The organism is Flavobacterium sp. (genome assembly GCF_036741995.1).
Lineage (GTDB): Bacteria > Bacteroidota > Bacteroidia > Flavobacteriales > Flavobacteriaceae > Flavobacterium.
Map to the genome: position 1 here is coordinate 1 of NZ_DAINRG010000021.1, position 41,847 is coordinate 41,847.

General features: G+C 39.3%; 45 protein-coding genes. 22 read left to right on the forward strand and 23 right to left on the reverse strand.

The window, feature by feature from the left end; genetic code table 11:
- Window positions 1-400 precede the first annotated feature (400 nt).
- The 4 genes from V7D82_RS07915 (at window position 401) to V7D82_RS07930 (ending at window position 3,533) form a co-directional block, all read left to right on the forward strand.
- Window positions 401-1,039: a DUF4145 domain-containing protein gene (locus tag V7D82_RS07915; RefSeq protein WP_333600439.1), complete on the forward strand. Its 639-nt coding sequence runs from the start codon at window positions 401-403 to the stop codon at window positions 1,037-1,039.
- 178 nt (window positions 1,040-1,217) lie between these two features.
- The gene (locus V7D82_RS07920; protein ID WP_333600440.1) at window positions 1,218-1,622 is read left to right on the forward strand and encodes a hypothetical protein; all 405 of its coding nucleotides are present in this window, start codon (window positions 1,218-1,220) and stop codon (window positions 1,620-1,622) included.
- A gap of 45 nt (window positions 1,623-1,667) precedes the next feature.
- On the forward strand, window positions 1,668-2,051 hold the full coding sequence (locus tag V7D82_RS07925) for a hypothetical protein (protein WP_333600441.1): 384 nt from the start codon (window positions 1,668-1,670) through the stop codon (window positions 2,049-2,051).
- A gap of 408 nt (window positions 2,052-2,459) precedes the next feature.
- A complete protein-coding gene (locus V7D82_RS07930; protein ID WP_333600442.1) occupies window positions 2,460-3,533 on the forward strand; it encodes a T9SS type A sorting domain-containing protein in 1,074 nt (357 codons plus the stop codon).
- 209 nt (window positions 3,534-3,742) lie between these two features.
- Here the strand turns inward: V7D82_RS07930 and V7D82_RS07935 are convergent, their stop codons facing one another.
- Together V7D82_RS07935 and V7D82_RS07940 are read right to left on the reverse strand one after the other, a co-directional pair.
- Window positions 3,743-4,573, reverse strand: a complete 831-nt coding sequence (locus V7D82_RS07935) for a lysophospholipid acyltransferase family protein (protein WP_333600443.1) — start codon at window positions 4,571-4,573, stop codon at window positions 3,743-3,745.
- A gap of 49 nt (window positions 4,574-4,622) precedes the next feature.
- A complete protein-coding gene (locus tag V7D82_RS07940) occupies window positions 4,623-5,261 on the reverse strand; it encodes an NUDIX hydrolase (protein ID WP_333600444.1) in 639 nt (212 codons plus the stop codon).
- A 67-nt stretch (window positions 5,262-5,328) separates the two neighbouring features.
- On the opposite strand from V7D82_RS07940, the gene V7D82_RS07945 reads away from it, so the two are divergent.
- The gene (locus tag V7D82_RS07945) at window positions 5,329-5,772 is read left to right on the forward strand and encodes a DUF4268 domain-containing protein (RefSeq protein ID WP_333600445.1); all 444 of its coding nucleotides are present in this window, start codon (window positions 5,329-5,331) and stop codon (window positions 5,770-5,772) included.
- Here the strand turns inward: V7D82_RS07945 and V7D82_RS07950 are convergent.
- Together V7D82_RS07950 and V7D82_RS07955 are read right to left on the reverse strand one after the other, a co-directional pair.
- Complete coding sequence (locus V7D82_RS07950; RefSeq protein WP_333600446.1) at window positions 5,769-6,065, reverse strand: DUF721 domain-containing protein; 297 nt, start codon at window positions 6,063-6,065, stop codon at window positions 5,769-5,771. The genes V7D82_RS07945 and V7D82_RS07950 overlap by 4 nt on opposite strands.
- The gene (locus V7D82_RS07955; RefSeq protein WP_333600447.1) at window positions 6,065-6,517 is read right to left on the reverse strand and encodes a lipocalin family protein; all 453 of its coding nucleotides are present in this window, start codon (window positions 6,515-6,517) and stop codon (window positions 6,065-6,067) included. The genes V7D82_RS07950 and V7D82_RS07955 overlap by 1 nt, the downstream gene beginning before the upstream one ends.
- A 103-nt stretch (window positions 6,518-6,620) precedes the next feature.
- Between V7D82_RS07955 and V7D82_RS07960 the strand changes: the two genes are divergently transcribed.
- Complete coding sequence (locus tag V7D82_RS07960) at window positions 6,621-7,703, forward strand: serine hydrolase domain-containing protein (protein ID WP_333600448.1); 1,083 nt, start codon at window positions 6,621-6,623, stop codon at window positions 7,701-7,703.
- A 1-nt stretch (window position 7,704) separates the two neighbouring features.
- Here V7D82_RS07960 and V7D82_RS07965 read toward each other — a convergent pair whose 3' ends face one another.
- From V7D82_RS07965 to V7D82_RS08010, 10 genes are all read right to left on the reverse strand, one after another.
- Window positions 7,705-7,887, reverse strand: coding sequence for a hypothetical protein (locus tag V7D82_RS07965; protein WP_333600449.1), 183 nt, complete (start codon window positions 7,885-7,887; stop codon window positions 7,705-7,707).
- A 6-nt stretch (window positions 7,888-7,893) separates the two neighbouring features.
- Complete coding sequence (gene ftsY, locus V7D82_RS07970) at window positions 7,894-8,847, reverse strand: signal recognition particle-docking protein FtsY (protein WP_333600450.1); 954 nt, start codon at window positions 8,845-8,847, stop codon at window positions 7,894-7,896.
- 185 nt (window positions 8,848-9,032) lie between these two features.
- Window positions 9,033-9,185 (reverse strand): DUF4295 domain-containing protein, encoded by a 153-nt coding sequence (locus V7D82_RS07975; protein WP_284652384.1) that lies wholly within the window; start codon window positions 9,183-9,185, stop codon window positions 9,033-9,035.
- A gap of 32 nt (window positions 9,186-9,217) precedes the next feature.
- A complete protein-coding gene (gene rpmG, locus V7D82_RS07980) occupies window positions 9,218-9,400 on the reverse strand; it encodes a 50S ribosomal protein L33 (protein WP_035126304.1) in 183 nt (60 codons plus the stop codon).
- A gap of 26 nt (window positions 9,401-9,426) precedes the next feature.
- On the reverse strand, window positions 9,427-9,663 hold the full coding sequence (gene rpmB, locus V7D82_RS07985; RefSeq protein WP_121313180.1) for a 50S ribosomal protein L28: 237 nt from the start codon (window positions 9,661-9,663) through the stop codon (window positions 9,427-9,429).
- Window positions 9,664-9,735: 72 nt separating this feature from the next.
- Window positions 9,736-10,989: a CinA family nicotinamide mononucleotide deamidase-related protein gene (locus tag V7D82_RS07990; protein WP_333600451.1), complete on the reverse strand. Its 1,254-nt coding sequence runs from the start codon at window positions 10,987-10,989 to the stop codon at window positions 9,736-9,738.
- Between the two features lie 164 nt (window positions 10,990-11,153).
- Window positions 11,154-11,498, reverse strand: coding sequence for an Hpt domain-containing protein (locus tag V7D82_RS07995; protein ID WP_333600452.1), 345 nt, complete (start codon window positions 11,496-11,498; stop codon window positions 11,154-11,156).
- On the reverse strand, window positions 11,498-12,109 hold the full coding sequence (locus V7D82_RS08000) for a fumarylacetoacetate hydrolase family protein (RefSeq protein ID WP_333600453.1): 612 nt from the start codon (window positions 12,107-12,109) through the stop codon (window positions 11,498-11,500). The genes V7D82_RS07995 and V7D82_RS08000 overlap by 1 nt, the downstream gene beginning before the upstream one ends.
- Before the next feature lie 18 nt (window positions 12,110-12,127).
- Window positions 12,128-12,904: a 3'-5' exonuclease gene (locus V7D82_RS08005; protein WP_333600454.1), complete on the reverse strand. Its 777-nt coding sequence runs from the start codon at window positions 12,902-12,904 to the stop codon at window positions 12,128-12,130.
- A 135-nt stretch (window positions 12,905-13,039) separates the two neighbouring features.
- A complete protein-coding gene (locus V7D82_RS08010; RefSeq protein ID WP_333600455.1) occupies window positions 13,040-13,378 on the reverse strand; it encodes a helix-turn-helix domain-containing protein in 339 nt (112 codons plus the stop codon).
- A 274-nt stretch (window positions 13,379-13,652) separates the two neighbouring features.
- On the opposite strand from V7D82_RS08010, the gene V7D82_RS08015 reads away from it, so the two are divergent.
- Complete coding sequence (locus V7D82_RS08015; protein WP_333600456.1) at window positions 13,653-14,105, forward strand: hypothetical protein; 453 nt, start codon at window positions 13,653-13,655, stop codon at window positions 14,103-14,105.
- A 16-nt stretch (window positions 14,106-14,121) separates the two neighbouring features.
- On the opposite strand, the gene V7D82_RS08020 is transcribed toward V7D82_RS08015, so the two are convergent.
- Both V7D82_RS08020 and V7D82_RS08025 read right to left on the reverse strand, forming a co-directional pair.
- The gene (locus V7D82_RS08020; RefSeq protein ID WP_333600457.1) at window positions 14,122-15,417 is read right to left on the reverse strand and encodes a dihydrolipoamide acetyltransferase family protein; all 1,296 of its coding nucleotides are present in this window, start codon (window positions 15,415-15,417) and stop codon (window positions 14,122-14,124) included.
- Between the two features lie 74 nt (window positions 15,418-15,491).
- Window positions 15,492-16,652, reverse strand: coding sequence for a glycosyltransferase family 2 protein (locus V7D82_RS08025; RefSeq protein ID WP_333600458.1), 1,161 nt, complete (start codon window positions 16,650-16,652; stop codon window positions 15,492-15,494).
- A 39-nt stretch (window positions 16,653-16,691) separates the two neighbouring features.
- Between V7D82_RS08025 and V7D82_RS08030 the strand changes: the two genes are divergently transcribed.
- Both V7D82_RS08030 and V7D82_RS08035 read left to right on the forward strand, forming a co-directional pair.
- Entirely contained in the window at window positions 16,692-18,554 is a 1,863-nt protein-coding gene (locus tag V7D82_RS08030; protein WP_333600459.1) for an ABC-F family ATP-binding cassette domain-containing protein, read from the forward strand.
- Between the two features lie 64 nt (window positions 18,555-18,618).
- Window positions 18,619-19,392: an O-methyltransferase gene (locus tag V7D82_RS08035; protein ID WP_333600460.1), complete on the forward strand. Its 774-nt coding sequence runs from the start codon at window positions 18,619-18,621 to the stop codon at window positions 19,390-19,392.
- 57 nt (window positions 19,393-19,449) lie between these two features.
- Here the strand turns inward: V7D82_RS08035 and V7D82_RS08040 are convergent, their stop codons facing one another.
- A complete protein-coding gene (locus V7D82_RS08040) occupies window positions 19,450-20,124 on the reverse strand; it encodes a hypothetical protein (RefSeq protein ID WP_333600461.1) in 675 nt (224 codons plus the stop codon).
- 167 nt (window positions 20,125-20,291) lie between these two features.
- Here V7D82_RS08040 and V7D82_RS08045 point away from each other — a divergent pair, with 167 nt between their 5' ends.
- From V7D82_RS08045 to V7D82_RS08080, 8 genes are all read left to right on the forward strand, one after another.
- Window positions 20,292-20,990 carry an ABC transporter ATP-binding protein gene (locus V7D82_RS08045; protein WP_333600462.1) on the forward strand — a complete coding sequence of 233 codons (699 nt, stop codon included), beginning with the start codon at window positions 20,292-20,294 and terminating at the stop codon, window positions 20,988-20,990.
- A gap of 163 nt (window positions 20,991-21,153) precedes the next feature.
- A complete protein-coding gene (locus tag V7D82_RS08050; RefSeq protein ID WP_333600463.1) occupies window positions 21,154-21,723 on the forward strand; it encodes a cob(I)yrinic acid a,c-diamide adenosyltransferase in 570 nt (189 codons plus the stop codon).
- 151 nt (window positions 21,724-21,874) lie between these two features.
- The gene (locus V7D82_RS08055) at window positions 21,875-22,096 is read left to right on the forward strand and encodes a DUF2795 domain-containing protein (protein ID WP_002986941.1); all 222 of its coding nucleotides are present in this window, start codon (window positions 21,875-21,877) and stop codon (window positions 22,094-22,096) included.
- Between the two features lie 93 nt (window positions 22,097-22,189).
- Window positions 22,190-25,543, forward strand: coding sequence for a preprotein translocase subunit SecA (secA, locus tag V7D82_RS08060; RefSeq protein WP_333600464.1), 3,354 nt, complete (start codon window positions 22,190-22,192; stop codon window positions 25,541-25,543).
- A 251-nt stretch (window positions 25,544-25,794) separates the two neighbouring features.
- Window positions 25,795-26,358, forward strand: a complete 564-nt coding sequence (locus V7D82_RS08065; protein WP_333600465.1) for a helix-turn-helix domain-containing protein — start codon at window positions 25,795-25,797, stop codon at window positions 26,356-26,358.
- 164 nt (window positions 26,359-26,522) lie between these two features.
- Window positions 26,523-28,280, forward strand: coding sequence for an Ig-like domain-containing protein (locus V7D82_RS08070; protein WP_333600466.1), 1,758 nt, complete (start codon window positions 26,523-26,525; stop codon window positions 28,278-28,280).
- Window positions 28,281-28,347: 67 nt separating this feature from the next.
- Window positions 28,348-30,342 (forward strand): OmpA family protein, encoded by a 1,995-nt coding sequence (locus V7D82_RS08075; RefSeq protein WP_333600467.1) that lies wholly within the window; start codon window positions 28,348-28,350, stop codon window positions 30,340-30,342.
- An 81-nt stretch (window positions 30,343-30,423) separates the two neighbouring features.
- A complete protein-coding gene (locus V7D82_RS08080) occupies window positions 30,424-31,005 on the forward strand; it encodes a hypothetical protein (RefSeq protein WP_333600468.1) in 582 nt (193 codons plus the stop codon).
- A 196-nt stretch (window positions 31,006-31,201) separates the two neighbouring features.
- On the opposite strand, the gene V7D82_RS08085 is transcribed toward V7D82_RS08080, so the two are convergent.
- The 3 genes from V7D82_RS08085 to V7D82_RS08095 form a co-directional block, all read right to left on the reverse strand.
- On the reverse strand, window positions 31,202-32,605 hold the full coding sequence (locus V7D82_RS08085; RefSeq protein WP_333600469.1) for an FAD-binding oxidoreductase: 1,404 nt from the start codon (window positions 32,603-32,605) through the stop codon (window positions 31,202-31,204).
- Window positions 32,606-32,748: 143 nt separating this feature from the next.
- The gene (locus V7D82_RS08090; RefSeq protein ID WP_333600470.1) at window positions 32,749-33,957 is read right to left on the reverse strand and encodes an MFS transporter; all 1,209 of its coding nucleotides are present in this window, start codon (window positions 33,955-33,957) and stop codon (window positions 32,749-32,751) included.
- On the reverse strand, window positions 33,958-34,869 hold the full coding sequence (locus V7D82_RS08095) for an AEC family transporter (protein WP_333600471.1): 912 nt from the start codon (window positions 34,867-34,869) through the stop codon (window positions 33,958-33,960).
- A 206-nt stretch (window positions 34,870-35,075) separates the two neighbouring features.
- Between V7D82_RS08095 and V7D82_RS08100 the strand changes: the two genes are divergently transcribed.
- The 5 genes from V7D82_RS08100 to V7D82_RS08120 all read left to right on the forward strand — a co-directional run bounded on the left by V7D82_RS08100 (window position 35,076) and on the right by V7D82_RS08120 (window position 39,762).
- On the forward strand, window positions 35,076-35,483 hold the full coding sequence (locus tag V7D82_RS08100; RefSeq protein WP_333600472.1) for an Rrf2 family transcriptional regulator: 408 nt from the start codon (window positions 35,076-35,078) through the stop codon (window positions 35,481-35,483).
- A 52-nt stretch (window positions 35,484-35,535) separates the two neighbouring features.
- Window positions 35,536-36,177, forward strand: coding sequence for an NAD(P)-dependent oxidoreductase (locus V7D82_RS08105; protein WP_333600473.1), 642 nt, complete (start codon window positions 35,536-35,538; stop codon window positions 36,175-36,177).
- 84 nt (window positions 36,178-36,261) lie between these two features.
- A complete protein-coding gene (gene meaB / locus V7D82_RS08110; protein WP_333600474.1) occupies window positions 36,262-37,347 on the forward strand; it encodes a methylmalonyl Co-A mutase-associated GTPase MeaB in 1,086 nt (361 codons plus the stop codon).
- 447 nt (window positions 37,348-37,794) lie between these two features.
- On the forward strand, window positions 37,795-39,126 hold the full coding sequence (locus tag V7D82_RS08115) for a sensor histidine kinase (RefSeq protein ID WP_333600475.1): 1,332 nt from the start codon (window positions 37,795-37,797) through the stop codon (window positions 39,124-39,126).
- Window positions 39,127-39,762, forward strand: a complete 636-nt coding sequence (locus V7D82_RS08120; protein WP_333600476.1) for a response regulator transcription factor — start codon at window positions 39,127-39,129, stop codon at window positions 39,760-39,762.
- A gap of 67 nt (window positions 39,763-39,829) precedes the next feature.
- Here the strand turns inward: V7D82_RS08120 and V7D82_RS08125 are convergent, their stop codons facing one another.
- From V7D82_RS08125 to V7D82_RS08135, 3 genes are all read right to left on the reverse strand, one after another.
- Complete coding sequence (locus V7D82_RS08125; RefSeq protein ID WP_333600477.1) at window positions 39,830-40,057, reverse strand: hypothetical protein; 228 nt, start codon at window positions 40,055-40,057, stop codon at window positions 39,830-39,832.
- A 36-nt stretch (window positions 40,058-40,093) separates the two neighbouring features.
- Complete coding sequence (locus tag V7D82_RS08130; RefSeq protein WP_333600478.1) at window positions 40,094-40,999, reverse strand: prohibitin family protein; 906 nt, start codon at window positions 40,997-40,999, stop codon at window positions 40,094-40,096.
- A gap of 58 nt (window positions 41,000-41,057) precedes the next feature.
- On the reverse strand, window positions 41,058-41,847 hold a 790-nt coding region (locus V7D82_RS08135), incomplete at its 5' end, for an MATE family efflux transporter (RefSeq protein ID WP_333600479.1).

Here is a 41,847-nt window from a genome sequence, read left to right on the forward strand (position 1 = left end):
CACCTTCTTGATGTCTTCCGCCACCTTCTTGATGTCTTCCGCCACCTTCTTGATGCGTTCCGCCACCTTCTTGGTGTATTCCGTCACCTTCTTAATGTCTTCCGCTACCTTCTTAAAGTCTTCCGTCACCTTCTTAGTGTCTTCCGCCATCTTCTTACTCCTTTCCGCCGGCGGAAAGGACTGGGAAACCGGCGGAAAGGAGTAAGAAGGTGGCGGAAACCGATAAAAACACCCAAAACCCCGACAAAAAGATGATTTTAGATAGCAAAAGTGGTTAATTGAAAGAGGTTGGGTATATTTGGGAGACTAACTCAATGGGAAATTGAGTTTATTTACTAGTTATGAGCAAGCTTTCCCAAGATTACTTTAAAAGATAATTAAAAACTTAAACTTAATAGAAATGCAAGCAAGTTACACACCAGCAATAAACAAAGGAAGCGCATTTAATTGTCCAATTTGTGGTGCATATGCGAATCAATCTTGGTACAATGTTTATTTTGGAAGAGGAAGTTATACGCAAGAACCATCTCTTGAATATTGTATTTGCGCACATTGTAGGAATTACACGTTATGGAGAAAAGGAAATATGATATTTCCATCAAGCGGTTCTGCTCCGTTGCCAAATCCAGATTTGCCAGAAGATATAACAAGAGATTATGAAGAAGCTCGTTCTATTCTTATTGCTTCTCCAAGAGGTGCCGCAGCTCTTTTAAGATTGAGTATTCAGAAACTTTGTAAACATTTAGGCGAAAAAGGAGATAACATTAATGAAGATATTGGGAATTTGGTAGCAAAAGGATTGAATCCTAAAATTCAAAAATCTCTTGATATAGTAAGAGTTATTGGAAATGATGCTGTACATCCTGGAAAAATAGATCTCCGTGATGATATTGAAACTGCAACTAAATTATTCATTTTAGTAAATATTATTACCGAAGTGATGATTACTCAACCCAAAGAAGTTGATGACTTATTCGATTCTCTACCTGAAGAAAAGAAAAAGGGAATTGAACAACGAGATAAAAAAGCCAGCTCATAACAGCGGTTTCGCGCCATAGCTGGTTTGCTTAGTTACCTGACTTTTTTTCTTCACGAAAAAACGCTATCTTTATTAGACATTATCACCTCGCTGGATTCGCTACTACACCAAGCTGAGGAATGTTGTGTGCACTTTTTGACCACATCAATTGACAAACTAATTATAAAACCTAAACATTATGAAAAATCTATTAAAAAGCACCTTGTATTTATTCGTTTTCGGTTTAGCAGGAATTTTATTCCAAATCAGTTGCTCTTCAGACAGTATTGCGTCAAGTACTGCATTACAAAACAAAGTAATTTATACTTCTACATCTTCAGCAGGGCAATCTATTTGGACTTGTAATTATGATGGGACTAATCAAACTCAAATTCCAATATCGTTACCATCTAATCTTCACTTTAACATGGCTCAAGATAATGCTGATGCAAAACTTTCGCCTGACGGACAAAAAATATTCTTCAAAGCATATAATGACACTAATAGTGAAACTGAGATATATTCTTGTGGTATTACAGGAGCCAACATTCATCTTGTAGCTACTCCAATTAATTCTTCTGTGTTGACCTATAATTTGAATTAAAATGGCTCCCAACAGCGGTTTATAGCAACCCAAAAAATAAGTAACATGATAAAGTATGTACTCTGCTGGTTCCCCATGGTACTATTGGCGGTTTTGAACGGGGCTGCCCGAGACCTTGGGTATAAAAAATATGTGAGTGCCCTGGCGGCGCATCAACTCTCAACGGTGTCGTTAATGGTTCTTCTGGGGGCTTACAGTTACTGGGTAGTCAAAACCTGGCCACCCACTTCAGAAACGCAGGCTTTACGGATTGGCATCGTTTGGTCGGTTTTAACGTTGGCTTTTGAGTTTGGCTTTGGCCTGCTAAGAGGCAACTCCTGGAAACAATTACTACAGGCCTACAACATGACCGAAGGACAAATTTGGATTCTGATTCCTATTGGGGTTGCCCTGGCGCCTTATCTTATTTATAAGTTTGTGCTAAAATAACGCTTAGGCTTCTCGATACCTCCCGACAAGTCGGGACACTCGAAGTGACGAAGTACAGCCAACCCACGTCAGTTCGAGTGGTTTTTGTGCAACGCAGTGGAGCAAAAATTGTATCGAGAACCTCATCCTGACAAAAGCTTCTCGATACATTTTGAGCAAAGCTCAAAACACTCGAAGTGACGATATACAAACTACTCCCGTCAGTTCGAGTGGTTTTTGTGCAACGCAGTGGAGCAAAAATTGTATCGAGAACCCCGTACTGACAAAAGCTTCTCGATACATCCCGACAAGTCGGGACACTCGAAGTGACGATATGTAGCCTAGTCAAGCAGTACAAACTGAAGCTCTTATCTTAAAAAAAGAAATCAAGATGTAGGAATAATTTATATCTTAGTAAAAAAATCACCTATGAAACAGCAGTTTATACAAAATTTACAACGGGTAGTCTTTCTTTTTTTATTAAGCAGCTCAGTGGCATCAGCCCAAACGGAAGATTACTATGCCTCACCACAGCTGTATGGCAAATTTACCTTTATAGGCGATTTGTTTTACTTCACATATGATCATAGCTTATTAGTGACCGATGCCAATAATCCGAATAGTCCGGCTACTACGCTATTCAGCACTTTAGAATTTCCGCAGGGTCTTGCCGTCTATAATAATGAAATGTATATTCCCGGGTATTTATCGGGGAGCATCCAAAAATTTTCGCTCAACGATGCTGTGCCTACCCTAACCAATGTGGCTAACCTAACCAGTGTTGGGAACTATCCGGCACACATGCTGGTAGTAGGTCATGATTTGTACGTTTCCCAATTTTTTGGTGACAAAATCTGCCGCCTGAATCTTGACAGTGCCCTGCCTATTACTCCGGAATCTATCATCACCACTAATATAGACGGGCCTAATGGTTTGCTGGAAGTGGGCGATTACATTTATGTTTGCATATCGCAGAGCAATAAAATAATTCGTTTTAAGCCAACAAACCCTGCAGGAACCGTTGAAAATGTGATTACAACCGGCCTAAACTGGCCTCATAGTTTGGTAAAGGTTGGCAATGATATATTGGTATCCTGTATGGACGGAAACAAAATAGTAAGGTTCAACTACACCGATACCAATCCGCAAGTAACTACTGTTTTAACCTTAGACAAGCCTACCTTTATAGAACTCAGAAATGGTTGGTTGTATACCTTTTTAAGAGATGCCAAGAAAATTGTAGGCATTGCCACCGCCAATTTAAGTACCGATAGCCTAACTCTGACACCACAGGTACTTTTATATCCAAATCCGGCTCAGGAAGCGATAAGTATCACCAATTGTGCCGAAGGATTGTCGGCCGCTATCTTCACCGCCGAAGGCAAACTGGTTACTTCGTTCACCACCGCTGAAAACCTTAGCATTCCTGTAACAAACCTAGCCAATGGCGCTTATTTTATAAAAATTGATGGAAAACCAACGCTGCGTTTCTTAAAGAATTGATTGACTTCTGACACTTCTTCAAATAAAAAAATCCCGTCTTAAGCGGGATTTCATTTTTATAGTCAAACGTCAGTTCGAGTGGTTTTTGTGCAACGCAGTGGAGCAAAAATTGTATCGAGAACCTCATCCTGGCAAAAGCTTCTCGATACATTTTGAGCAAAGCTCAAAACACTCGAAGTGACGGTAGGATGTATTAACAAAAAATCCCTCTATAGAGGGACTTCTTTTTTATCGATATGCCATTCGCGCAGTTTGTTTAAGCGTTCCTGTTCTTCAATCTCCTCGGCCGGAATTACATTTAAGAATGATGGATGCTGCTCTATGGCGTAAGCTACTTTTTCTACGATTTGGTCTATGGTTTCGTTTTCGTAATCAATTTCCAAAGGCGGTTTAATGATAAACGACTGCAGGATATTTTTCTTTTTCATGCGGAGTCCCTTTTTGTCAAACGAACGACGGAAGCCGTCAATCACGATAGGCACTACTATAGGTTTGTGTTGTTTGATGATGTGTGCCGTTCCTTTACGCACCGGTTTAAACGACTTGGTAGTTCCCTGCGGGAAAGTAATCACCCAGCCATCTTCGAGTGCAATGCGGATGTTCTCGGTGTCATTAGGATTGACTTCCTTTTTCTCGGTTACGTCTTTCCCGCCGGCACGCCAGGTTCTTTCTACACTGATGGCACCCACATAGGCCAGGATGCGCGGCAGCAAACCGGCTTTCATTGTTTCGCTGGCAGCTACATAGTAAATATTCATTTTTGGCTGCCACAGATAGCCCACGTTTTTAATGTTGTCTTCCCTCCCCGATAGGCTGGCGTTGAACACATGAAACATCGCCACCACATCGGCAAAATAGGTTTGGTGATTGGAGATAAACAGTACGTTTTTATCAGGAAGCGTTCGGATGATTTCAGAACCGTCAATATGCAATTCGTTAAAACCACGATACCGGCGGTGCGTAATGGCTCCAAAGATGCGGATTAACCATTTTTTGATAATAAGAATATGACCAAAAGGATTTCGTTTGAACAAACCCATAATTCAATTTCATTGTTATAAGGACGGCAAATTTACGAAAACTAAGGCTTTATATAACCATTTTCAGCGTTTCTTTCAATTCGCTCAACATCATTGCAGTGGCGCCCCAAATGAAATGCTGATTGACTTTAAATCCGGGCACTTCAAAGGCATCGGCATAGGACGTTTTCATGATTTTGTTTTCTATCAATCGGTCATCCAGGAAGTCAGCCAGTGGCAACTCTACCAAGCCCGCCACTTCTTCAACCTGCAATTGAAACTGTAATTCGCTGGTGCTGTACCCAAAAAAAGGATACACCATAAAGTTGCTCGGTGGAATATAGACTTCGGTAAAAGCTCGGATTACGTTAATGTGAGACCGTGGCACACCTATTTCTTCATGGGTTTCCCTTAGTGCGGTGTCACTTAAATCAATATCGTCCTCTTCTACTTTTCCGCCCGGGAAAGCTATTTGGGACGAATGCACTCCATTATAGGAATTTCTGAGGATTAAAGCCAGGTGTGTTTGTGAATTCTTAGGATAAAAAAGCATCATCACGGCCGCTTTGCGCGGATTGATTTTTTCGAAATTAATGGATTTCAATAATTCCAATCGGTTGGACGGTGCCATTTTTGCATGCGCATTCGTTGCCGGTAGCTCGACATTTAGTATTTTTGGCGTGTATTTTAAAAACTCGTCAAAGTGCATGATAGTTAGTTTTGGAATATAAAGTTACCTTAAAAAATCAAGGCACACCAATTTTTAGCCCAATAAAATGTACAGCAAAGAAGAAGCATTACTGATAAAAAAAGAATTTTGGACCGCATTTGCCGAGGCTTATCCCCGCAAATGGTTGTTGTATGACACTAAAATCAAGGACGTTACTTTCAAGTTTTACATCGATAATAAAAAGGCGCAAGTGCTGTTAGACATAGAGCCAAAAGACGAAGAAAAGCGCAAAATTTATTTCGAAAAAATAGAATCACTCAAAACTATACTGCACGAAGACTATCTGCCGGAAGCCATTTTGGAACGCAATTTTTATCTGGAAAACGGAAAAATCATCAGTAGAATTTGGGTGGAAAAACTTGGCGTTAGCTTAAATAACAAAAGTTATTGGCCGGAGATTTTTGATTTCTTTAGCGAAACCATGACTCAGTTTGAGTACTTTTTCTTTGAACACGAAGACTACATCAAAGACTTAGAAATCAACACTTAACGCAAAATTATATCTTTGACTACTTCTTTGCGCAATTCCTCATTAATCATGGTGATGATTTTGGTTTTGCCATAACTCAACTCCTCGCGCAACACGGCCGATGTCAAAGAAACATAAAGCGTAGAACCTTTCAGCACGACTTCTTTTGTATAGCTATTGACCCCGTTGCCCATCAATGATTTCCAGGCTTCCTGCACGTCAATTTTGTCCATGCCGCCTTGAAGTTTATTGGTTTCAATAAATGCTTTGAGCACCTCTCCTATCGGACTTTCGTTGCTGAGTCTTTTGGCCATTATTTTAGTGAAAAAGGAGTGAAACGTTTGTATTGGTATTGCAATTTGTCTTTGTTCTTAAGCACCAAAGTCGAATCGGCCAGCTCGATGATTTCTTCCTGCCATTTCCCGAATTTGGTTTTGTATTCAATGAAATAACTATTGTCTTTGGCTATGATTTTGATGGTTTCTTTGATGTCGTTGGTTTTGTATTTACCATCAAACTGCGGCATTACTTTTTGGCGAAAGCCAGCATTGTCTTTCACTTCAAAATAGTCAATGGTTTCATTGATTTTATAGTCTTTGGTTTCCCCATTGGCCAATTGTACTTGCTTAATTTCCCAATAGCCATTGAGTTTGGCCAAGTCTTCTTTTTTGACATTGGAATGGCAGGAAATCAAAACTAAGGCCAACAGTAACAAGCTTATTTTCTTCATCTTTTCTAATTCGGATAGGAGTTTTAGTGAACTCACAAATTTAATTTTAAAATTAATACCGTAAGGACAAAAGGAAATTAATATTATCAACATTAAACTATTTTATATCTTTAAAGTCCAAAGAGAAACTTATCCAGCCATGAAAAAAATATTCCTACTGCCTATTCTTTTGCTTACCGTTTTCAGTTGCAGTTCAGATTCGTCTTCTACTCCAAATCCGGTCGAAGAAGCGATGTACTTTCCGCCAAATGATGGCAGCACTACTTGGGAAACCAAAACCATCGCCACTTTGGGCTGGAACCAATCGGCTGTGCAACCCCTATTGGATTACTTAGAACTGAAACATTCCAAATCCTTTATCATTTTGGTCAACGGAAGAATGGTGATGGAAAATTATTTTAACGGACATTCCGCTACCACTCCATGGTATTGGGCCAGTGCCGGAAAAACATTGACTTCCACCATGACCGGAATTGCACAACAGGACGGTTTGCTGAACATCAACGATAAAGTTTCGGACTATATCGGAACCGATTGGACGAATGAAACCCTGGCACAGGAAAATTTGATTACGTGTAAAAACTTATTGAGCATGACCTCAGGCATTGATGATTATGTGAATGGGGTTTATAGCGATGATGTTACGCCCTCCAGTTTAAATTACAAAGCCGATGCCGGAACGCGTTGGGCTTACAGCAATGTGTATGTGAAATTGCAAGATGTGATTGCTAATGCTGCCGGGCAAACGTGGAGTACTTATTTCAATACTAAATTAAGAGATAAATTAGGGATGACCGGTTCGTGGATACAATCCGGAAATAATACTATTTATTGGAGTACCACCCGAAGCATGGCACGCTTTGGGTTAATGGCCTTGAACAAAGGAAAGTGGAATGGCACTCAGGTTGTGAATGAAGCCTACTTTACACAAGCCACAACAACTTCGCAGAATATTAACTTAAGTTATGGGTATTTGTGGTGGTTAAACGGAAAAGCGAGTTATCATTTGCCGCAAACTCAAGTACAGTTTAACGGGAGTTTAATTGCTACAGCCCCTAGTGATATGTTTATGGCTTTGGGGAAAAACGATCAGAAAATCTATGTGATTCCGAGTAAAAAGATGGTAGTCATCCGAATGGGAGATGCTGCGGATAGTGAAAATTTAGCACTTTCGGATTTTGATGAGACGCTTTGGACGAAAATAGCGGCCTTGTATCAGTAAATTATTTTTTATTCAGCAAACGGATAGTACCGTAAATAAACAATAGGAAAGCAATAAGTCGCAATCCCATAAAGATATTAGGCAATGGTTTTTGGATGAAATAGCTCAATACGGCTATTGCAATACTTACTAAAATTAGCTTTACTGCTGAAGCTTCTTTAAAAAATTGTACCACTTTATTCATATGCTTTTATTTAAAAAACGAATCTACGAATTCAAATTTATTAAAAACCTGTAAATCCTCAATACCTTCTCCTACTCCAATATATTTCACGGGAATCTGAAACTGATCCGAAATTCCGATTACCACTCCGCCTTTGGCAGTTCCGTCTAACTTGGTAACCGCAAGACACGATACTTCAGTAGCAGCTGTAAACTGTTTGGCTTGCTCAAAAGCATTTTGACCGGTAGAACCATCCAATACTAATAATACGTCGTGCGGGGCGTCTTCTACGACTTTTTGCATAACGCGTTTTACTTTGGTCAGCTCGTTCATCAAATTTACTTTGTTGTGCAAACGACCGGCGGTATCAATAATGACGATATCGGCATTTTGAGTCACGGCACTTTGCAGGGTGTCAAACGCTACGGATGCAGGATCGCTACCCATTTGTTGTTTTACCAATGGAACGCCCACTCTATCCGCCCAAATTTGCAATTGGTCTATCGCCGCGGCACGAAACGTATCGGCAGCACCTAAAACTACTTTATACCCGGCTTTATGGAATTGATGCGCTAACTTACCAATGGTTGTAGTTTTTCCAACGCCATTAACTCCGACAACCATTAACACATACGGTTTTTTGTTGGCGGGAATTGTAAACTCGGTTTCTTCTCCCGATTTGGTTTCCGATAAGAGTCCGGCAATTTCTTCGCGAAGGATTTTGTTGAGCTCTTCAGTGCCCATGTATTTGTCTTCGGCAACGCGTGCTTCGATTCTTTCAATGATTTTCAGCGTAGTGTTCACTCCTACATCAGAAGATACTAAGACTTCTTCCAAATTATCTAAAACCTCATCGTCAACCTTTGATTTTCCGGCTACGGCTTTGGTCAGCTTGGAAAGAAAAGAGGTTTTGGTTTGTTCCAAACCTTTGTCTAAGGTTTCCTTTTTTTCGGAGGAAAATATTCTTTTGAAAAAGCTCATGAGTATTGGATTGAAAATTCAAAAAATTGTTGGGCAAACCTCATAAAATTTGAATTGCCGGTCAAAAATATGAAATTTTTATGAGGTTCTTTCTTCCGTTGGCAAAATAATAAATTCGGAAAAAATATAAAAATAAAAAAGCTACTTCCGAATGAAAGTAGCTTTGATATATAGAGTTTGTTGAATTATTTCTTGTTAAGGAAACTATCTACTTCTTCCGGAGTCATAATGCTTTCTTGGAAAGTATATGCACCTGTTTTCGGAGATCTAACCATTTTAATTGCTTTGGTTAATCTTTTTGAAGCTGTTTGTAACGTTGCTACGGTTTTCTTTGCCATGATTTATACTTTTAAAATCCTTACTAAGGATATTATTTAATTTCTTTGTGAACAGTCATTCTCTTCAAGATTGGATTAAATTTTTTAATCTCTAATCTGTCCGGAGTATTTTTTTTGTTTTTGTTTGTGATGTAACGAGAAGTTCCAGGAAGACCTGTTCCTTTGTGCTCAGTACACTCTAAAATAACTTGTATTCTATTACCTTTCTTTGCCATCTTACTTTATTTTTATTGGATTAGAATTATTTGATAAATCCTTCAACTTTTGCTTTTTTCAAAACAGCAGCCAATCCATTTTTATTGATTGTTTTAATTGTAGACGCAGCTACTCTTAGCGTAATCCATCTGTCTTCTTCAGCAAGATAGAAACGTTTTTTAACTAAGTTAACAGAAAATTTTCTCTTAGTTTTGTTCATAGCGTGAGAAACGTTATTTCCTACCATCGCTCTTTTACCTGTAAGGTCACAAACTCTTGACATTATGCTTTTCTTTTATCGTTATTCAATTCGAGGGTGCAAACTTAAGGAAAATATATTGTAGTAACAAAAAAATTATCGCAGATTTTTTAAAATTTCTTTCTGCAATAGTTCGAAGGCTTTATTTGCCGTTCTATCTATCACTTTTTCACGGGGTTGCCCAAAATTAAATTCTTCAATTATTATTTCATTTGGTGTAGCCAAAGCTATAAAAACCGTCCCAACTTCGGCATCCGCATCCCCTTTGCTGGGCCCGGCATTACCTGTTGTAGCAATGGCGTAATCGGTTTGCATCAGTTTTTTTATCCCGATTACCATCTCTTTGGCCACTGCTGCACTTACGACAGAATGCTCATCGATTGTGCTTTGGGAAACGCCTAATATGGAAACTTTGGTATCCGTCGCATAACTCACGACACTTCCCCTGAAATAGTGAGATGAACCAGCTACTGAAGTAAACATTTGGGCAATCTTGCCACCGGTACAACTTTCGGCTGTAGCAATAGTTTTTCCTTGTTGCTTTAACAATCTTCCCAACACCACTTCAATGGTTTCTTCTTCATCAAATCCGACGATGATATCGCCGATGATTTTGGTTAAGGAATCTACATTTTCCTGAATGGCTTTTTCAAGAATTTCTTTGTTGTCGCCACGAGCCGTTAAGCGCAAACGCACTCTGCCCGGATTGGGTAAATACGCCAGTTTGATGAACTCTGGGAGATTGTTTTCCCAGTTCTCAATACGCTCGGCAATCAGACTTTCCCCTTGCCCGTAGGTGAGTATGGTTTTGTGAACGAAGTAGGGTCGTTTGTATTCCTTTACAACTTTCGGAATGATTTCGTTATCGACGATGTATTTCATTTCGTACGGTACGCCTGGCAACGAGATGTAGACTGTGTTTTCCTTTTTCATCCACATGCCGGGTGCTGTACCCATTTTATTGAAAAGCACTTCGCATTTGGAAGGAACCAGTGCCTGATCCCGATTTAACTGTGTGATTGGTCTTTTATAAAAGCCTTCAATCATTTCGATGACGTGGGCTTCTACTGCCGGATTGACTACTAAAGTATCCTCGAAGTATTCGCAGAAAGTATGTTTGGTGATGTCGTCTTTGGTTGGACCTAAACCACCCGTTATAACTACCAAATCGACTTTGTTTTGCAGTGACGCAAACGTATCTAAAATGTGTTGTTTGTCATCAGAAATGGAAAGCATTTCGTGGGTTTGTACGCCAATTTTATCTAAGGCTTTGGCAATATACCCGGAGTTGGTATCCACAATTTGCCCGATTAGGATTTCATCGCCAATGGTTACTATGGTTGCTTTCATTATTATTAAGGTTCTAAGGAGCTGAGTAGCTGAGGCACTAAGTTTTTGCTTTGTTTACAAAGACTCAAATTGATAACTGACTAGCCCCGGTTGGAGCGGCACCTTGTAGAGCGGAAAACGGGAATTACCATTACTGATAATGCCCGAGCCTTTCGCTTCTTCTGTTACATTTCGAAATCCTTTTTGATTTCTTTTACGGCTTTCTCTACCTGGCTTTGAATGCTTTCGAAAGTATCATTGATTTCTTTGCGTTTGCCTTCTCTTTTGGTCCAGGCTTCTACCTGAAGGATTTCCTCAAATGCCACGGTCATGCCCAATAAATCCAAGCTTGGTTTTATTTTGTGTGCGTATGCGTAAGCTAATTTGTGGTCTTTGGTTTTGATACCTAAATCAATTTGCTTCATATCCTGAGGCACCTCAGTAACGAACAAAGTGATGATTTGCATAACAAATTCAGGATCGTTGTCTGAAAGTGCGTAAACTTTTGCGAGGTTGTAGTTTATTGCCATTATTTAATGTGTATTCTTAATAGTTTTTTATCGTCTATGAATCCTTCCAGAACATCGTTGGGTGCTACTTTGGCGACGCCTTCGGGTGTTCCTGTGAATATAATATCGCCTTTTTTGAGTGTAAAATATTGCGAAACATACGAGATGATTTCATCAATCTTCCACAACATGTGGCTGGTATTTCCTGTTTGAACGGTTTTTCCGTTATTGGTCAACTCAAAATTAATATTTTCAACGGAACTAAAATCATTTTTCGGAAGAAAGTCACCAATTACCGCTGAACCGTCAAAAGCTTTGGCTTTTTCCCAGGGCAACCCCTTCTCTTTCAAAGTATTTTGAACATCTCTTGCCGTAAAATCAATTCCTAATCCTATTTCGTCGTAATATTTGTGCGCAAACTTAGTGTCAATGTATTTGCCTACTTTATTGATTTTGACCAGAATCTCCACTTCATGGTGAATTTCATTGCTGAAAGCCGGAATGAAAAAGGGGAATTTCTTGGGTACGATAGCAGTATCGGGCTTTAAGAAAATAACGGGTTCGTCAGGGCGTTCATTTTTTAACTCCTCGATGTGATTTACGTAATTTCTTCCGATGCAAATAATCTTCATGACTGGTACTAACGAAAATTAACTGAATTTATTGTTTAGTTTTCTCAACTTTATGCCTGTCAATACTTTCTTGGTATACAACGGAAATTCGGCGTTTTGAATCCAACCGAAATAGCCCGGCTCTTTATCTAGAACATCATCCACCAAGGCGCCTTTGTGTTTACCAAAAGTAAATATCTCCTGTCCTTCCGCATTCAAAGCAATGAATCCGGCAAAGTCAACCGATTTTTTACGGGTGGTGTATTCCGATAATGTTTTCATATCATTATCCAAATCCTCATAGCGGTCTAATTGGGCTTTCAGAATTTCATAAGTGGCCATCGTGTCAGCTTCAGCGCTGTGGGCGTTTTCCAGACTTCCGTTGCAGTAAAATTTGAAGGCAGCACTAAGCGTTCGTTCTTCTTTTTTGTGAAAAATGGTTTGCACATCAACGGAAACGCGATTTTTCATATCAAAATCGACTTCCGCCCGAAGCAATTCTTCGGCCAAAAGCGGAATGTCAAACCGGTCCGAATTAAATCCGGCCAAATCAGCATCCTTAATCATATTGTGTACTTGTCCGGCCAGTTCTTTGAACGTTGGTTCATTGGCTACTTTTTCATTAGAAATTCCATGAATCGCAGTAGATTGTGGCGGAATGGGAATAGTTGGATTCACCAGCCAGGTTTTACTTTCTTTATTGCCATTAGGATAAACCTTAAAAATCGATATTTCTACAATTCTGTCTTTGGCAACGTCAATCCCAGTAGTTTCAAGGTCAAAAAAGCAAATAGGTCTGTTGAGTTTTAATTCCATTATAAAATGTTAAGCCAACAAATATAAAATATTGAAGTTACCGTTTATCGATTATTTTAAAAGTTTTGTCTTTTTTTACACAAAAACCCTTTCAATATAGGAAAGGGCTGATTTAAAACTATTTGAATTTTATAATTATTTTGGTTTATCAAATTTATTGATGATAAAGTCCATTTTCCGGTTCAAATCTTCAAAAAAATTATTCGGCGCTTTGATGATGATTTCAAAACTTTTATCGGAATGTGCGGTTTCCGGATTGTAGTGTACTACAGAATTGCTTTTCCCTTCTTCCAGTAAATAATCCATTTGTATCTCAAGTGCATCGGCCAGTTTTTTGATGTACTCGTGTTTGATGCTTTTTCCTTGTTCCCAATTGCCAATAGTTACCTGACTGACTCCAACGAGATGTGCCAATTCTTCTTGGGACAATCTTTTTTTCTCTCTGAGATGGCGAATTTTGATTCCGGTGGTCATGGTTAGGTGTTTTAAAATTGGTTAGAGATTGAAGTGCCACAGCAGGAAACACTTAACAGTAATAACGTGATTATTAAAACTTTATTGTGTGATAAGTACTGTTATTTTGTTTTGTTGCGATAATAAAACTTTTAAAATTTAAAAGATATGTTCTGAAATATAAAAGTGTTGTTTTAGGAATTTCCCATAAGGTGTTCCAACTTTACACTATCAATTTCTTAAAAAAGATTCATTATGCAAAACGGCTACGCTAACTTTTTAAAACTGTTTTATTATGAATCCAATCGCAAACAACAAAGCCCCAAAGAAATTGAAATCGGTATTGGTAGTACTTTTAGTATTGCCCACAATGGCGGTCGCCCAATCGGACACTATAAACCTAATTCGCGGTGGCGAACTCTTATTTGGTGGTTTAATCACAATTTTTACTTCGGATAAGCCCGAAAAAGCAAACAGCACTATAGTAGAAAGTGTCTGCGTTAAAAACAAACTGACCGACAAAATCACCTTCATCATTACCCGTCAAACGGAAGACGGCGATGAAATTCGGAAAGAACTCGTTATTCAGAAAGACAGTAAAGAATACTTTTTTGAATTGCCCAAAGGAGTTTACACTTATGAAGTAATTTTGGCCAACAATACCGTTTTCAAGAAAGGAGAATGCCGGTTTGTTGACAAAGCAACCCTTACCATCAACGGTGATATAATAGAAAACCCCGAGGAATAATCGGGGTTTTTATTTTTTAATATTCTCTGTTTACATCAAAAGCCTCCAGATAATCGGCTACTCGTTTTACGAAGCTTCCGCCGAGTGCCCCGTCAACCACTCTGTGGTCATAACTGTGCGACAGGAACATTTTTTGACGGATTCCGATAAAATCGCCTTCCGGAGTTTCAATCACCGCAGGTACTTTTCTGATGGCTCCTAAGGCTAAGATTCCCACTTGTGGCTGGTTGATGATTGGCGTTCCGAAAACAGAACCAAAAGTTCCCACATTCGTAACCGTATAGGTTCCGCCTTGCGTATCGTCTGGTTTTAGTTTGCCGGCTTTGGCGCGGTTTCCTAAATCGTTTACGGCTTTCGCCATGCCAACAAGGTTTAATTGGTCTGCATTTTTAATAACCGGAACTATAAGGTTTCCGTTTGGTAAGGCAGCAGCCATTCCCAAGTTGATATTTTTTCTTTTGATAATAAAATCGCCATCCACAGAAATGTTCATGCCTGGGAAATCCTTTAAGGCTTTCGCTACTGCTTCCATGAAGATTGGAGTGAAAGTCAACTTCTCTCCTTCTCTCTTTTCAAAAGCATTTTTCACGCGGTCTCTCCATTTTACAATGTTGGTCACATCCACTTCAATGAACGATTGTACGTGTGCCGAGGTTTGTACCGAAGCTACCATGTAACCGGAAATCAGCTTGCGCATTCTGTCCATTTCTACAATTTCGTCACCACCATTTACCGAAACCGGAACGGCTTGTGCAGCTACTGGTGCTGAAGCAACAGGTTGTGGAGTTGCAACCGGAGCCGCAACCGCTGGTTGACTACCTCTAGTCTTGATATAATTTAAAATGTCTTCTTTAGTAACACGACCATCTTTTCCTGAACCGGCAATGTTTTCCAATTCAGCAATCGAAATACCTTCTGCTGTAGCAATGTTTTTCACTAAAGGAGAGAAAAATTTATCTGACGATTTGAAATCGGCCGGAGCAGCAGTGGCAGCAGCTACCTCAATAGTTTTAGTTACTTCTGCAACTGGAGCGGCAACAGTTTCTGCTTTCGGAGCTTCTACAGCACCCCCTTCGGTTTCAATAATGGCAATGGTTTGACCCACTTTTACCACATCATTTACCTGAAATAAAATTTCGGCTAACACTCCTGAAACTTCGCTGGGTACTTCGCTATCTACTTTATCGGTAGCGATTTCCAAAACGGCTTCATCGGCGTCTATTTTTTCACCTACGTTTTTTAACCAATTGGTAATCGTTGCTTCGGCAACGCTTTCGCCCATTTTCGGTAATTTTAATTCAAACTTTGCCATATGTGTAAACTAAAGTTGTGTTTTGTTATTTCGCTTGCAAAATTAATAAAAGAAAAAGCGATTTTCGTGTTTTTCTACAAATTAATTACTTCACCTCTGTCGCTACTGCTGTTACTGCCAATGATAAAATCGCTGGCTATGGGTAACAGTTTAAAGGTAAACGAGTTGTTTTTGTTTTCTTCCAAAAAAGTGATGGCATTTTTAAAACTTAAGTAGTTTAAGTCCAAAATAATCTCAACCTTTTTGTCTTTCGAAAACGTTTGCGAAAATACTATTTTTCCGTTTTCCAAAAGTGCTCTTGCTATATTTTTTTGGAGTTTTTGTTGCAATTTTTCCCAAAGGGCTTCGTCTTCTGAAATCAGTATATAGCTATTGGGTTGTGATTTTGGTTTTGATTTTCCCTGAAACATTTTTACAAACGAGAAGAATACAATTCCGATTTTCATAAACAACGAAAAGAAAACCGACACTTTGAAATGTTTTTTATAGAAGAAATTCATCGCTTCCTGAAAGCGTTTCATATACGTTCCGTCTTTCACGGTGCTTTCTCCTTTATAATGAATGACGGTCGTTTCGTGGAAATAGTAATTCGATTTTCCATTTTGCAATGCCATATAACTCAAGTCAATATCATCCGAATACATAAAACACTTTTCGTCAAATCCGCCTAAATCCGTATACAATTCGCGCTGCATCACCATAAAAGCGCCGACGAGAATTTCCACTTTTCCGGTTTGGTTTTCCGATAAATGCTGCGCGTAATATTTATTGAACAAAGAGGCATTCGGAAAGAATTTATACAAGCCAAAAATTTTGGTAAAAGCCACCCAAGGTGTCGGAATGCCACGCTTGCATTCGGGCAGAAAATTACCGGTTCCGTCAATGAGTTTGCAGCCCACAATACCTAAATTGGTTTGTTTTTTGGCGAAAGCCAGAACCTTTTCAAAAGTATCTTCAGCCACCACGGTGTCGGGATTTAAAATGCAAATGTATTCGCCTTTGGCTTCAGCCACGCCTATATTATTGCCTTTAGGAAAACCGGAATTGGCTGCATTCTGAATCAGTTTTACATTTGGAAAACGCTGTTGCATCATCGCGCAGCTGTCATCCGAAGAATTGTTATCGATGACGATAATCTCGGCCTCCAGGTTTTGAATGGCTTTTTGCACACTCAACACACAGAGCTCCAAAAAGTAGCGTACATTATAATTAAGGATGATGACCGATAGTTGCATTTGACAAATATAATCTACTTTTGCAAAAAATTGTCACCCGTGAATTACCTTTCAGTAGAAAATATATCGAAATCCTTTGGCGAAAGAACCTTGTTTGCTAACCTTTCGTTTGGCATCAACAAAGACCAAAAAATTGCCTTCATTGCCAAAAACGGTTCCGGAAAAACCTGTATCATGAACATTATCAATGGCGAAGACGAGCCCGATACCGGTCAGGTGGTACTTAGAAAAGGATTAAAAATGGCCTTTCTTTCCCAAAAAAATAATTTACAGGATGAATTGACGATTGAGGAAAGTGTTTTTGCCTCGGATAACGAAATTCTTCATGTCATTGAACGCTATGAAAAAGCCTTGGAAAACCCGGAAGACGAGGAAAAATACCAATTAGCCTTTGACGAAATGGATCGCTACAATGCTTGGGATTTTGAAACGCAGTTCAAACAAATTCTGTCCAAACTAAAACTGGACGACTTAAAACTGAAAGTGAAAAGTTTGTCTGGTGGACAAAAGAAACGATTATCATTAGCCATTATTCTGATTAATCGCCCGGATTTGTTGATTTTGGATGAGCCGACGAATCACTTGGATTTGGAAATGATTGAATGGCTCGAAAGTTATTTTGCCAAAGAAAATATTACGCTGTTTATGGTAACGCACGACCGTTTCTTTTTGGAGCGCGTTTGCAACGAAATTATCGAATTGGACAACGGAAAATTATACCAATACAAAGGTAATTACTCTTATTATTTGCAGAAAAAAGAAGAGCGCATTGCCATGGAAAACTCCTCGATTGACAAAGCACAAAACCTTTTCGTCAAAGAATTGGCCTGGATGCGCCGCCAACCGAAAGCGAGAACCACCAAATCAAAATCGCGCCAAGATGATTTTTATGTGATTAAAGAAAAAGCCGAAAGTCGAAGAAAAGAAAACGTAGTCGAGTTGGAAATCAATATGGAGCGCATGGGCAGCAAGATTATTGAGCTACACAAACTCTACAAAAAATTCAAAGACAAAACCATCTTGGACAATTTTACTTATGATTTTCAACGCGGAGAACGCATTGGTATCATCGGTAAAAACGGAACCGGAAAATCGACTTTCCTAAATATCCTAACCAAAACTATGGTTCCTGATGCCGGGAAAGTGGTAATTGGCGATACCATTAAAGTAGGTTACTATACACAAAGCGGCATCAACCCAAAACCGGGACAGAAAGTCATTGACATCATTAAAGAATATGGCGAATACATTCCGCTGACAAAAGGAAAAATCATTTCGGCTTCGCAATTGTTGGAACGCTTTTTATTTGATGCCAAAAAACAATACGATTTTGTAGAAAAACTAAGTGGTGGCGAGTTAAAGCGATTGTATTTATGTACGGTTTTAATCCAGAACCCGAACTTTTTAATCCTAGATGAGCCTACGAATGACTTGGATATCGTGACGTTGAACGTATTAGAAAGTTTCCTTTTGGATTATCCTGGCTGTTTATTGGTGGTTTCGCACGATCGTTATTTTATGGATAAAATTGTGGATCACTTATTCATTTTTAGAGGCGAAGGACAGATTGAAGATTTCCCGGGAAATTATTCTGATTTCCGGGCGTATGAAGATTCGGCGGAACCCAAAAACTTATCGAGCGTTTCTACCGAAAAAGTGAATTGGAAACAAAACAACCCAACGACTTCGGGCTTGAATTTCAACGAGCAAAAGGAATTCAGCAAATTGGAACGCGAAATCAAAGACTTGGAATATGAGAAAAAGCAAATCGAAAACCAATTCGCCGAAGGTAAAGTAGCCGATGCCGACATCACCAAAAAAGCCAACGAACTGCAAGCCATCATCAATAAATTAGAGCAAAAAGAAGAGCGCTGGTTTGAGCTTTCGTCAAAAATGGAGTAATTAAAAAAGTTCTCAGTCTCAGTCTCAGTTAACAGACTGAAAACTGTGACTGTGACTGAAAACTGTGAGTATAATAAAAGCATATAGTAAATTCCTCTGGAACTCCAAAAACGAACACGGAGTGCATTCGCCATTTGTGTTTAATTTGGTGACCAAATGTTTTTATGACAAGAAAAAATATGCTGACTATGAAATTCTGAAAAACTACAGAAAATTACTTTTAGCCAACAAAAATACTATTGAAGTCACTGATTTTGGTGCCGGTTCCAAGGTGTTTAAAAGCAATACCCGAGCCATCCGTCAAATCGCCAAAACAGCCGGAATTTCAAACAAAAGAGCCGAATTACTGTTCAGAATCACAAATTATTTCCAACCCGAAAATGTCTTAGAAATTGGAACTTCATTGGGATTAGCGACTGCTGCTCTTTCGTTGGGAAATGCGAAAGCAACAATCACGACATTGGAAGGATGTGAAAACACTTTGGCTGTAGCCAAAAATCAATTTCAGGAATTTGATTTCAAAAACATAACTTCAGTTACAACTGAATTTTCAAATTATCTGAAAACTGTGACTGGAAACTGTGACTGGAAACTCATTTACTTCGACGGCAACCATTCCAAAGAAGCCACTTTAGCTTATTTCAACTTATTACTACCAACCATTACCAACGAAACCGTCTGGATTTTTGACGACATCCATTGGTCACAAGACATGGAAACGGCTTGGAAAATTATTAAAAACCATCCGAAAGTTACCGTCACGATTGATACGTTTCAATGGGGATTAGTGTTTTTCCGCAAAGAGCAACCCAAAGAACATTTTGTAATTCGGACATAAAAAAAGTGGTAACCATCCCTGATTACCACTTCTCGAATTAACAAACCAATTCAAAAATTATTCTTTTGCTTCTTCATTTTCTCTTGCTTTTGCTCCTATTCGGTTTATCTTGAACATTGGAGCAAACTTAAATTTGATAGAGGCTATCTTAGTATTATCACTTGACGATAAACCTTCTTTTTCAACTGTATTTTTTCGACTGTCTAACGCTTCGTAAATCAATTTAACTTCGTCATAATCTTCTCTTGAAAAATCCCCTTTATTGGCTTTGTACGAGTCAAAGAATTTTTGATAGGTATCTAAAATGTTGTCTTTATTTACCCAGGAAAAGTTCATATCTTCTCCAATTTTATCTACACCAAAAAACATGTTTCTAAGTTTTTGATTCGGATTGACCACTACTTTTATCGGGGTTTTCGTAGCTTCCACTGACGTTTTAATCACAACATATCTGGCATTTATAGAATCTATTCGCGCTTGATTTGCGGCTTTCATATCATCTCCCAAGGCTGAAATGGCTTCATTAGATTCTTTATTTTTTCTGTCAAATTCAACCGAAATTTTATCCCAATTGGCTTCAGCATCCGAAGTTTTCACTTCTTCTAAGGAATCAATATAGGTTTCCAAAGAAGCAATTTTTTCATCTGCCACTTCTTTTTCTTTATTTTTACAAGAGATTACCGTAATTAATAATCCACAAAGCATTCCGTATTGTAGTATTCTTTTTTTCATTGTTTTAAGGTTTTAATGTTAGGGTAAAATTAATCTCAATAACAGGCTAATGCATTACACAATTCTTTTTAATAGTTGCATAATTCCTTGATTTAAAATTCTAACACAGCTTTGTAACAATATCGCTATATTTACTACCTATTTGAAAACTAAATTTGAGGTACTCAATGGCAAATCCATTAATCAACATCACCAATATCAAACGCGATTTCCAACTCGGAAATGAAACCATCAACGTCTTAAAAGGCATCGATTTACAAATCAACAAAGGCGAATATGTAGCACTGATGGGGCCATCCGGTTCCGGAAAATCTACTTTGATGAACCTTCTGGGTTGTCTGGATACGCCCACTTCGGGAAGTTATATCCTGAACAGCAAAGACGTCAGCCAAATGCACGATGACGATTTAGCCGAAATCCGCAACAAAGAAATTGGGTTCGTGTTTCAAACTTTTAATCTTTTGCCAAGAACCACTGCCTTAGACAATGTCGCCTTACCTATGATATACGCCGGACATTCCAAATCCGAAAGAAACGAGCGTGCCACCGAAGTTTTGACTCAAGTTAATCTGGCTGACCGAATGGATCACCAGCCCAACCAGCTTTCCGGCGGTCAACGCCAGCGTGTAGCCATTGCCCGAGCTTTGGTCAACAAGCCTTCCATCATCCTGGCCGATGAACCCACAGGAAATCTCGACAGTAAAACTTCAGTTGAAATCATGAACCTGTTCAACGACATCCACAAAAATGGCAACACCGTGATTTTGGTAACACACGAAGAAGATATCGCCAAATACGCCCACAGAATCATCCGTTTGCGCGACGGCCTGATTGAAAGCGATAATCCAAATGAAGGCCATTTATAAAATAAGAAGCGAAAGGCTCGGGCTTTATCAGTAATCCATTTTCCTGCTGTCCGTTCTACAAGGTGCCACTCCCATCAGGGCTAGTGAGTAATCTATTTGCCTTCTTGTCAACGCCAAAAAATCTCAGTACCTTAGCGCCTTAGTACCTTAGCATCTCACAACCATGAAAGTCTACACCAAAACCGGCGACAAAGGAACCACCGCACTATTCGGCGGCACCCGCGTCCCAAAACACCATATTCGCATCGAAAGCTACGGCACCGTTGACGAACTCAATTCGCATATCGGTTTAATTCGCGACCAGGACATCCATCAACTATACAAAAACGTTTTGATTGAAGTGCAGGACCGATTATTTACCGTGGGTGCTATCTTAGCCACACCGCCCGAAAAAGAAATTCTCAAAAACGGCCAACCTCGCTTAAACATCAACCGCATTTCGGAAGAAGATATCACTTTACTGGAAAACGAAATTGATTTAATGGAAACCGCTTTGCCTCCTATGACACACTTTGTCTTGCCAGGCGGTCATACCACCGTGTCATATTGTCACATTGCCCGCTGTGTCTGCCGCAGAGCCGAGCGCTTAGCGGTACATTTACACGAATTAGAACCTACGGATGAACAAGTTATCAAGTACCTGAACCGACTTTCTGACTACCTTTTTGTCTTGGCACGGAAGTTGTCCTTTGACCTTCAGGCGGAGGAAGTGAAATGGATTCCGCGGAAGTAAGCAGTCCTAGTATTCTGTGTTCAGTTACTGTAAACTGAGACTGAGGCTGACCACTAAAAACACGTTCTTAAACATATTTAAAAATAAATCAAAAAAAACTTGACTTTTTCAGTATTAAATTTATTTTTGCATAAACTAAAATCGACAGAAGATGTATTGGACATTAGAATTGGCATCGTATTTAAGCGATGCGCCTTGGCCAGCTACCAAAGATGAACTTATCGACTATGCTATACGAACAGGAGCTCCGCTAGAAGTAGTGGAAAATTTGCAATCGATAGAAGACGAAGGTGAAATCTACGAATCAATGGAAGAGATTTGGCCCGATTATCCCACTGACGAAGATTACCTTTGGAACGAGGATGAATATTAAAAAAATAAACAAACACAACAGAAAAAAGTCCATTTCGGGCTTTTTTTTTATTTAAATTTGCACACCTTTTAAAATATAAAATACAAACCCATTATGAGTTTCATTAATAGCATTATCAAAGCTTTTGTAGGCGACAAATCTCAAAAAGATGTCAAAGCTACGCAACCTTATATCACCAAAATAAAAGCTTTAGAACCTGTATTAGCCGCCCTTTCTCATGACGAGTTACGAGCTAAAACAGCGGAATTCAAAGAAAAAATAAAACAAGCCCGCGCCAAACAGGATGCCGAGATTGAAGCCAAAAAAATTGAAGCTGAAAATACTGCCGATATTGACCAAAGAGAAGATATTTATAATGCCATTGACGCTTTAGAAAAAGAAGCTTATGAAATCTCGGAAAAAGTATTACTGGAAATTCTTCCCGATGCTTTTGCTGTGGTGAAAGAAACGGCCCGTCGTTTCAAAGAAAACACTTCCATTACCGTTTCGGCTACAGCCAAAGACAGAGAACTTTCGGCTGATAAATCGTATATTACTTTAGAGGGTGACAAAGCGCATTGGGCCAATTCCTGGAATGCTGCCGGAAAAGAAATCACTTGGGACATGATTCACTACGACGTGCAGTTGATTGGTGGTATCGTGTTGCACGAAGGTAAAATTGCCGAGATGCAAACCGGGGAAGGAAAAACTTTGGTAGCTACGCTTCCACTCTATTTAAATGCGTTGACCGGAAACGGTGTTCACCTTGTAACCGTGAATGACTATTTGGCCAAACGTGACAGCACGTGGAAAGCACCTTTATTCGAATTCCACGGAATTACCGTAGATTGTATTGATAACCACTCGCCAAACTCTGACGCCCGTAGAAAAGCGTATGAAGCGGATATTACATACGGAACCAATAACGAATTCGGTTTTGATTACCTGCGTGATAACATGGCGCATTCGCCGGAAGATTTGGTACAAAGAAAACACAACTACGCCATTGTGGACGAGGTGGATTCGGTATTGATTGACGATGCTAGAACACCGTTGATTATCTCAGGACCAGTTCCTGATGGTGACCGTCACGAATTTAATGAATTGAAACCAAAAATCGAAAACCTATACAATTTACAACGCCAGTTGGCCAATGGATTCTTAACAGAAGCTAAGCGTTTGTTCAAAGAAGGCAACATGAAAGAGGCCGGTTTCCAATTGTTGAGAGCTTACCGAGCGTTGCCAAAAAACAAAGCCCTTATCAAATTCCTGAGTGAAGAAGGCGTTAAACAATTATTGCAAAAAACCGAAAACGAATACATGTCGGACAACAACCGCAAAATGCCGGAAGTAGACGAAGCTTTGTATTTTGTAATCGAAGAGAAAAATAACCAAGTGGAATTATCGGATAACGGAATCAAATTCCTTTCTCAGGATACCGATGCCAATTTCTTTGTGTTACCGGATATCGGAACGGAGATTGCCAACATCGAAAAACAAAACTTGGACAAAGACAAAGAAGCCGAAGCCAAAGAAAAACTATTCCAGGATTTCGGAATCAAATCGGAAAGAATTCACACGCTGACGCAGTTGCTAAAAGCCTACACCTTGTTTGAAAAAGACGTAGAATACGTTATCATGGACAACAAGATTTTGATTGTAGATGAGCAAACGGGGCGTATCATGGACGGTCGTCGTTATTCTGACGGATTGCACCAAGCCATTGAAGCCAAAGAGCAAGTAACCATTGAAGCCGCTACCCAAACTTTTGCTACGATTACATTACAGAATTATTTCCGTATGTACAGCAAATTGGCCGGTATGACGGGAACAGCCGTTACAGAAGCCGGTGAGCTTTGGGAAATCTACAAATTAGACGTGGTGGAAATTCCAACCAACAGAGGCATGTCGCGTCACGATAAAGAAGATTTGATTTACCGTTCGGTTCGTGAAAAATTCAATGCCGTTATCGAAGATGTAACCCAATTATCGCAATCGGGAAGACCAGTATTGATTGGTACTACTTCGGTAGAGATTTCAGAATTATTAAGCCGAATGCTGAAAATTCGTGGTGTAGCACACAACGTATTGAACGCTAAGATGCACAAAAAGGAAGCCGATATCGTTGCCGAAGCCGGAAAACCGGGTGTAGTAACTATCGCTACCAATATGGCCGGTCGTGGAACCGACATCAAGTTAACACCGGAAGTAAAAGCTGCCGGAGGTTTAGCCATCATCGGTACGGAACGTCACGATTCGCGTCGTGTCGACCGTCAGTTGCGTGGTCGTGCCGGTCGTCAGGGAGATCCGGGAAGTTCACAGTTTTATGTGTCTTTGGAAGATAATCTGATGCGTTTGTTCGGTTCGGAAAGAGTAGCGAAAATCATGGACAGAATGGGATTGAAAGAAGGCGAAGTAATTCAGCATTCGATGATGACCAAATCTATTGAGCGCGCTCAGAAAAAAGTAGAAGAGAACAACTTTGGTACCCGTAAACGTTTGTTAGAATATGATGACGTGATGAATGCCCAAAGAGAAGTGGTTTACAAACGTCGTCGTCATGCCTTGCACGGAGAGCGTTTGAAACTGGATATTGCCAACATGATGTATGATACTTGCGAGTTAATCGTGGGGGAAAACAAAGCTCATAACGATTTCAAAAACTTTGAGTTTGAATTGATTCGTTACTTCTCTATCACCTCGCCGGTTACTCAAAATGAGTTTGACAAATCTTCCGAAATCGAAATTACGGGTAAAGTCTATAAAGCGGCATTGGCTTATTATACAGAGAAAACCGAAAGAAGTGCCCGCGAAGCTTTGCCAATCATTGCTGATGTTTATCAAAAAGAAGGCAACAAATTTGAGCGCATCATCGTGCCGTTTTCGGATGGTATTAAAACGTTGAATGTGGTTACCGATTTGAAAAAAGCTTTTGATACCCACGGAGCACAATTGGTAGCTGATTTTGAAAAAAATATCACCTTAGCCATTGTTGACGAAGCCTGGAAAAAGCATTTGCGCAAAATGGACGAATTAAAAACATCGGTACAGTTGGCCGTTCACGAACAAAAAGATCCTTTATTGATTTACAAATTGGAAGCCTTCAACTTGTTCAGAACCATGTTGGATGGTGTAAACAAAGAAGTTATTTCGTTCCTGTTTAAAGGCGATTTGCCACAACAAAATAACAACATACAGGAAGCCCGAGAAGTACGTCAAAAAGAAAACTATATCGAAAGCAAAGACGAAGTGCTAAACTCTGATGAGTTGGCTGCCCGCAATCGTGAAGCAGGACAAACGCAACAAAGACCGGCAGTTACCGAAACCATCGTAAGAGATGCTCCGAAAATCAACCGCAACGATAACGTGACTATTAAACACGTAATGAGTGGCAAAACTGAAACCATGAAATACAAAAAAGCCGAAAGCATGATTGCTTCAGGCGAATGGGTTTTGGTGCATGAATAGTTGACAGTGACAGTCGCAGTTTGCAGATTGTAACCATACTATAAATCCCCAACGGTGTAAGCTGCTGGGGATTTTTTTTACTCTTATCAAAAAACTGTGAAATATATAAATGCGACTTAGAAATATGCAAAGAAAGCGTTGCGAAGTAAATTACTTTTGCGCCGTCAAATAGAGTACCTTTACGAAAATCGGAATCCGAAAAACTATTGGATTGCAAAAGGTCTTTTTTTATAACGCAAAACTCATTAATCTTGAAAATACACATTAAATACATGGTTTCGCTTCGTTGTAAAATGGCGGTTAAAGAGGAATTAGACAAATTAGATATAGAGCACTTCACTATTGATTTGGGTGAAGTCACCCTTAAAAAAAACATTCATGCTGAGGATAGGGAATCACTTCGTAAAGCCTTATTAAAAAAAGGATTGGAATTGATGGATGATAAAAAATCAATGCTCATCGAAAGAACCAAAAACGTCATTGTAGAACTGGTCCATTACTCCGAAAAATATCCTAAAGTCAATTTTTCAGAATATCTGAGTAAGGAATTAGACTATAATTATACGCATTTGGCAAATCTTTTTTCAGAAGTTACCGGAACTACTATCGTTAATTATATTATTCTGAATAAAATAGAGCGTGTGAAAGAATTGCTTTTGTACGATGAATTATCACTTACCGAGATAAGTCATTTGATGGAATACAGTAGTGTTTCGCATTTGTCAAATCAATTTAAAAAAGTGACCGGACTGACGCCGACCTATTTCAAAGAAATCAAACAATACAAAAAACGGATTCAGTTGGAAGAGCTGTAAATTAAAATCCGTTGAACACAACACAATCCCCAATAGGTAAAGCTGTTGGGGATTTTTCATTTTCTCATTTCAGAAAACGGCGTGAATTTTACAACTCTGCAGAATAGTTATGTAACAATATCTTGCTGGTAAAAAACCACCTTTGTCATTAATTTAAAACAAAAATGAGACAAAAAAACCTACTAGTCGCTTTAGCTATAGCTATGGTTACTTTGATTACCAGTTGTGCCAAAGATGATTTTCAGGAAACTGTTGGCGTATGCCCTACTGTTACAGCAACCAATCCTATGGATGGCGCTACCAGTGTTCCATTAAATCAAATCATCACGGCAACCTTCAATGAAGCGATGAATCCAAACACGATAGATTTGACTTCTTTTACTATTGTTGGCGCAACCACTGTTGCTGGAACAATATCCTATTTGGGAACCACCGCAACCTTCACCCCTGCCTTTAATCTGACTCCTAATACTACTTATGTTGGTAAGATTACTACAGCCGTCAAAGATGTAAACGGAAATGCCCTTCAGCAAGATTATATATGGACATTTACTACCGGCACTACCTTACAACCCCGAGTTACAGCCACAAGTCCGGCCAGTGACGAAACCAATGTTGCGTTGAATAAAGTATCCAGTGCTTCGTTCAATATGCCTATGAATCCGTTGACTATCAACACTACTTCCTTCACTTTAAAACAAGGAACAACTGCTATATCCGGTGTAGTGACTTATACCGGAAACAAAGCTTTTTTTACACCAAATGGGAATCTGACTGCTAATACAATTTATACAGCCACCATTACAACAGGTGCTAAAAACACCGCAGGAACTCCCATTAACGCTGATTATGTTTGGAACTTTACAACCGGTACCGCTATTGCTCCTAAGGTAATTTCAACAAGCCCTACACCAAATGAAAATGGAGTACTCCTTAATAAAGTAATTACCGCAACATTTGACATGACGATGAATCCGTTAACCATACCAACAAGCTTTACACTAAAACAAGGAACCAATACCGTATCCGGAAATGTGACTTATCTTGGGAATACAGCTTCATTTACTCCCACTAATCCTCTTTTAGAAAATACTACTTACACCACAACCATAAGCACGACAGCAAAAAATGTTGCCGGAATAGCTTTGGCTAATGAGTATGTATGGAGTTTCACGACTTTAAATAATTCGATAGCGCCTAACTTAGGAACAGCAGCCATGTTTGGAGCCTTTGGCGGAAACGCCGGGGTTACCAATCAGGGATTGAACACGGTTATTAACAATGGAAGTATTTCCACAACGGCAGCTTCAACTCTGGTTACCGGTTTTCATGATGCTACCGCTATTTATACGGAAACGCCATTGAACAAAGGATTTGTAACCGGAGCCATCTACACAGCACCTCCTGCACCGGGTACAGCAACTTCATTTGCTATTGCCACACAAGGCTTGGCCGATGCCAATGCTGCTTATTTAAGTATTTCTCCCGCTTCCATGCCGGGCGGAACAGATCCTGGAGCTGGTGAATTAGGAGGATTAACTCTAGCACCCGGTATATATAAATCAGCCAGTGGTTCGTTTAATATCAGTAACGGAAACCTAACGTTGGATGCGCAAGGCGACCCAAATGCTGTTTGGGTTTTCCAATCCGCTTCAGGCTTGACTGTTGGAATAGCTGGACCAACCGGAGCCAAAAGTGTTATCCTTATCAATGGAGCACTGCCTAAAAATGTCTTTTGGTATGTGGGAAGTGCTGCCACGATTAATGCTGCCGGTGGTGGTGTGATGGTAGGAACCATTATTGCCAACTCAGGAGTGACGTTCTCCACAGCCGGAAATGCTGTCCAAACCGTATTAAACGGAAGAGCACTGTCGCTTATAGCATCCGTCACTATGGTCAACACTACCGTAAACGTACCTTAATTAAACACATATATTCTTTAAACTAAATAGAATCCCTTCTGATGGAGGGATTTATAAACATACCATTATGAAAAATAACAATATAACAACCATGACAACTCAGTACATGAGGGTCAACAAGCTAAAAATCATTATTGCTTTGGTTTTAGCATTCGGAGTAAGTTCAGTTAAGGCACAAGAAACACCCTATAGCAAACCCTCTTGGTGGTTTGGCGCGGCAGCTGGCACCAACTTTAATTTTTATAGAGGTTCCACTCAGCAATTGAATGTTGATTTCACATCGCCTACGGCCTTCCATAACGGATTTGGAGTCGGATTGTATTTGGCTCCAGTCCTAGAATACCATCCTGCGGATTCCCGATTTGGTTTTATGTTACAAGCCGGATACGACAGTAGAAGCGGAAAGTTCAATCAAGTGACTACGCCTTGTGATTGTCCTGCTGATTTGAATACGAAATTGAGCTATATCACTATAGAACCAAGTTTGCGGTTTGAGCCTTTTAAAGGTAACTTTTACTTGTATGGCGGCCCAAGAATAGCGTTCAATCAGTCAAAATCTTTTGAATACCAATTGGGCACCAATCCTAATTTCCCATTGCAAGCTGCCAACCCGGCTGTTAAAGGTGATTTTAGTGAGGTAAAAAATACTATCCTTTCGATGCAAATTGGGATGGGGTATGATATTCCAATCAACTCTGAAACAGCTAAAACCCAATGGGTGGTATCCCCTTTTGTGGCTTACCAACCTTACTTAGGTCAAAATCCACGCTCTACCGAGACTTGGAATGTATCAACTTTGAGAGCTGGTGTCATCCTGAAATTTGGTCAAGGGCACCCTGTAAACACTCCGGTTGCGGGTGAAGCCCAACTTACAGTGACTGCTCCTACTCATGAAACTACAACACGAAAAGTAAGAGAGGTATTTCCCATACGTAATTATGTGTTTTTTGATGCCGGTTCTTCTGAAATTTCTAACCGTTATATTTTGTTAAACAAAAATGAAGTAGCCAATTTTAAAGAAGATCATATTTCATTTGATACGCCTCAAAACATGTCAGGCCGATCAGAACGTCAGATGATAGTGTATTATAACATCCTGAATATTCTTGGCGATCGTATGGGTAAAAACCCTGCTAGTACTATTACTTTGGTGGGTTCTTCTAACGAAGGTGCTGATGATGGTCGTGCTATGGCGCAGTCTATTAAGACGTATTTGGTCACCGTTTTCAGTATTAATGGCAACCGAATTGCCATTGAAGGAAGAGTAAAACCGGTAATTGCCTCAGAGCAGCCCGGTGGGACACAAGAATTGGCCTTACTGAGAGAAGGGGATAGAAGAGTTTCTATTGAAAGTGCCTCACCGGCTTTGCTGATGGAATTTCAAAGTGGTCCGGATGCGCCATTGAAACCCATCGAAATCATTTCTATGGAACAACAGGCCAATAGTGATGCCGTAGTTTTTGATACATCGGGTTCAAAAGAGACTTTCACCTCTTGGTCTGTTACTTTAAAAGACTCTAAAGGCAAAAGCAAAAACTATGGCCCTTATACACAACCCAAAGCCAGTATTCCGGTCAAAACCATCTTGGGCAACCAGCCCGAAGGCGATTACAAAGTAACACTAACCGGTACCACCGCTGATGGCCAAACCCTTACCAAAGAAACTACCGTTCACGTGGTGCCTTACACGGCTCCTATAATTCAGGAAAGCATTCGTTTTAGTGTGTTGTATGAATTCAATGAATCCAAATCGATTGCTATATATGACAAATACTTAACCGATATCGTAACCCCTAAAATTCAGAATGGTGCCACTGTTATCATCACAGGGCATACGGATATCATTGGTGAAACCGATTATAACAAAAATTTATCATTGGCCCGAGCCAATGATGTAAAAAGTATTTTAGTAAAAAGTTTGGCTAATGCCGGCACTAGCAATGTAACCTTTGAAATTCATGGAGATGGGGAAGATGAAAACCTGTCGCCTTTTGAAAACAAATTTCCGGAAGAACGTTTCTATAACCGAACTGTCGTTATTGACATAGTCGCTAAGAAATAGTTCCTAACTGCGGCATTTTTAATTATCCCCATCGGTGTAAGCTGCTGGGGATTTTTTTATATTTGACTAAATGTTTTAATTATGAGAACAAAATTCTTTTCCCTGGTCTTCTTTCTTATAGCATCCAGTAGCTTTTCGCAAAATGCGGTGCAACTGCTTTCCGCTACAAAACAACTCTACGAAGCCAATTATCTAATGGATTTTGAAGGCATCGTTGCGCTCTCCTATCCGAAAATGGTGGAAACTATTGGCAAAGATGTACTGCTGGAGAAGCTGGATCAATTTTATGAAAACGAAGAATACCGTTTGCGTTATCAAGTACAAACCGTTCCGTTTATCACTCCTAAAATAAAGAAAATCGGAAACCAATCGTTTTGTGTGATTAGCTGCCGTAATCCGTTGCGCTACTTTTTTGAGAAAAAATTAACCACTGATGAAGCGGCTGACAAAAAGATTTGGTTACAGGAAATCAACAAAACCAAAGACGTCACTTTTGAACCCAACCGTAACAGTTTTAACGTAAAGAAACAATCCAAATTTGTTGCTGTGATGGATGAAACTACCCATGGGGAATGGAAATTCTTCAACTTGGATGATGCCAATCAGTTAGCTTCTTTTGAGTTATTAATTGATGAAAGCGTTAGGAAAGAATTGGGATTGTAACCAAAATATTCTTTATCTTTACTTTACTATTTTAAAATCAACCAAAAAATTATATCATGGCAAAAGGAAAAGACGTACAGAAAGCGGCTAAAAAAGAACCTCTGAAGACCGCAAAAGAAAAGAAAGATGAAAAAAGACAAAAGAAACAAACTCCAAAAAGAGATTAAAAAAGTCCCGAGCTATCGGGACTTTTCTTTTATAATTCATCAGGAAAAATCTTCCCGGGATTTAAAATGTTGTTAGGGTCAAAAACACGTTTGATGCTTTCCATTAATTCTAAATGGGTTCGGGTGAAAGCTATATCCATAAAGTTCTTTTGCACAAAACCAATGCCGTGTTCGCCTGACAGCGTTCCTTTTAACGAAACCGTCAGTTTAAAAATTTCGCGGATGCCCAGCGGTACTTGGGTTTTCCAATTGTCATCGGTCATTTCCCCTTTGATAATGTTCACGTGCAGATTACCATCACCGGCATGGCCGTAACAAACTGATTTGAAACCGTATTTGTTCCCAATAGCTTTGATGCCGTTTAACAATTCGGGCAACATATAACGTGGCACCACAGTATCCTCTTCTTTGTAAATCGAATTCGATTTTACGGCTTCTGCCACGGAGCGACGCATTTTCCAAAGTGCATTTTTTTGGTCTTCGGTATCGGCGAATAAAACTTCATCTATTTCAAATTGTTCAACCACGGATAAAATTTTCTCAGCTTCCTGCATTAAAATCTCCGGATAATTGCCATCCACTTCAATCAGCAAATGCGCCTGATGTTCCGGTTTGATGGTTACGCTAATGCCTTCTACAAATCGGAGTGTCCAATCGATAGCGTCGCGCTCCATAAATTCTAAAGCACTTGGCGTAATACCGGCTCGGAAAATGGCTGAAACGGCTTCGCAGGCTTCGTTGGCTTTATAAAACGGCACCAACATTAAAACGTTGTGATTATTTTTGGGCAAAAGTTTTAGAACCGCTTTGGTGATGACCCCCAGTGTTCCTTCACTTCCGACCATTAATTGTGTCAAATTATAGCCTGTAGAATTTTTCAGTGTGTTGGCTCCAGTCCAAATGATTTCTCCGTTGGGCAAAACTACTTCCAGGTTCAACACATAATCTTTGGTTACGCCGTATTTTAAAGCTCTGGCACCACCGGCATTTTCGGCTATGTTCCCTCCTATCCAGCAACTGCCCATACTGCTGGGATCGACCGGATAGAACAGCCCTTTTTCAGCAACGGCTTCGCGCAATACTTGGTTGATGACGGCTGGCTCCACAGTTACTTGCAGATTTTGCTCATCGATTTCAATGATTCTATTCAGGCGTTCGGTTGATAATCCGATGCCTTCGTAAATGGATAAAGCTCCTCCGCTTAAACCGGTTCGGGCACCGATGGGAGTCGTTGGAATTTTATAATCGTTGGCCACTTTTAAGATGGCTGCAATTTCTTTGGAATTGGCAGGTTTTACGACAACGCCTGGCGGAAAAACATAGTCTTCGGTTTCGTCGTGACCGTAATGATTGCGGGTGGCGATATCCGTAAAAATATAAGATTCGCCAACAATGGCGGTGAGTTTTTGAATTATTTCGGGATTGAGTGACATTTTGTAAAAATTGAGAAGTAAATGTACTGATTACAAAAGAAAAAGACAAATCCTTTTTAGCCCCGATTGCAATGGAAATCCTCGAAGAGATTGTAATGGAAAGCGGGAAAACAGTTGCCTAATAAAGCCTGAACCTTTCGCTGCTATCTCTTTTTCAAATTGGGAAGAAAATAACAGATAATTCCAATCAATGGCAGATAAGAACACACATGATACACGTATTGAATGGAAGTGAAATCGGCCAATTTACCAAGGAATGCCGAACCTAAAGCGCCCATCCCAAAAGCAAAACCATAAAACAAACCGGAAATCATGCCGAGTTTTCTGGGCAGCAATTCCTGGGCATAAACCAATATTGCCGGGAAAGCTGAGGAAATAATCATTCCGATAATGATCATTAAAACGTCGGTCCAAAACAAGTTTACGTAAGGCAATAACAAAGCAAACGGAGCTGCGCCGAAAACGGATAACCAAATCACGTATTTTCTTCCGATTTTATCGCCTAACGGACCGCCGAGTATTGTTCCGGCAGCGTAAGCAAAAAGGTAGATAAACATGTGAAATTGCGCTTGTTTGATGGTCAGATGAAATTTATCAATGACATAAAACGTGTAATAGGTTGACAAACTCGCCGAGTAGAAAAACTTGGAGAAAATAACAACCAGCAGGATGGCGATGGCCCATTTTACTTTGCTTTTGGTGAGTCGTTGGAAATCGGCAAAGACTACTTTTTTCTGTTGGCGGTGAATCAAATGGTCGCGGTACCAAAAGGCAATTTTAGAAATGATTCCGATAGCGATGGCTGCCGCCAAAACAAACCAAAGCAGGTATTTTTGGCTATTGGGCACTACAATTAAAGCTACTAACAAAGGGCCTAAAGCGGTACCAAAATTACCACCCACCTGAAAAATGGCTTGTGCCAACCCGCGTCTGCCGCCGGAAGCCATGTTAGAAATTCGGGCCGACTCCGGATGAAAAATGGAAGAACCGGTTCCGATGAGCATTACTGAGCCTACTATCCAGTAGAAATTATTAGCAAAAGCAATAGAGATTACGCCAGCCATCGAAAACAGCATGCCGTAAATCTGTGAAAACGGTTTTGGGTATTTGTCAGTATAATAGCCCACAAATGGCTGGAACAAAGAAGCTGTCAGTTGAAAAGCAAAGGTAATTAATCCGATTTGGGAAAAGGAGAGATTGTAATTCTGCTTTAGAATGGGATATATTGAGGGAATTACAGCCTGAATCAAATCGTTCAACAAATGTGCAAAACTGATCGAGAACAGGATGGAATACACCGTTTTTTCGGCCAGATCTTTTCGTTTGGATGAAGTATTGACAATCGTTTCCATTTAAAATGTATTTAGAATGAAGTACCAAATGATTAGCGTCAGGAAAGATAACGGGATTCCAATGCCCACCATCATACTGCTCAGTTTGGGTTTTAATCCGTAATTGGAAGCTAAGATGGTTCCGGTTATCATGGGTGCCATGGCTGATTCCATAATGGAAACATCTACGTCGAGCCCTTTGCCTTTCAGTAAAATTTTATAGAAAAGAAAGAAAAACAAGGGGGTAATCATTAGTTTAAATAATAAACCCAGCCGCAGAAATTTCCAGTGCTGGCTTCTTTTTTCCACTTTTAATTGCAAGCCTACCGACACTAAAGCGACCGGAGTTACCGTGGCGCCCAGCTTTTGAAAAACAGTTTGTAAATGGTCGTTGAAGTCATATTTCAAAACATTCATGGCTCCTGCCAATACAAACGCAATAAAAGGCGGAAACAATAAAATTTTGAGCAGTATTTCTTTGGAACTTGGTTTGCCTTTGGCAAAAATGGCGGCGGTAATAATTCCAAAAGTGGCCATCACTACAAACGAACCCGGCTGATCTACTATGATGGCGGTTTTTAAACCTTCTTCTCCGTACAATGCCTGAATGATTGGAAAACCAACGAAAGAAGTATTTCCCAAACCGGCTGTGATGATTAAGCAGCCTATTAATCTTCGGGACCACCCTAATTTTTTTCCGATAAAAAAGAAAAACAGAAACGACAATATAAAGCCAATCCAGGCAATTCCTAACGGATACAATAAGTTGGTTGATATTGAAATTTTGGGAATATAATACAGCGCCAAAGCCGGCAGTGCCACATAAATAATAAACTGGTTGAGTGCTAGGTGTCCGTTTTTGGGAAAAGCGGCGACGCGTTGTAAACCCAATCCAATTAACAAACAGAGAAAAATCAGTAGAATGTTATCCATTCGAAGTCGTAAATTATTTTGCAAAGGAACGGCAAAAAAAACTAAAAGACGAAAATGTAACGTGAAAGGTTTCTTAAAAGTGTTCTTGCAAAAAAGTCCTTCCCTACGCGAGAAGCGTGACTTTTATTTTTAACAAAATTTTATTCTTTTCGGTTAGGGTTGCAATAGCTTTTTGTTTTATATTTGCAATATATTTTATTACAGTTATGATTTCAGGTAAATTTGCTATTACTACCCACATACTGACTTTGCTTGCCAAGTTTCCGGAGGAGTATTTGGCTTCTGAATATATTGCCAGCAGCATCAGCATAAATCCTGTCTTGGTTCGCAAGGAGATTGCCAATCTGAGAAAGCATAACTTAGTAGAGAGTAAAGAAGGCAAGAACGGAGGAACCAGATTGGTCAAATCACCAGCAGAAATTACATTGGAAGCCATTTTGAAAATTACTTTTGATAAAGCTTCCTTAGGATTTTCGAAAAATCAGCCCAACCCAGAGTGTCCTGTTGGGAAAAATATCAATACCCATCTGAACAACTTGTATGAAGATTTGAATCAGACGGTCAGCAATCAGCTTAAGACGGTAACGTTAGCGGAATTTGCCGGGAAGTTTTAACTTTTTTTAATTCAAACTGTAACATTTTTTATTATACATAAATTTAAGCATTATGAAAGTAGCCATTATTGGAGCGACAGGATTTGTTGGCTCAAACATTTTAAATGAAATTGTAAATCGGGGTCATCAAGTAACCGCCATTGCCAGAAATCCGAAAACATCGGAAACTGTAAAATGGGTTCAGGCTGATGTTTTGAATACAGAAGAACTGGCCAGTGCTTTACGAGGAAACGATTTGGTAATCAGCGCCTATAATTCCGGTTGGACAAACCCCAACATCTATGATGATTTTATAACCGGTTCAAAAGCCATACAGGAAGCGGTGAAAAAGTCAGGAGTTAAACGTTACATTACCATTGGTGGAGCCGGAAGTTTGTTTGTAGCACCAAATGTACAAGCTGTTGACACTCCCGATTTTCCAAAAGAATATTACGCTGGAGCGTCGGCGGCAAGGGATTATCTGACTATTATTAAAGAAGAAACCGAATTGGATTGGGCTTTCTTCAGTCCGGCATTCGAAATGCACCAAGGCATTACTACCGGAAGAACGGGGAAATATCGTTTGGGCTTGGACAATCCTGTTTTTGACACCAATCAAAGAAGTATTTTATCTGTAGAAGACTTAGCGGTTGTTATTGCTGACGAAGCTGAAAATCCAAAACACCATCAAGTTCGTTTTACGGCAGCTTATTAATTTACCTTCTTAAAAGTGCGCAATGCTTATTTCTTCATGAACATTGCGCACTTTTCCTTATTTTTACTTCACTAATTTTTTCTTGTGTCAGTAAAAAAACCACATTCCTCCGCGTTAACAGAAAAAGACGGCATTCCGCAACCGGAAGTTTTCAGTACGGCTTCTATGGCGAAAATTGTAAAACAGCGCAAAGTGCAACCTTCCGCTAAGGATTTGATTGAAGGCATTTTAGCAAAAGACAAAGTTGCCTTGAGTCGTGCCATCACTTTGGTAGAAAGTACCAATGCTACTCATTTGGCGAAAGCCAATGACATCATCAACGCATGTTTACCGCATGCTAATAAATCCGTCAGAATAGGAATTACAGGTGTTCCCGGAGTTGGGAAGAGTACTTTTATTGAAGCTTTTGGAACTTATCTCACTTCCTTAGGTAAAAAAGTAGCGGTGTTGGCGGTTGACCCGAGTAGCACCATTTCTCATGGCAGTATTTTAGGCGATAAAACCCGGATGGAAGAATTGGTCAAAGATGAGAACGCTTACATTCGTCCGAGTGCTTCGGGAGAAACGCTTGGTGGTGTGGCTCGCAAAACCCGCGAAACCATTATTCTTTGTGAAGCGGCCGGATTTGATACGATCATCATTGAAACTGTTGGTGTGGGCCAAAGCGAAACCGCGGTGCACAGCATGGTCGATTTCTTTTTGTTGCTAAAAATTTCCGGTGCCGGTGATGAGTTACAAGGCATAAAACGCGGCATTATGGAAATGGCAGATGCGATTGTCATCAACAAAGCCGATGGTGATAATGTGGCTAAAGCCAAATTGGCCAAAACCGAATTCAACCGGGCGCTACATTTATTTCCGGCTAAAAACTCAGGATGGACACCAACTGTGGCAACTTGCAGTGCTTACGAGAAAACCGGAATTGATGACGTTTGGCAAACGATTTCCAATTATTTGGAATTGGTAAAGACCAATAATTACTTCGAAGAAAAACGAAAAGAACAGAATCAGTTTTGGATGATGGAGACCATTAATGAACAGTTGAAATCCAATTTCTATCAGCATTCAGAAATCATACACTTATTGGAGCAAACTAAAAAAGCCGTGCAAAATGATGAGATTTCCCCATTTGCCGCGGCCCAGATATTATTGGAAAAGTATTTTAAATAAAAAACCCCGAGCTGATAACTTGGGATTTTTAAACTTAACTAACTAATTCAACTTTACTATTATTTGCTCTAATAAAATTGTAATTCCTTTTTCAGTTGTTGCCCTATAAGCCGGCGGGCAAACACAAGCCGGCTTAAGGAGTCAACTCAAATAAACCACAATATTTATTTTCTTTATTCAGTATCTAGAGTGTTTTTCTCTTTTAAGGAAGAGCATTGTATCCTCATAACATCACAAATTTGATGATATTATTATTCACTCTCTATGGGTAAAAAACTATATTTACTATGTTGGATTAACCTAAAAAAATACCGTTATTTAACGGATATAAATATGGGCATCCGGCGGTATTTTTTGATTGTGGTTAGAGTTACTTTGCAGATTAATTAAATTTTAAGGTTATTTTTGGTCAGATCGTTCGCTACTTGACCGGATAAAAAGTTTAGCATGATTTTAAATGACCCCTTTTTTATTGGTCTTTGTTTTTTTACTATTGGGTTTTTATCCTTGGTTGGATTTACCAGTACGTATCTGAATTACTTTTTTAAATCTAAAATTTATCGGTATTACAGTTTGTATATTGTAACGCTTTTACTGTTTGTCATCACGGTTTACGTTAAGGACACTGGTGATTTTCCGGTAAAAACGTTACGCCGCAATATCATGCAACTACTAGTTGACGGCTGGCAAATGCTGAGTGCATTATTGTTTTGTTCGTTCATTTATCATGCCATGGTATTGCAGAATGCTACCTATAAAAAACTAAAAAAAGCGTATTACTTCTTTATCGGTTTTACCGTTTTGTATTTTATAATCATGTTTGCTTTTCCTGATTTTGTCAGGTTAAGTTTTTCGTTTTTTGTGGCAACCAGAATCATGATTTATCTAATTGCGATACTGTTTTATTATCATATCGGTAAAGAGTTGAAAATTGTTTACTTCCGGTACTTATTTTTGGCAACGACGTTTCTATTTGTTTCCGGTTTTTTAGCGCTTTGGGACTCAACCGTAAATGGCAAAACAAGTGTTTATACTGGTTTTCAGTATTTGTGTTATGGCTATTTCTTTGAAAACATTTGCTTTATCGGAGCTTTTATTTACAAATATTTTATAGTCGATAAAGAAAAACAAGAGGTAGAACATCAGCATGAAGTACAACTATTTACCACTAAAATAGAGATGCAGCAACAAACGATGGAATACATTGGCAAAGAAATCCACGACAATATTGGTCAAAAACTTACCTTGGCCAGTTTATATACCCAACAACTGGAACACGAAAATAAAGCGCCCAATATAAAAGACAATATTGACAATATTAGCATCCTTATTAATGAGTCATTGGCAGAAATGAGGGAATTGAGCAAATCGCTGACCGACAATTCTATAGAAAAAAACAGTATTAACAAACTGATTGAAGACGAATGTGAACGAGTGCGCAAACTGAATTTATGTTCCGTTAAATTTATCAGCAATACTAAAAACATTGATTTGAGTTATCAGTCGAAAGCGATTTTGATTCGTATAGCCCAGGAATTTTTTCAGAACAGCATCAAACATTCCGAGTGTAAAAATCTAACTTTGCAATTAAGTACTTCCTCAAATAACATAGGCCTTATATTGGTTGACGATGGGAAAGGCTTTGATGACAGTAAGATTTATTCCAATGGAATAGGTTTAAAAAACATGAAGAAACGAACAGAAATGCTTAACGGAAATTTTAAATTGGAAAGTAAACTAAATGTGGGCACCAAAATAACCGTAACCCTACCGCTTTAAATGAAAAATACCATTGCCATAGTAGACGATCATATCCTTATAGCCCAAGCACTAAAGGGAATCATTTCAAACTTTGAAAACTTTGAAGTCGTTTTTGAATGCGAAAACGGCAAAGAACTTATCGATAAAATAAAAACCTCAAAAATCATCCCGGGCATTATTATGCTTGACATCAGCATGCCGGAAATGAATGGTTTTGAAACAGCACTGTGGCTAAAAGAGAACTTTCCGGAAATAAAAATCATGGCGCTGAGCATGCAAAATGACGAGCAGAGTGTCATCAAAATGATTCGAAACGGAGCCAAAAGTTATTTACTAAAAAACACTCATCCGCGCGACCTTGAAATAGCACTCAACAAACTTGTGGATGACGGATTCTTTTATCCTGATTGGGCCTCCAAAATTATTTATTCCAATATGAGCGGCACAACCAGTAGCTCTATATCCAAACTTACGGAAAGAGAAAAAGAGTTTTTGAAATACACCATTACCGAAATGAGTTATAAAGAAATTGCGGAATTAATGTGCTGCAGCCCAAGAACCGTTGAAAGCTATCGGGACAATCTGTTTGAAAAACTGGAACTGAAAACCCGTGTAGGCTTGGCCGTGTATGCCTTGAAAAATGGTTTTTCTTAAAAGCAGAAAACAGTTTCCAACTTGGGAAATCCAAGCTAAAAACTGCTCTGTAAACGAAAACGAAAAACTACTCTTCGTAGCCTTCCATTTCTTTATCGTAGAATTCTCCGGCCAACGTGATTAAATGCTCCATTTCAGATTCTAATTCGGTTTCGTCCTCCCCTTCCAAATCTTCTAAAAACTCAACTTCATCATCTTTTAAATTGATAATGAAACGAGGGAAATCAAGGTGAATGACAAAAATATCATCCGGAAAATCAGAGTTGTCAGCTAGTACAAATTTTGGTAATTGCATGTGGTTTATTTTTGAATAAGCAAATAAACGAATAAACTATTTATCCGACAAGATAACCGGTGCACTTCCTTTGCCCATAAAAATAACTTTGGCATTAGCAGATGTCGCGATTTCTTTTTGTGCTTTGATTTGTTCGTATTGTAATTGTTTGTCAGTTAACCCAGTTGAAATAATTCTTTGGTAATCGGCAATACCTTGTGCTTCTACCCTTTTACGCTCGGCTTCCTGCTTTTCTTTCTGCAAGACAAACTGCATTTTTTGAGCATCTTGTTCGGCATTGATTTTACTTTCGATAGACGCTTTTACCGAAGTTGGCAAATTAATATTTCGGATTAAAAGTTGCTCTAACACCAAACCTCTTTTCTTAAAATCCTGTTCAATAGATTGGAAAATTCTTTGTTGAAATTCATTTCTTTTTGTTGAATACAAAGCCACGGCATCATAATAAACCGCGTTGTCCCGAATACGGGTTCGCGTTACCGGACGTACAATTTTATCATTATAATCAACTCCAATTCCTTTCAGGATTTTTGGCGTTTCGCTTGGCATCACCCGATACAAAACGGTCAAGTCAATTACCACTTCCAAACCGTCATTTGACAGGACTCTGATGGCATCATCACCTTCCTGTGCGCCTTCACTGTGAATGGCTGACATGGTATAGTTTTGAGTTTGGGTGTCAAAAATAGTAATGTCCAAAAGTGGATTTACCATGTGCAAACCACTTTCCAAAACATCGGGTTGTACATTACCGTAAAGCGACTTCACGCCAACTTTACCGGCATCAATTTGTTTGAATACCGAAGACAACAATCCGATTAAGATGACAACAAAACCAAAAATTCTCAGCAGTGGGGAAAATTTAGAAATCGGGCTGGCATTGCTTTTCAACGTAACACTAATAATAATTAAGATAACACCAATAATAATTGAAAATATCATATTGTAAGTTTTTAAATTGTACGGTGATTATACGCAACTATGTGAGCTTAGTTACAAATTATTGAGCAGTATTTTCTGAAACCAATTTTTTGGTCAAATAATGGAATCGGATAAAAAGGAAAAAAGCAGCCGCTGTCAGTCCGGCTAATAAACCAATCCAAACACCTACCGCGCCTAAATCCGTTTTAATCCCGAGGTAATACGAAGTTGGAAAGCCAACAATCCAATAAGCCACAAAAGTGATGTACATTGGGATTTTAACATCCTGCAGCCCACGCAAAGCTCCCAAAACCACAACTTGTATTCCGTCAGAGATTTGAAAAATAGCTGCCACTAAAAGCAATTTGGCCGCAATCGTAATCACTTCCTGATTGTCTAACAATTGGGCTTGATTTTCCATATTCAAAAACAAATAAGGCAAAACCTGATGCAGTGCTACAAACATTACGGCAAAGATAATTTCAATGCTAATGGCCAATAAAAAGATGGAACGCGCCACTACTATCAATTGCCTATAATCATTTAAACCACGCTGGTTACTGACTCTAATCATCGAAACCACACTCAATCCCATTGCAAACATAAACGTCATTGAAGCCAAACTCAACGCAATTTGATTCGCTGCCTGACTCGTTTTTCCGATATTGCCGCAAAGCCAGATTCCGGCGGTGAAAAGTACCACTTCGAACAACATTTGCATTGCAGACGGCAAACCGAGATTGACAATCTTTTTAATCATTTCCTTCTTGATTTCGTCAAAGCTGAAATCGTGGAAATACTGTTTCAATTGCTCTCTTCTCGACAAAATGAAATGCATAAAAACGACCATGGCAATACGCGAAATCACT

Excerpts from the sequence above, each read along its gene's own strand:
- V7D82_RS08100 (WP_333600472.1), top strand. The coding sequence starts at position 35,076 with ATGATTTCAGGTAAATTTGCTATTACTACCCACATACTGACTTTGCTT.
- V7D82_RS08125 (WP_333600477.1), bottom strand. The coding sequence starts at position 40,057 with ATGCAATTACCAAAATTTGTACTAGCTGACAACTCTGATTTTCCGGAT.
- V7D82_RS08105 (WP_333600473.1), top strand. The coding sequence starts at position 35,536 with ATGAAAGTAGCCATTATTGGAGCGACAGGATTTGTTGGCTCAAACATT.
- V7D82_RS07925 (WP_333600441.1), top strand. The coding sequence starts at position 1,668 with ATGATAAAGTATGTACTCTGCTGGTTCCCCATGGTACTATTGGCGGTT.
- rpmB (WP_121313180.1), bottom strand. The coding sequence starts at position 9,663 with ATGTCAAGAGTTTGTGACCTTACAGGTAAAAGAGCGATGGTAGGAAAT.
- ftsY (WP_333600450.1), bottom strand. The coding sequence starts at position 8,847 with ATGAGCTTTTTCAAAAGAATATTTTCCTCCGAAAAAAAGGAAACCTTA.
- V7D82_RS07960 (WP_333600448.1), top strand. The coding sequence starts at position 6,621 with ATGAAAAAAATATTCCTACTGCCTATTCTTTTGCTTACCGTTTTCAGT.
- V7D82_RS08005 (WP_333600454.1), bottom strand. The coding sequence starts at position 12,904 with ATGGAATTAAAACTCAACAGACCTATTTGCTTTTTTGACCTTGAAACT.
- V7D82_RS07915 (WP_333600439.1), top strand. The coding sequence starts at position 401 with ATGCAAGCAAGTTACACACCAGCAATAAACAAAGGAAGCGCATTTAAT.
- secA (WP_333600464.1), top strand. The coding sequence starts at position 22,190 with ATGAGTTTCATTAATAGCATTATCAAAGCTTTTGTAGGCGACAAATCT.
- V7D82_RS08015 (WP_333600456.1), top strand. The coding sequence starts at position 13,653 with ATGAATCCAATCGCAAACAACAAAGCCCCAAAGAAATTGAAATCGGTA.
- V7D82_RS08020 (WP_333600457.1), bottom strand. The coding sequence starts at position 15,417 with ATGGCAAAGTTTGAATTAAAATTACCGAAAATGGGCGAAAGCGTTGCC.
- V7D82_RS08040 (WP_333600461.1), bottom strand. The coding sequence starts at position 20,124 with ATGAAAAAAAGAATACTACAATACGGAATGCTTTGTGGATTATTAATT.
- V7D82_RS08025 (WP_333600458.1), bottom strand. The coding sequence starts at position 16,652 with ATGCAACTATCGGTCATCATCCTTAATTATAATGTACGCTACTTTTTG.
- V7D82_RS08090 (WP_333600470.1), bottom strand. The coding sequence starts at position 33,957 with ATGGAAACGATTGTCAATACTTCATCCAAACGAAAAGATCTGGCCGAA.
- V7D82_RS07995 (WP_333600452.1), bottom strand. The coding sequence starts at position 11,498 with ATGGCAATAAACTACAACCTCGCAAAAGTTTACGCACTTTCAGACAAC.
- V7D82_RS07930 (WP_333600442.1), top strand. The coding sequence starts at position 2,460 with ATGAAACAGCAGTTTATACAAAATTTACAACGGGTAGTCTTTCTTTTT.
- V7D82_RS08085 (WP_333600469.1), bottom strand. The coding sequence starts at position 32,605 with ATGTCACTCAATCCCGAAATAATTCAAAAACTCACCGCCATTGTTGGC.
- V7D82_RS08080 (WP_333600468.1), top strand. The coding sequence starts at position 30,424 with ATGAGAACAAAATTCTTTTCCCTGGTCTTCTTTCTTATAGCATCCAGT.
- rpmG (WP_035126304.1), bottom strand. The coding sequence starts at position 9,400 with ATGGCAAAGAAAGGTAATAGAATACAAGTTATTTTAGAGTGTACTGAG.
- V7D82_RS07945 (WP_333600445.1), top strand. The coding sequence starts at position 5,329 with ATGTACAGCAAAGAAGAAGCATTACTGATAAAAAAAGAATTTTGGACC.
- V7D82_RS08050 (WP_333600463.1), top strand. The coding sequence starts at position 21,154 with ATGAAAGTCTACACCAAAACCGGCGACAAAGGAACCACCGCACTATTC.
- V7D82_RS07990 (WP_333600451.1), bottom strand. The coding sequence starts at position 10,989 with ATGAAAGCAACCATAGTAACCATTGGCGATGAAATCCTAATCGGGCAA.
- V7D82_RS08000 (WP_333600453.1), bottom strand. The coding sequence starts at position 12,109 with ATGAAGATTATTTGCATCGGAAGAAATTACGTAAATCACATCGAGGAG.
- V7D82_RS08075 (WP_333600467.1), top strand. The coding sequence starts at position 28,348 with ATGAAAAATAACAATATAACAACCATGACAACTCAGTACATGAGGGTC.
- V7D82_RS07940 (WP_333600444.1), bottom strand. The coding sequence starts at position 5,261 with ATGCACTTTGACGAGTTTTTAAAATACACGCCAAAAATACTAAATGTC.
- V7D82_RS07920 (WP_333600440.1), top strand. The coding sequence starts at position 1,218 with ATGAAAAATCTATTAAAAAGCACCTTGTATTTATTCGTTTTCGGTTTA.
- V7D82_RS08120 (WP_333600476.1), top strand. The coding sequence starts at position 39,127 with ATGAAAAATACCATTGCCATAGTAGACGATCATATCCTTATAGCCCAA.
- V7D82_RS08045 (WP_333600462.1), top strand. The coding sequence starts at position 20,292 with ATGGCAAATCCATTAATCAACATCACCAATATCAAACGCGATTTCCAA.
- V7D82_RS07965 (WP_333600449.1), bottom strand. The coding sequence starts at position 7,887 with ATGAATAAAGTGGTACAATTTTTTAAAGAAGCTTCAGCAGTAAAGCTA.
- V7D82_RS08095 (WP_333600471.1), bottom strand. The coding sequence starts at position 34,869 with ATGGATAACATTCTACTGATTTTTCTCTGTTTGTTAATTGGATTGGGT.
- V7D82_RS08070 (WP_333600466.1), top strand. The coding sequence starts at position 26,523 with ATGAGACAAAAAAACCTACTAGTCGCTTTAGCTATAGCTATGGTTACT.
- V7D82_RS08010 (WP_333600455.1), bottom strand. The coding sequence starts at position 13,378 with ATGACCACCGGAATCAAAATTCGCCATCTCAGAGAGAAAAAAAGATTG.
- V7D82_RS08055 (WP_002986941.1), top strand. The coding sequence starts at position 21,875 with ATGTATTGGACATTAGAATTGGCATCGTATTTAAGCGATGCGCCTTGG.
- V7D82_RS07935 (WP_333600443.1), bottom strand. The coding sequence starts at position 4,573 with ATGGGTTTGTTCAAACGAAATCCTTTTGGTCATATTCTTATTATCAAA.
- V7D82_RS07950 (WP_333600446.1), bottom strand. The coding sequence starts at position 6,065 with ATGGCCAAAAGACTCAGCAACGAAAGTCCGATAGGAGAGGTGCTCAAA.
- V7D82_RS07975 (WP_284652384.1), bottom strand. The coding sequence starts at position 9,185 with ATGGCAAAGAAAACCGTAGCAACGTTACAAACAGCTTCAAAAAGATTA.
- V7D82_RS08130 (WP_333600478.1), bottom strand. The coding sequence starts at position 40,999 with ATGATATTTTCAATTATTATTGGTGTTATCTTAATTATTATTAGTGTT.
- V7D82_RS08115 (WP_333600475.1), top strand. The coding sequence starts at position 37,795 with ATGATTTTAAATGACCCCTTTTTTATTGGTCTTTGTTTTTTTACTATT.